The sequence below is a fragment of the Xanthomonas codiaei genome (genome assembly GCF_002939785.1).
Lineage (GTDB): Bacteria > Pseudomonadota > Gammaproteobacteria > Xanthomonadales > Xanthomonadaceae > Xanthomonas > Xanthomonas codiaei.
Genome location: NZ_MDEC01000005.1, coordinates 1 through 57,671 on the forward strand (window position 1 = coordinate 1; position 57,671 = coordinate 57,671).

35 protein-coding genes, 2 other RNA genes and 1 pseudogene are annotated in these 57,671 nt (G+C 65.7%); 21 read left to right on the top strand and 17 right to left on the bottom strand.

The genetic code is table 11. The annotated features are described in order from the left end of the window. The first annotated feature begins 26 nt into the window (after nucleotides 1–26). The 4 genes from XcodCFBP4690_RS04890 (at nucleotide 27) to XcodCFBP4690_RS04905 (ending at nucleotide 9,521) form a co-directional block, all read left to right on the top strand. Nucleotides 27–6,209, top strand: coding sequence for a calcium-binding protein (locus XcodCFBP4690_RS04890; protein WP_279628093.1), 6,183 nt, complete (start codon nucleotides 27–29; stop codon nucleotides 6,207–6,209). A gap of 123 nt (nucleotides 6,210–6,332) precedes the next feature. After that, the gene (gene rsgA, locus XcodCFBP4690_RS04895) at nucleotides 6,333–7,424 is read left to right on the top strand and encodes a ribosome small subunit-dependent GTPase A (protein ID WP_104539896.1); all 1,092 of its coding nucleotides are present in this window, start codon (nucleotides 6,333–6,335) and stop codon (nucleotides 7,422–7,424) included. A gap of 2 nt (nucleotides 7,425–7,426) precedes the next feature. Continuing rightward, complete coding sequence (locus XcodCFBP4690_RS04900; protein ID WP_104539897.1) at nucleotides 7,427–8,689, top strand: flavohemoglobin expression-modulating QEGLA motif protein; 1,263 nt, start codon at nucleotides 7,427–7,429, stop codon at nucleotides 8,687–8,689. 151 nt (nucleotides 8,690–8,840) lie between these two features. Further along, a complete protein-coding gene (locus tag XcodCFBP4690_RS04905; RefSeq protein ID WP_104539898.1) occupies nucleotides 8,841–9,521 on the top strand; it encodes a type 1 glutamine amidotransferase domain-containing protein in 681 nt (226 codons plus the stop codon). 196 nt (nucleotides 9,522–9,717) lie between these two features. On the opposite strand, the gene XcodCFBP4690_RS04910 is transcribed toward XcodCFBP4690_RS04905, so the two are convergent. Both XcodCFBP4690_RS04910 and XcodCFBP4690_RS04915 read right to left on the bottom strand, forming a co-directional pair. Then, nucleotides 9,718–11,637 (bottom strand): alpha-amylase family protein, encoded by a 1,920-nt coding sequence (locus XcodCFBP4690_RS04910; protein WP_104539899.1) that lies wholly within the window; start codon nucleotides 11,635–11,637, stop codon nucleotides 9,718–9,720. Nucleotides 11,638–11,671: 34 nt separating this feature from the next. Beyond that, nucleotides 11,672–14,128: a TonB-dependent receptor gene (locus tag XcodCFBP4690_RS04915; protein ID WP_167394475.1), complete on the bottom strand. Its 2,457-nt coding sequence runs from the start codon at nucleotides 14,126–14,128 to the stop codon at nucleotides 11,672–11,674. 265 nt (nucleotides 14,129–14,393) lie between these two features. Here XcodCFBP4690_RS04915 and XcodCFBP4690_RS04920 point away from each other — a divergent pair, with 265 nt between their 5' ends. Further along, complete coding sequence (locus XcodCFBP4690_RS04920; RefSeq protein WP_104539901.1) at nucleotides 14,394–15,719, top strand: MFS transporter; 1,326 nt, start codon at nucleotides 14,394–14,396, stop codon at nucleotides 15,717–15,719. A gap of 299 nt (nucleotides 15,720–16,018) precedes the next feature. On the opposite strand, the gene XcodCFBP4690_RS04925 is transcribed toward XcodCFBP4690_RS04920, so the two are convergent. From XcodCFBP4690_RS04925 to XcodCFBP4690_RS04945, 5 genes are all read right to left on the bottom strand, one after another. Beyond that, nucleotides 16,019–17,050, bottom strand: a complete 1,032-nt coding sequence (locus XcodCFBP4690_RS04925) for a LacI family DNA-binding transcriptional regulator (RefSeq protein WP_104539902.1) — start codon at nucleotides 17,048–17,050, stop codon at nucleotides 16,019–16,021. 119 nt (nucleotides 17,051–17,169) lie between these two features. Next, nucleotides 17,170–17,245: non-coding RNA, sX9 sRNA (locus XcodCFBP4690_RS04930), on the bottom strand. Between the two features lie 189 nt (nucleotides 17,246–17,434). After that, nucleotides 17,435–18,175: an acetoacetyl-CoA reductase gene (phbB, locus tag XcodCFBP4690_RS04935; protein ID WP_064510408.1), complete on the bottom strand. Its 741-nt coding sequence runs from the start codon at nucleotides 18,173–18,175 to the stop codon at nucleotides 17,435–17,437. A 317-nt stretch (nucleotides 18,176–18,492) separates the two neighbouring features. Continuing rightward, nucleotides 18,493–19,821, bottom strand: coding sequence for a CitMHS family transporter (locus XcodCFBP4690_RS04940; RefSeq protein ID WP_104539903.1), 1,329 nt, complete (start codon nucleotides 19,819–19,821; stop codon nucleotides 18,493–18,495). A 223-nt stretch (nucleotides 19,822–20,044) separates the two neighbouring features. Beyond that, entirely contained in the window at nucleotides 20,045–21,238 is a 1,194-nt protein-coding gene (locus XcodCFBP4690_RS04945; protein ID WP_104539904.1) for an OprO/OprP family phosphate-selective porin, read from the bottom strand. A 256-nt stretch (nucleotides 21,239–21,494) separates the two neighbouring features. On the opposite strand from XcodCFBP4690_RS04945, the gene XcodCFBP4690_RS04950 reads away from it, so the two are divergent. From XcodCFBP4690_RS04950 to XcodCFBP4690_RS04970, 5 genes are all read left to right on the top strand, one after another. Continuing rightward, on the top strand, nucleotides 21,495–22,196 hold the full coding sequence (locus tag XcodCFBP4690_RS04950; protein ID WP_104539905.1) for a response regulator transcription factor: 702 nt from the start codon (nucleotides 21,495–21,497) through the stop codon (nucleotides 22,194–22,196). After that, nucleotides 22,189–23,574, top strand: coding sequence for a sensor histidine kinase (locus XcodCFBP4690_RS04955; RefSeq protein WP_104539906.1), 1,386 nt, complete (start codon nucleotides 22,189–22,191; stop codon nucleotides 23,572–23,574). The genes XcodCFBP4690_RS04950 and XcodCFBP4690_RS04955 overlap by 8 nt, the downstream gene beginning before the upstream one ends. Continuing rightward, nucleotides 23,574–24,623 (top strand): ABC transporter substrate-binding protein, encoded by a 1,050-nt coding sequence (locus XcodCFBP4690_RS04960; protein WP_104540046.1) that lies wholly within the window; start codon nucleotides 23,574–23,576, stop codon nucleotides 24,621–24,623. The genes XcodCFBP4690_RS04955 and XcodCFBP4690_RS04960 overlap by 1 nt, the downstream gene beginning before the upstream one ends. A 40-nt stretch (nucleotides 24,624–24,663) precedes the next feature. Continuing rightward, nucleotides 24,664–25,302: a response regulator gene (locus XcodCFBP4690_RS04965; protein ID WP_104539907.1), complete on the top strand. Its 639-nt coding sequence runs from the start codon at nucleotides 24,664–24,666 to the stop codon at nucleotides 25,300–25,302. 74 nt (nucleotides 25,303–25,376) lie between these two features. Next, nucleotides 25,377–26,279, top strand: coding sequence for a LysR family transcriptional regulator (locus tag XcodCFBP4690_RS04970; RefSeq protein ID WP_104540047.1), 903 nt, complete (start codon nucleotides 25,377–25,379; stop codon nucleotides 26,277–26,279). Here XcodCFBP4690_RS04970 and XcodCFBP4690_RS04975 read toward each other — a convergent pair. The 3 genes and pseudogenes from XcodCFBP4690_RS04975 to XcodCFBP4690_RS04985 all read right to left on the bottom strand — a co-directional run bounded on the left by XcodCFBP4690_RS04975 (nucleotide 26,271) and on the right by XcodCFBP4690_RS04985 (nucleotide 31,390). Then, complete coding sequence (locus XcodCFBP4690_RS04975) at nucleotides 26,271–27,047, bottom strand: substrate-binding domain-containing protein (protein ID WP_104539908.1); 777 nt, start codon at nucleotides 27,045–27,047, stop codon at nucleotides 26,271–26,273. The genes XcodCFBP4690_RS04970 and XcodCFBP4690_RS04975 overlap by 9 nt on opposite strands. Continuing rightward, nucleotides 27,044–28,385 (bottom strand): annotated as a pseudogene (gene tcuC / locus XcodCFBP4690_RS04980) (tricarballylate/proton symporter TcuC). Before tcuC ends, XcodCFBP4690_RS04975 begins: the two are co-directional and overlap by 4 nt. Nucleotides 28,386–28,744: 359 nt before the next feature. Next, nucleotides 28,745–31,390 (bottom strand): hybrid sensor histidine kinase/response regulator, encoded by a 2,646-nt coding sequence (locus tag XcodCFBP4690_RS04985; RefSeq protein WP_104539909.1) that lies wholly within the window; start codon nucleotides 31,388–31,390, stop codon nucleotides 28,745–28,747. Nucleotides 31,391–31,496: 106 nt separating this feature from the next. Here XcodCFBP4690_RS04985 and XcodCFBP4690_RS04990 point away from each other — a divergent pair. Beyond that, nucleotides 31,497–31,572: non-coding RNA, sX9 sRNA (locus XcodCFBP4690_RS04990), on the top strand. Between the two features lie 117 nt (nucleotides 31,573–31,689). Here the strand turns inward: XcodCFBP4690_RS04990 and XcodCFBP4690_RS04995 are convergent. Next, complete coding sequence (locus XcodCFBP4690_RS04995) at nucleotides 31,690–32,862, bottom strand: OprO/OprP family phosphate-selective porin (protein ID WP_104539910.1); 1,173 nt, start codon at nucleotides 32,860–32,862, stop codon at nucleotides 31,690–31,692. 421 nt (nucleotides 32,863–33,283) lie between these two features. On the opposite strand from XcodCFBP4690_RS04995, the gene XcodCFBP4690_RS05000 reads away from it, so the two are divergent. Continuing rightward, a complete protein-coding gene (locus tag XcodCFBP4690_RS05000; RefSeq protein WP_104539911.1) occupies nucleotides 33,284–34,630 on the top strand; it encodes a dicarboxylate/amino acid:cation symporter in 1,347 nt (448 codons plus the stop codon). 198 nt (nucleotides 34,631–34,828) lie between these two features. Further along, a complete protein-coding gene (locus tag XcodCFBP4690_RS05005; RefSeq protein ID WP_104539912.1) occupies nucleotides 34,829–37,138 on the top strand; it encodes an NADP-dependent malic enzyme in 2,310 nt (769 codons plus the stop codon). A gap of 465 nt (nucleotides 37,139–37,603) precedes the next feature. On the opposite strand, the gene XcodCFBP4690_RS05010 is transcribed toward XcodCFBP4690_RS05005, so the two are convergent. Next, nucleotides 37,604–40,963: a GH92 family glycosyl hydrolase gene (locus tag XcodCFBP4690_RS05010; RefSeq protein WP_104539913.1), complete on the bottom strand. Its 3,360-nt coding sequence runs from the start codon at nucleotides 40,961–40,963 to the stop codon at nucleotides 37,604–37,606. Nucleotides 40,964–41,252: 289 nt separating this feature from the next. On the opposite strand from XcodCFBP4690_RS05010, the gene XcodCFBP4690_RS05015 reads away from it, so the two are divergent. From XcodCFBP4690_RS05015 to XcodCFBP4690_RS05025, 3 genes are read left to right on the top strand one after another with little or no spacing between them, the layout of a single operon-like run. After that, a complete protein-coding gene (locus XcodCFBP4690_RS05015) occupies nucleotides 41,253–41,450 on the top strand; it encodes a zinc-finger domain-containing protein (RefSeq protein WP_104539914.1) in 198 nt (65 codons plus the stop codon). Between the two features lie 9 nt (nucleotides 41,451–41,459). Continuing rightward, the gene (locus XcodCFBP4690_RS05020; RefSeq protein WP_104539915.1) at nucleotides 41,460–42,572 is read left to right on the top strand and encodes a glycosyltransferase; all 1,113 of its coding nucleotides are present in this window, start codon (nucleotides 41,460–41,462) and stop codon (nucleotides 42,570–42,572) included. Then, the gene (locus tag XcodCFBP4690_RS05025; RefSeq protein ID WP_104539916.1) at nucleotides 42,553–43,887 is read left to right on the top strand and encodes an O-antigen ligase family protein; all 1,335 of its coding nucleotides are present in this window, start codon (nucleotides 42,553–42,555) and stop codon (nucleotides 43,885–43,887) included. Before XcodCFBP4690_RS05020 ends, XcodCFBP4690_RS05025 begins: the two co-directional genes overlap by 20 nt. Before the next feature lie 83 nt (nucleotides 43,888–43,970). Here the strand turns inward: XcodCFBP4690_RS05025 and XcodCFBP4690_RS05030 are convergent, their stop codons facing one another. Next, nucleotides 43,971–44,891, bottom strand: a complete 921-nt coding sequence (locus XcodCFBP4690_RS05030; RefSeq protein ID WP_104539917.1) for an LpxL/LpxP family Kdo(2)-lipid IV(A) lauroyl/palmitoleoyl acyltransferase — start codon at nucleotides 44,889–44,891, stop codon at nucleotides 43,971–43,973. 76 nt (nucleotides 44,892–44,967) lie between these two features. Here XcodCFBP4690_RS05030 and waaA point away from each other — a divergent pair, with 76 nt between their 5' ends. After that, nucleotides 44,968–46,284, top strand: a complete 1,317-nt coding sequence (gene waaA, locus XcodCFBP4690_RS05035; RefSeq protein ID WP_104539918.1) for a lipid IV(A) 3-deoxy-D-manno-octulosonic acid transferase — start codon at nucleotides 44,968–44,970, stop codon at nucleotides 46,282–46,284. A 226-nt stretch (nucleotides 46,285–46,510) separates the two neighbouring features. On the opposite strand, the gene XcodCFBP4690_RS05040 is transcribed toward waaA, so the two are convergent. From XcodCFBP4690_RS05040 to XcodCFBP4690_RS05050, 3 genes are all read right to left on the bottom strand, one after another. Beyond that, nucleotides 46,511–47,884, bottom strand: a complete 1,374-nt coding sequence (locus tag XcodCFBP4690_RS05040) for a TolC family outer membrane protein (protein ID WP_104539919.1) — start codon at nucleotides 47,882–47,884, stop codon at nucleotides 46,511–46,513. A 20-nt stretch (nucleotides 47,885–47,904) separates the two neighbouring features. Continuing rightward, nucleotides 47,905–48,561 carry a protein-L-isoaspartate O-methyltransferase family protein gene (locus tag XcodCFBP4690_RS05045; protein WP_104539920.1) on the bottom strand — a complete coding sequence of 219 codons (657 nt, stop codon included), beginning with the start codon at nucleotides 48,559–48,561 and terminating at the stop codon, nucleotides 47,905–47,907. Between the two features lie 128 nt (nucleotides 48,562–48,689). Further along, the gene (locus tag XcodCFBP4690_RS05050) at nucleotides 48,690–49,343 is read right to left on the bottom strand and encodes a TetR/AcrR family transcriptional regulator (protein WP_104539921.1); all 654 of its coding nucleotides are present in this window, start codon (nucleotides 49,341–49,343) and stop codon (nucleotides 48,690–48,692) included. A 407-nt stretch (nucleotides 49,344–49,750) separates the two neighbouring features. Here XcodCFBP4690_RS05050 and XcodCFBP4690_RS05055 point away from each other — a divergent pair, with 407 nt between their 5' ends. Continuing rightward, the gene (locus XcodCFBP4690_RS05055) at nucleotides 49,751–52,684 is read left to right on the top strand and encodes a ligand-binding sensor domain-containing diguanylate cyclase (RefSeq protein ID WP_104539922.1); all 2,934 of its coding nucleotides are present in this window, start codon (nucleotides 49,751–49,753) and stop codon (nucleotides 52,682–52,684) included. Between the two features lie 414 nt (nucleotides 52,685–53,098). On the opposite strand, the gene XcodCFBP4690_RS05060 is transcribed toward XcodCFBP4690_RS05055, so the two are convergent. Next, complete coding sequence (locus XcodCFBP4690_RS05060) at nucleotides 53,099–53,977, bottom strand: LysR family transcriptional regulator (RefSeq protein ID WP_104539923.1); 879 nt, start codon at nucleotides 53,975–53,977, stop codon at nucleotides 53,099–53,101. 126 nt (nucleotides 53,978–54,103) lie between these two features. Here XcodCFBP4690_RS05060 and leuC point away from each other — a divergent pair, with 126 nt between their 5' ends. The 3 genes from leuC (at nucleotide 54,104) to leuB (ending at nucleotide 57,399) form a co-directional block, all read left to right on the top strand. Next, on the top strand, nucleotides 54,104–55,552 hold the full coding sequence (gene leuC / locus XcodCFBP4690_RS05065) for a 3-isopropylmalate dehydratase large subunit (RefSeq protein WP_104539924.1): 1,449 nt from the start codon (nucleotides 54,104–54,106) through the stop codon (nucleotides 55,550–55,552). A 58-nt stretch (nucleotides 55,553–55,610) separates the two neighbouring features. After that, nucleotides 55,611–56,258, top strand: coding sequence for a 3-isopropylmalate dehydratase small subunit (gene leuD / locus XcodCFBP4690_RS05070; RefSeq protein ID WP_104539925.1), 648 nt, complete (start codon nucleotides 55,611–55,613; stop codon nucleotides 56,256–56,258). A gap of 67 nt (nucleotides 56,259–56,325) precedes the next feature. Continuing rightward, nucleotides 56,326–57,399, top strand: a complete 1,074-nt coding sequence (leuB, locus tag XcodCFBP4690_RS05075) for a 3-isopropylmalate dehydrogenase (protein ID WP_104539926.1) — start codon at nucleotides 56,326–56,328, stop codon at nucleotides 57,397–57,399. Nucleotides 57,400–57,671 lie beyond the last annotated feature (272 nt).

Consider the following 57,671-nt stretch of genomic DNA (forward strand, 5'->3'; position numbering starts at 1 on the left):
AGCGTCACCGAACGTCAGCTGCATGGATGAATCCTCTACATAAGGCGATAGTGTCGCGCATCTGTGGTGAGTTGATCAGACCTTTCCTAGACCCCCAGGCAGAAGATCTTTTTGGATGGGGTGGCAGCGTTGGCACTGATTTCTCGAGAGCCGTCAATCTGCATTCGATGACATTGCTTGCGGGGTTCATGAATTCTCAGGATTTTCTTCAGACGTCGAGGAATTATAAGGAGCTGCTTCCAAGAATCTTTGAGGGTGCATACAAGAACCTGCTTCCAACCAGTATCACCTCCAGCACCTTGCTCGAATTGCTGGTGCAGCGGCAACTGGCGGGAGAAGGCTCTCTCGATGTAATTGCAGCTGACTTGGCGAAAATCGCTGCTGCGGAACTGCGAGGAGCCGATAATTCGTTCGTCATTCATGAAAATGGAGATAGTAAAGAGTTGAATCTGGCCGGTGCGTTGGTAGACGTCTTGCTAGCCGGGCTTTATCAGCAAGCGGATGGTAGATCACCAAAGAAGGCGTTCGTTGGTCGGCTCACCGAAGTTCTGACCCGTAGTGACGGCTACATCAGTTTCGATGCGGAGGCACTCGGTGATCAGCAGAAGGTTGGCATCGAATCACTCAGACAATATGTCTCTGCAAGAACACAAAACATTGCCCTCGATACGAATCTTCTGGAGCGCGCCCGCTGGGGCGTTCAGGATGGTGCTGCCACACACTACGTCGGTTCCGATTTCGACGTGCGCTCGGACGTGGTGGTAGCCCTGCACGGCAGCAATACCATCTCAACTGGCGGCGGCGACGATCTGGTCCTGGGTGGTGACGGCGACGACGATATCAGCGGCGGGTCCGGCGACGATCAGATATATGGTGGCGCAGGATTCGACACATATCGCTTTCTTACCAATGAATCGCTGCTGGCCAGCACTGATCGCATCTACGATAGCGGTGGCGATGGCGCTGTGTATGTCGACAACGTAGCAGTGACGGCGGGTGTCCGCCTGACGGAGACGACGTGGGCCGATTCTACCGGCAACTTGCGATTGACCATGATTGCGGATCCGGTCCATAGATTAATCATCACCAATCTGCTTAGCGGCGACACGATCCATGTCGAGCGATGGCAGAATGGTCAGCTGGGAATTTCTCTGGATGGGGAAATTGGTGTGCTCCCACCATCGGGGACAAAGTGGGACGGCGATCTGACGCCGGAAGGCGCCAACATCAACGGCGTTTATCAAGGAACTGAAGGGGCCGAGGCGTTCTATACGGGCTTCGGCACCGACACCATCGACGGGGAGGGCGGTGTCGATGTCATCAACGGTGGGTCTGGCAGCGACATCATCAATGGTGGCGACGGCAACGATTTCATCGTCGAAGTCGCCAGGACGGCACGTAATCTTGATCGCTGGATTGGCGCTCCGCCTACCGACAGGATGTTGGCCAGTGGCGTGGGGTTCATGGTCGGTCTGCGCAGCGGCGATGCAGAAGATGCACGCACTTACTACGAAGACGTCTTTCTGGGATTGGTTGGCACCATTAGAAATGGTGGGCCATCGTTCTATCCCGATCCGGAACTATTCGCCGATGGTGGCGACGTCATCGACGGCGGTGGCGGTTCGGATCTGATCATGAGCGGCGAAGGCAACGATGTCGTCGACGGCGGCCTCGGTAACGACGTGATCTCCGGCGGCCATGACAACGATATTCTGATGGGCAACGACGGCGACGACCTGATCTTCGGGGACCGGATCAACGGCGTCCTTGCAGGCGAAGAGGTTACCAATCTGTCATCTGCAGCGCGTGCCGACGGCGATGACATCATCGACGGCGGTGCCGGCAACGACGAGTTGCGGGGCGACGGCGGTAGCGACCAGATCTGGGGCGGCCAGGACGACGATGTCATTCTTGGCGATACCGTGGGGATGGAAGCGTCGCGCCAGGGTAACGACAGCCTGCATGGCGGTGATGGCCAGGATCAGATCTGGGGCGGCGGCGGCAACGACGCCATCTCCGGCGATGCAGGCAACGACACCATCTACGGTGACTTCGTGGTCAGCCAGCTAGGTCTGCAGTTCCATGGCGCGGACCGCATCAGCGGCGGGGTCGGCATGGACTGGATCAATGGACAGGGGGGCGATGATGTCATCGACGGTGGCGATGATGCGGACACCTTGCTGGGCGGCGCGGGCGCAGACGTCATCGTCGGTGGCGCAGGCTACGACCTGATTGTCGGCGACGATTTCGATGCTCCGGAAAACGAGCAGGGCAACGATACGATCGATGGCGGTTTGGGCGATGACACGATTCTCGGCATGGGCGGAAACGATCAGATCGCCGGTGGCGAAGGCAATGACAGCCTCTACGGCGATGATCAGGTTGGCAATTTCGCTGGCAACGACAAGCTCTCTGGCAACGCCGGCGACGATTACTTGGACGGGGGCCGGGGAGACGACCAGCTCGATGGCGGCACCGGCAACGACATCCTCATCGGCGCAGAAGGAAACGACATATACCTCATCAAGGCTGGCGACGGTCATGATGTAGTGAGCGGCTTGGGTGATCAGTCCGCGGGGAGCGATACCATCGCACTCAGCGGCTTGTCGAGGAATCAGGCGACGTTCCGGCGCAGCGGGAGCGCGCTGGTGATGACATTCGGCGCAGACCAATCGGTTCGCCTGGAAGGTTTTCTTGCACGCGACCGTGGCGGACACCTGGTCGTCTTTGGCGATGGCTCGACGCTGGATCGGGCTGAGGCTCTGAGCTTACTTGGTGGCGGTACTGCAGGCGATGATGAGTTGCAAGGCAGCGACCAGGACGACGAACTGTATGGCGAGGCTGGTAACGACAGACTTTACGGCCAAGAAGGCAACGATTCGCTCAATGGTGGAGTCGGTAACGATCTTGTATTCGGCGGGGGCGGAAACGATCTGCTCGAAGGCGGCGACGGCGACGATCTTCTCGACGGCGGAGCCGGTGACGACCGCCTGTCGGGCGGAGCAGGCTCCGACATATTTCGCTACGGAACTGGCTACGGCAATGACAGTATTGCTTTCGATCCTGCTGCTAACGTTCGGCAGGTGCAGCTGCTTGATATCGGCAATCCAGCCGGTATGTATTACGCGCTCAAGAATGGCGCGCTGATAATGACTGATATCAATACTGGCCAGAGCCTTACTATTGAGGGGTACGCTGGCGCCAGTGGGCCGACCGCACGAATTTTGCTGGCTGACGGCAGCGAGCTTTTGCCAGAAATGTTGTGGCGCGGCGCGGATGAGATCGAAGGAAATTCGTGGAACGATGAGATTTACGGATATGACGGTGATGATCTTCTAGTTGGAATGCTTGGGGACGATACAATTTATGGTGGCGATGGCCAAGATACGCTGATAGGGGACTTTCTCCACATTTATTATTATTGGCAGATAGGAGTGTGGTATAACGATTATCTGGACGGCGGGGACGGTGATGACTATATTTACGGAAATGGCGGCGATGACATTCTGATAGGCGGTGCAGGCAATGACTCACTCAATGGAGGACATGGCGCGGATATTCTGAACGGCGGAGCCGGCAATGACGTGCTTTATGGAGGTGCGGGGGCAGATATCTACGAATTTGGCCGTGGTGGCGGTAGCGACTTCATCCTGGAATCGCCTGGTTGGCGCGGGAGTGTTAGGTTTGATGCCAGTGTGCTGAGGGAAGATATCGTCGTTTATAACGATGATATTTATGGGGGTTCATTGCAGCTAATCATTGATGGAACCAGTGACTCCATCACATTGGGAGGATTTTACGACTATCGATCCCCTGGGGCCCCTACGCTTGATTCGATCGAGCAGGTCATATTCGCCGATGGCACTGTTTGGGATGTGCGGGAATTATATTATCAAGCAATGCGAGGGTCGCATCGCAATGACAATATTATTATTTTTTACCCGGGGGGTGAATTTATTGATGCCGGCTTAGGTAATGATATTGTCTGGGGCTTGGAGAATGATGACATCATCTACGGTGGTGCAGGGAGTGATGACTTATCGGGCGGTGCGGGAGACGATATTTTGGTGGGAGGCAGTGGTTCGGATATCCTCAGTGGCGATGCCGGAAACGATATTTATCGCTTCGACGTTGGCTCGGGACTGGATTTCATTAGTAATTGGCGAACAGGGGAACCCGACCACGATTTGATTGAGCTTGGTGAAGGAATCACCACGGAAAACATCCGCCTCGCGCGCTCGGGGGATGCGTTGGTAATCGATATCGAGGGATATACCGACCGGTTGATGGTATTGGGACACTTTCTGACAGCCGAGCAATGGGGCAGTGGCGGCCCGATCAATGCGTTGCACTTCGCCGATGGCAGCATTTGGGGTCAAGACGAAATTGTGGAGAAACTTGGTGCACCTCTCGAGCCTATCGAAGTCAGAATTGGCGGTTCGAGCTATACCAATTTCTATGATACTGGCGGCTACGTCATCGGCATTCAGAGTAATTCATACTACTATAATTATGAAACGGCTGGGGCCACCTGGTTCGACCTCGGGCCAGGTGATGCACTCATTTCTGGCGGTACTGCCGGGGATACCTACATGTTCGGCAAGGGCTATGGAAGCCAGGCAATACAAGAGCACGGTGGAACGGACCGGATAATTTTGAATGCTGACCTGTCTCCTGGCGATCTTACCCTCTATAAGCTGGGCGATGACTTGCAGATGTATGTGGAGAGGCAGTCGGCGCTCACCATCGTTGGATTCTTCAGCGAAAGCGGCATGGCGGCGATCGAGTCAGTGACCTTCGCCAACGGAACCGTATGGGATTCTGCGTGGCTGCGTGCCAATGCCGTGAGTCCGGACCTAGCCCTGAATGGAACTGCGGCCAGCGACATCCTGCGTGGAAGCAGCGGCAATGACCGGCTATCTGGATTGGAGGGTAACGACCAATTGGAAGGCGAAAGCGGTGACGATCTGCTCGACGGCGGTACCGGCGCAGATGTGATGCGTGGCGGTAGGGGAAGCGATACGTACGTGGTAGATGATGCTGGTGACTCGATCTTCGATAATGGATACAACAGTGGATGGGAAGATTTTTGGCGAAGAGATATCAATACGGTAATCAGCGGTATCGACTACACGCTGGGCATCAACTTGCAGCATTTGATCCTTGATGGGACTGCCGATCTCAACGGAACAGGCAATGCAGAATCCAACAGTCTGCAGGGGAACGGTGGAGCCAACATCCTGACCGGGGCGGCTGTGGACGATTACTCTTCTAATGCCGACTGGGTGGACGGTGGAGGAGGAGATGATACGTTGATCGGTGCGTGGGGTAACGACACGCTGATCGGCGGTATGGGCAATGATCGCATGGAGGGCGGTGGAGGTGACGATCTTTATTATGTTGATAGTCTTGGTGATGTCATCGTCGAAACCGAGGGCGAGGCCCCTTCAATCCCCATGGCAATGGCGATGCAGTTGTCTAGCGACGCAACGACATTCGCTACCGGGATGTCAGGAGCGCCCGGCATTCCCGCGATGGGCGAACATCCTTATCGCAATGGTGACACGGTGGCTGCCAGCATCGACTTCACTTTGACTGATGAGCTGGAGTCGCTGATTCTGGTCGGTAATGCCATAAATGGTACGGGGAATGAGTTCCGCAATTGGCTGAAGGGGAATGCACAAGACAACGTGCTGAGCGGTCTTGGGGGCTCTGACACGGTCTCCGGCGGTGCCGGCCGCGACGTTTTGTACGGTGGCGATGGTGGTGATGATTTGGATGGCAACGATGGAGACGACACGCTGGTTGGCGGCGACGGCGATGACCTTTACGTCTATACCGCTGGCCAAGGCCACGACACCATCGTGAATATCGATGCTTATGGCGAAGATATGTTGCAGGTGAATGGAGCAGGCTTCGACCAGTTTAGCTTCGCGCGAGTGGGCGATGACATGGTTGCAACACTGAACGACCAATCCGGTAGTTTGACGTTCAAGGACTGGTATACGGATACGGCCAACCGTGTCGACCGTCTCTACGACCAGAGCTGGACGGGACTCAATGCCGATCAGGTGGACAGCTTGGTCGGTGGTGCGGAATTGAGTCAGCTGATCGGTGCGATGTCCCAGGGCGAGACAGGCCAAGAGGTCTATGCGCAAGCATGGGACGAACCCGGCAATCAGCCGCATGTGATGATTGCTGCGGTCTGACGGTCAGTCGATCGCTGACCTTTCCCCGCAAAAGCCATCACGGCTTTTGCGGGGTCTGGCAAAAATCCACGTGGCATTGCGCGTGGTGGATGCCGCAAATAGCAGTGGGCGTAGAATCGCCCCATGAGCCCTATCTCCCCCGACTACCCCACCCTCCAATCCATCGGCTGGCCCTGGCCCGGGCCGCCGGAGGAGGCGTCCTGGCAGGCGATCTTCGCCGCGCATCCGCAGGCGTTGCCGGCGCGGGTGGTGGAGCAGCACCGCACCGGCTATGTGGTGGCCGATACGCCCGAGGCCAGCCTCAAGGCCGAGTCGTTGCCGGAGTGGCAGCGGCCGCGCTTTCCCAGCCATGAGCGGGCGGCGGTGGGCGATTGGGTGTTGATGGAGGGCAAGCGCATCGTGGCGCTGCTGCCGCGGCGCACGTCGATCAAGCGCGGAGCGGCCGGCGAGCATTACCACCAGCAGGTGATCGCGGCCAATATCGATACGGTGTTCATCGTGTGCGGGCTGGATGCGGACTTCAATCCGCGCCGCATCGAGCGCTACCTGTTGCTGGTCGGCGGCGGCGGGGCGCAGCCGGTGGTGGTGCTGACCAAGGCCGACCAGACCGAGTACGCCGAGGATGCCTTGGCGGTGCTGGAGGAACTGGAGGCGCAGAACATCCCGCTGCGTGCGGTCAATGCCAAGGACCCGGAGAGCGTGGCCGCACTGCGGCCCTGGCTAGGCGATGGGCGCACCGCGGTGCTGGTGGGCTCGTCCGGTGCGGGCAAGTCCACCTTGACCAACACCTTGCTGGGCACCGAGAAAATGAAGACCAACGCGGTGCGCGAAAACGATTCGCGCGGCCGGCATACCACCACGCATCGTGCGCTGATTCCGTTGCCCACCGGTGCGTGCCTGATCGATACGCCAGGCATGCGCGAGCTCAAGCCCACCGGTGAGGAGGATCTGGCCGAGGGCGGTTTCTCCGATGTGGAGGCGCTGGCGGCGCAGTGCCGTTTCAACGACTGCGCGCATATCGCCGAGCCGGGATGCGCGGTGCAGGCGGCGATCGCAGCCGGCGACCTGGATCCGGAGCGTGTTGCCAACTACATGAAGCTGCGTGTGGAAGTGGCCAGCGCGGCTGAAAAACTCGCCACCCGCGTGGCGCAAAACACGCGCGGCAAGGGCTCGGGCAAGCGGCCGGCCAGCGTCGATCGCCCGGGGCGACGCTGAGCATGCCATCGCGCAAGGGCCCGCCGGACATCGTCCATCACGCGGCGCTGGATGCGCGTCTGGTCAAGGCCGTGCGCGGTGTGCGTCTGCTTGCCCTGGCGAGCTGGCCACGCTCGCTGCAGGAGCCGTTCCTGCACAGCGTGGCGCGCGGTCAGCCGGAGCTGCCGCAGGTGGCGTATCCAGTACTGGATTTTGGCGATACCCGGCGCGAGCTGTCGGCGATTGCGAAGGCGGCCGATCCGCATCATCCGATCGGCGCCTACCTGATCGATTCGACCCATAGCTGGGATCTGGCCGCCGGCCTGCTGGAGTCGCTGGGCACCGCGGCGGTCAGCGATTATTCGGCGCAGCTGTTCGGCGTGCCTGACGACCCGATGCCGGGCAATGGGCCGAGCACGCGCGAAGCCGCCCGGCATTTCATCCAGATCGCGCAGGAGCTGGACCGCGAATTGTTGGCGCCGGAAGAGCAGGTGCCGGTCTCGGCCACGGCCTTGCGCATGCAGCTGCAGAACGATCTGGACGGCTTCTTCGAAGGGCGCGTGATCACCGTGACGCTGGATCCGGACCTGCTCGCCAAAGCGGCGGCCGGCGCGCACCGCATCCGCCTGCGCAGCGGCGCCACCTTCAGCGATTACGACCGCGCGCAGCTGTTCCATCATGAGGCGCTGGTGCATTCGCTCACCGCGCTCAACGGGCGCGCGCAGGTGCACCTGCCTAGCCTGGGCATTTCCTCGCCGCGCACCACCGCAACACAGGAAGGTCTGGCGACCTTTGCCGAGCAGATCACCGGCAGCATCGACATCGAACGCATGAAGCGCATCAGCATGCGCATCGAGGCGATTGCGATGGCGCGTGCAGGCGCTGATTTCATCGAGGTGTTCCGCTACTTCACCACTGGCGGGCAGAACGCGGCGGAAAGTTTTTCTTCGGCGCAGCGGGTGTTCCGCGGCGTGCCCACGCAGGGCGGCGGTGCGTTCACCAAGGACACCGTGTACCTGCGCGGGCTGGTGGCCGTGCACACCTTCTTCCGGCATGCCTTGCAGCGCGACCAGCTGCAGCTGTGCCGCTGGCTGTTTGCCGGCAAGATGGCATTGGGCGATGTGGCGCGGTTTGCGCCCTTGTTCGACAGCGGTGTGCTGGTGGCGCCACGCTGGCTACCGCCGTGGGTGAGCCGCGCCAGTGGGCTGGCCGGCATGCTGGCCTTCTCGTTGTTCGCCAATCGCATCCGCATGGACCAGCTGCAGCCGCCAGCGATCAATGTGTGAGCAGTGGAGCGCCGCAGCGTCGTCGCCATGATGCAGTTACTACATTTATGAATAAATATGGTGCCTGCCACGTGCTCTACACGACGCTGCAACGGACTGAACTGCACACTGGCTGCCTCGCCCGAGATGGGCAACAACGCGAGGCAATGCGATGAAGATCCTGATGGTGCTCACGTCCCACGACCAACTTGGCGACACCGGCAAGAAGACCGGTTTTTGGTTGGAAGAGTTCGCCGCGCCGTACTACGTCTTCAAGGACGCTGGCGCCGACATCACCCTGGTCTCGCCCAAGGGCGGCCAGCCGCCGCTGGACCCGAAGAGCGACGAGCCCGATGCGCAGACCGAGGCGACCAAGCGCTTCAAGCAGGACAGTGCCGCGCAGCAGGCCCTGGCCACGACCCATCGCCTTGCCGACGTCAATGCCCAGGACTTCGACGCCGTGTTCTACCCGGGTGGCCACGGACCGCTATGGGATCTGGCCGAAGACGCGCACTCGATCGCGCTGATCGAGGCCTTTGCGAAGGCCGACAAACCGCATGGCCTGGTCTGCCATGCGCCGGGTGCACTGCGTCGGGTCAAGGGCAGCGATGGCAAGCCGCTGGTCAACGGACGCCGCGTCACCGGATTCACCAATGGCGAGGAAGCGGGCGTGGGCCTGACCAAGATCGTGCCGTTCCTGGTGGAAGACGTACTGACCGAACTCGGTGGCCGCTACGAGAAGGGCGCCGACTGGGGCGTACACGTGGTCACCGATGGCACGCTGGTGACCGGACAGAATCCGGCCTCCTCGGAGAAGACCGCGCAGACCCTGCTGGAGCTGCTGAAGCGCTGAGTCGACGCCTGCAGCGTGGTAGCGCCGCATACCGCACCCTCATCCGGCGCTACGCGCCACCTTCTCCCGGTGGGAGAAGGAATGGTGGGGGCATCAGGCCGAAGAAGGCACTTTCCTTACGCCCCTCTCCCGCCGGGAGAGGGGTTGGGGTGAGGGTACGGCCGATGCACCAACCAAGCCGCCGCACCCGCATCGATCAATCGATACGTTGCAACCAGCGCACTGCATACCCAGGCAGTACAAGGCGCATGTCGTCGCCCAGCGGTGCTGCACCTGGTTCGCTTCGGTCTCCCAACACCCGCCAACGGCCGTTGACCTTGCCCGCAAGCTCCGCGTGCAGCGGTCGATCGCTGAAGTTGTGGAGGGCGAGAAAGCCCTCGCCACGCGTCAGCGCTAACAACCGCGTGTCAGCCAGTCTCACACTGCCCAGCGGGTGATCTGCAGCAAGTGCCGGGAGTGCTGCGCGTTGCTGGATCAACCCGCGCAGGCGCTGATAGATCTGCCCGGCCAGGCTGCTGTCGTCATGACGCTGTGCCGCGCGTTGCCAGTCCATCGCCGGCCGGTGCAGCCAGCGGCCCTCGTGCCGGCGCTCGGGATCGCTGCGGTAACTGCTGTCGTTGGGCAAGCCGAGTTCGTCGCCCATGTAGATCAGCGGCACGCCAGGCATTGCCAGGGCGAGCGCATAGAGCAGTATCAGCCGGTCCACCGCCAGTGCCACTGCTGCTGCGTCTGCGCTTTCAACGGCCGCCTGGATGCCGGTCAGCGCCGCGGCCATGCCGTTGGTGCCGTGCACGCCGTCGCCGCTGCTCTGGAAACTTTCGCCGCGCGCGTAGCTGCCAGGCACCTCGTTGGCATAAAAGCGCGCGACATCGCTTAATGCGAAGGGCGGCTGCGCGGCATTGCCTGCCGCTTCGTGCTGCAACACGTTCCACCCGATGTCGTCGTGACAACGCACATAGCTCAGCCACGCGCAGTTGGCCGGCAGCGGTGGGCTGTTGCTGATGACCTGATGCAGGATATCGCCGCGTTGCAGTGCCAGTGCCGACCAGCCTGCCGCCATCAGCGTGCTGTGGTAGGCCAGGTGACATTCATGGCCCTGGTTGGCGCCGCTGCCGAAGTACGGCGGCAATTCGGCCATCGGCACGATCGCTTCGGCCTTCATCGCCACCGCCGGCGCCACGATATCGGCCACCGCGCGCAGCGCCACCAGGAGGGTGTGGGCCTCGGGCTGGTTCATGCAGTTGGTGCCGGGGCGCTTCCACAGGTAGGCGGTGGAATCCAGGCGGAAGGCTTCCACGCCCAGGTTGGCCAGCTGCAGCAGGGCCAGCGCCATCTCGCCGAACACTGCCGGGTTGCTCCAGTTCAGATCCCACTGATACGGGTAGAACGTGGTCCACATCCACTGCCCGGTGTCCTGTACCCAGGTGAAGTTGCCCGGTGCGGTATGCGGAAAAACCTGCACCAGCGTGGCGTCGTACTGGTCGGGCAGCTGGCGGTCGGCAAAGTGGTGGTAGTAGTCCAGGTAACGCGTGTCGCCGGCGCGTGCGGCGCGCGCCCAGGCATGGTCGTCGGCAGTGTGGTTGAGCACGAAGTCCGCACACAGGCTGATGCCGGACTCGCGCAGCCGTGTGGTGAGCGCGACCAGATCGTCGTTGCTGCCGAGGCTGGGGTCGACCTGGCCGTAATCGCTGACGGCAAAGCCGCCGTCGTTGTCGCCGGCGCGTGCGCGCAGGAACGGCAGCAGGTGCAGGTAGCGCACGCCCAGCTCCTGCAGGTAAGGCACACGCTCGGCTACGCCCTGCAGGGTGCCGGCAAAGCGGTCCACGTAGGCGCTGTAGCCCAGCATGTGCTGCTCGCCGAACCAGCCAGGAGTGCGCGTTGCGTCCAGCTGCTGCAGCGCCTGCGGACGCTGCTGCGCACTACGGCCAAGCGCAGCCAGCCAGTGCATGAGCCATTGCGCATAGTCGCTGCGCTCGCCATACAGCGTGTGCAGCGCCGCCAGCAGGCGCGGTGCGTGGCGATCGAAGCGCGCCAGCAGCGCGCCTGCCTGCGCTGCATCCAGCGGCGCGGCAAATGCCGCGCGCCATGGGGTGAGATCGGTGGGGGAGGTGCTCATTGGCAGCGGCCGGGCAGCGCCCGGCACGGGGTCCTTAGAAGTCGTAACGCAGGCTGATGCTGGTGGTGCGGCCGGCGATCGAGCGCGCACGGATGATGCCATTGGCCGGAATCGTGGCTTCTTCGGCTTCGGTCAGGCCAAAGGTGTTAAAGAGGTTGTTGACGTTGAGCGCCACGGTGAGCGCGTCGGTCACGCGGTAGTCGCCGAACAGGTTCACCTGGGTATAGCCCGGCATCTTCAACTGGTTGGAATCCTGGGTGTAGGCATCGGTGGTACCGATCAGGTTCACACCGAACTGGTAGCCATCGCCGCGGTAGCTAGGCGTGAGCTGCCACACCACGTCGGCCTGCCGGCGCGGCACGTTGCCGGTGTTCTCCGGGGTGATCTGGTCGCGGGAGATCTCCGCATCGGTCCAGGTCAGGCCGCCGTTGACGGTGAAGCCTTCATAGCGGTAGCTGGCTTCCAACTCCACGCCGTGCGCTTCGTAGCTGCGGTTGAAGAAGCGCTGGCTGGTGACTTCGAAGTTCTGCTCCTGGGTACGTGCGGAGAACGCGGTGGCGAACAGGCTCAGCCCGTCGCGGCGCCACTTCAGGCCGGCTTCGGCCTGGCGTACCACGTTGACCCCTTCATCGGACGACACCGAGCCATCGTCGCGCACCACGCCGAACAACAGGCGGTCGGCATTGGCGCGTGCGCCGCGGCTGATGCGGGCGAATGCGCCCAGGTCATCGTTGATCAGGTAATTGCCGCCCAGCGAGTACGACAGGTAATTCCAGTCGTAGTCCACAGGCCGCGCATTGGCGGTGTCCACGGTGGCCACGCGCTGTTCCACCGGCTGGATGACGCCATCGCCGTTGACGTCCAGGTTCTGTGCGATGGCGGTGCCGCTGTAGCTGCCGCGCGCATCGCCCATGTCGTAGCGCAGGCTGCCGTCGATGCTGAACTTGCCGCTGTCGAAGGTCAGTGCCACATACGGTGCGTTGACGTCGTAACGCACGTCGTAGCTGCGGGTGATGCAGCAGTCGCCCCAGAACGGGGTGCCGTAGGCGTACAGGCCGTTCTCCGAGCGCGACACGCCGGTGGCATCGACCACGTTGAGCAGGCGCGAGTCGCGGCCCAGGCTCTGCACGTAGGAATTCCATGTCCAGTCCATATCGATGGTCTGGCGCGAGGTGTAGTAGCCCATGCGCAGGTTGAGGGTGCGGCCGTCGCCACCGAACTCGCGCGAGACGCTGAGGTCGTTGGTGACGTTGCCCAGGTCGTTGATGGCGACATTGAACAGATGGGTGCGGATGGCGTTGCCGGTGTAGGCCTGGCCGGCATTGGGGCCGCCGGCTTCCACCAGCTGCGCGCCGGTGCCGCCGATGGACGATGCCAGCGATGCGGCATCGGTGACCTCGGCCGGGAACGGGCTGACGAAGCGGCCGCTGTTGTCGGCGATACGGAATTTCTCGCTCAGGTTCCAGCCGTTGCCCAGGTCGAACCAGGCTTCGGCGCCGATGGTGCGCGAGATCGGGTGCATGCCATCGCCCAGGTCGGTGCGGCGCGGTCGGTTATTGCCATCCAAGCCGACATCGGTACGGAAATTGCGGCTGTACAAGGTGTCGTTGCCGGGATCGAAGCCGGGGAAGCCGCCCAGGTCCGGCGAGCCGTCGCGGCCGCGTACGGAGGTGGGCACCGGCAGATAGCCGGCGGCGCGGTCGTTGAGATACTTGCCGTACAGGCGCACGTAGCCGTTGTCGAACAGGCGGGTGAGGTTGGCCTTGAGCTGGCCGCCCTTGTCGGTGCTGTAGCCGGCATCGCGCACGCCATCGCCCTGGCGGAAGAAGCCGCCGATGTTGAACTGCCACTGCTCGGCAAACGGCGCACCGTAATTGAAGTCGATGCGGGTGTTGTCGTAGTCCAGACCGCGGCTGACGCCGACGCTGCCGCCTGCGGTGTCGCCGGTCTTGCTGATGAAGTTGATGATGCCGCCGGGCGCGTTGCTGGTGAAAGTGGACGCCGAGCCGCCGCGGATCGCCTCGATGCGGTCCAGGCTGAAATCCGAGCGCAGGAAGATGTCGGCGTTGCCGAAGGCGATGTCGCCGAACTCCATCACCGGCAGGCCGTCTTCCTGCAACTGCAGGAACTTGGCGCCGCCCGAAGCAACGGGCAGGCCGCGCACGGCGATGTTGGCATTGCCTTCGCCGCCGCTGGACTCGGAGCGGATGCCGGGAATGTTGCGGAAGATTTCCGCGGTGCTGCGCGGTGCCGACTGTTCGATGGCCTCGGCGCCGACGGTGCTGACCGACACGCTGGACTTCAACTTGGTGGTGGCGGTGGAGGTGCCGGTGACGAACACCGAGTCCAGATTGACCGCGGCGCTGTCGGCAGCCGGCGGTGTGGCGGGCGCGGCTGCTGGCGCGTCCTGTGCCAGCGCGGCGGGCGCGCACAGGCAGGAAACGACCGCGCAGGCCAGGGCATGCAGGCGCAGGGTGTGCAAGGTGGACATCGCGATTCTCTCTCTCACAGGTGGTGGTAGGCCGACGCCTGCATCGTCCCCTCCCAGGGGCCGGCCGTGTGGCCTGCAGTGCGAGCGCAGTAATACGCTCTACTACAATCGATTGCAATCCTGCACTGCAGCATCGTGGCGAGTCTTTTAAGGCGCAAATGGAGATGGGAAATCTGCTGCAGCGCAGCGTTACAATCGATTGCAGAGACGGCAAGGTAAAGTGCGCTGCGGCCATTGGGTGCCGCACCGATGCCCAGGGCACTGCATGTCGTCGACCGCGTCTCCGTTTTCCTTCGCGCGCATCCTGGCGCTCAATGCCGGTTTCTTCGGCGTGCAATACAGCTTCGGGCTGCAGCAAAGCAATATGAGCCCGATCTACAACTATCTGGGCGCCGACCATGCCAGCCTGCCGTACCTGTGGCTGGCCGGACCGATCACCGGGCTGGTGCTGCAGCCGTTCGTGGGTGCCTGGAGCGACCGCTCGGTGACGCGCTGGGGCCGGCGCATGCCGTACATGGTGCTGGGCGCACTGGTGTGCAGCCTGTGCCTGCTGGCGATGCCGTTCAGTACCGCGCTGTGGATGGCGGTGTGCCTGCTATGGGTGCTGGATGCGGCCAACAACGTGGCGATGGAGCCGTACCGCGCGTTGGTCAGCGATGTGCTGGCGCCGCCGCAGCGGCCATTGGGCTATCTCACCCAGAGCGCGTTTACCGGCCTGGCGCAGACGCTGGCGTATCTCACCCCGCCGCTGCTGGTGTGGATGGGCATGAACCAGGACGCGGCCAATGCGCACCATATTCCCTACGTCACCATCGCCGCGTTCGTGATCGGCGCTGGATTCTCGGCCGCCTCCATCCTGCTCACCGCGCGCAGCGTGCGCGAACCGGTCATCCCGCCGGCCGAGATCGCGCGCATGCGCCAACGCGGTGCCGGCCTGGGCGCGGTGGTGCGCGAGATCGGCAGTGCATTGCGCGACATGCCGCCGACCATGCGCCAGCTGGCGCCGGTGATGCTGTTCCAGTGGTATGCGATCTTCTGCTACTGGCAATACATCGTGCTGTCGCTGTCGACGAGCTTGTTCGGCACTACCGACGCCACCTCGCACGGCTTCCGCGAGGCGGGCCTGGTCAACGGGCAGATCGGCGGCTTCTACAATTTCGTTGCGTTCCTGGCGGCCTTTGCGATGGTGCCGGTGGTGCGGCGCTTCGGCCCCAAGTACACCCATGCCGCGTGCCTGCTGGCGGCCGGCGTCGGCATGTGGGTGTTGCCGGGTATCGAGAACCGCTGGCTGCTGTTGCTGCCGATGATCGGCATTGGCCTGGCCTGGGCCAGCATGATGGGCAATCCCTACCTGATGCTCGCCGACAGCATTCCGCCCGAGCGCACCGGCGTGTACATGGGGCTGTTCAACCTGTTTATCGTGCTGCCGATGCTGATCCAGATCGTCACCCTGCCGCTGTATTACGACCGGCTATTGCACGGGGACCCACGCAACGTGATCCAACTGGCTGGTGCGCTGATGCTGGCCGCGGCAGTGGCGATGCTGTGCGTGCGCGTCCACAAGTCGAAAGTGATTTTGGCAGATTCGTAGCAATACCTGGCTGACATCGCCGGCTGCCGAAGATGCCAGACGCGCATGCCTGCCGGGGTGCCTGGGTTGCCGAGTACGGTGGACCGACTGGCCGCCCGCCCCCTCATCCGCCCTTCGGGCACCTTCTCCCGCAGGCGGGAGAAGGACGCGGGCTGCCGGCTGGTGTCTCCGAATCCGCGATCCCAATCCCGAATCCCACATCCCGAATCCCACATCCCACATCCCACATCCCACATCCCGAATCCCGAATCCCGAATCCCGAATCCCGAATCCCGAATCCCGAATCCCGAATCCCCGCCTCACGCAGACTCGCGCACCACCAGTTTTACGGGCATTTCAACCGATTCCACGGTGTCGCCCGCGATCAGCGCCAACAGCCTGTCCACCAGCAGGCGCGCGGCCAGGTGGAGATCCTGCCGCACCGTGGTCAGCGGTGGCTGGCTGTAGGCGGCCAGCGGGATATCGTCGAACCCCACCAGCGAGATGTCCTGCGGCACGCGGTGGCCGGCTTCGACCAGGGCGCGGATGGCGCCCACGGCAATCACATCGGAAGCGGCAAACAGGCCATCCGGCGGGTCGGTCTTCTTGAGCATGGCGCGAGTGAGGCGGTAGGCATCCTCGCTGACGAAATGGCTGCGCGCATGCAGCCTGGTGTCGAACTCCAGCCCGTGCCGTTCCAGCGCGTGGCGATAGCCGGCAAAGCGCGGCGCCACCTCCGGTAGCTGGTCATCGCCGAGGAAGGCGATGCGCTGGCGGCCGCTGGCGATCAGGTGCTCGGTAGCCAGCGCGCCGCCTTGGAAATTGTCGCTGCCCACGCTGATGTACGACTGCCCTTCGATGCGGCTGCCCCACACCGCCATCGGCAGGCCCTCGCGTGCGGCTTTGTCCAGCGCGGCGTGTTCGGAACTTTGCCCCAGCACGATCACCCCATCGGAGCGGCTGCCGCGGGCCAGCTGCTCCACCCAGCCATCCTGATGCCGGTCCAGCTTGGACAGCAGCATGCTGTAGCCGCGGCCGGTGAGTTCTTCGGCCAGCAGCGCCAGCATGGTCATCAGGAACGGGTCCGACAGCGGTTGATCCAGCGCATGCATCATCGGCACCGCCACGCTCACCGTGTTGGAGCGTTTGGCGCGCAGGCTGCGCGCGACCGGGTCGACCTGGTAGCCGGCATCGGCGGCAATCTGCTTGATGTAGGCGCGGGTACGCTCGGCCACCACCGGACTGCCGGCCAATGCGCGCGACACGGTGGACTCGGACACACCTGCCATGCGGGCGATGTCGGCCATCTGCGGGCGAGCATTGGGCGGGGTGCGTTCTGAAGGTTTGGCCATGGCAGCGCACTGCGGAAAAGCCAGAGTGTAATCAGTTCGCATTAGTGGCGGGTCGTTCGCGCGGTGGCGGCCGCTTGCGCGCGCGGGCAGGGCGCACACGCGCACGGATCTCCTAGAGCGGCTGACAAAACGTAGCGAGCGCTCGTCAGGTGGGTGCGCACGGCGCGGAGGAACCGCAGTGTACGAACGGTACACGCCGCACCGGGCACCGACCGCGCCCGCCTGGCGGTGAGCGCAGTCGTTTTGCTAGCTGCTTTCTTAGTCTGATTGGCGCTCCCGCAGATACAGCGCCGGGCGTGCAGGGCGGGCGGGCAGCGAGGCATGCAGCCGTGCGCGGGGCGCGTGTTGCGCGTAACGCGCGAGCGCAGCCAATCGTACGCCCGCTCAACCCATGTAGAGGCCGCCGTTGACCGCATAGTCGGCACCGGTGACGTACGCGGCATCGTCGGAGGCCAGCCAGGCGCACAGGCCGGCCACTTCCGAGGGCTTGCCCAGGCGGCGCACCGGCACCGAGGTGGCCAGGCGGTCGAGCACGTCCGGTGGAAAGCTGCTGATCGAGGCGCTGGCGATATAGCCGGGCGAAATGGTGTTGACGGTGACCCCGCGCGAGGCGACCTCCTGCGCCAGTGCGCGGCTGAAGCCGTGCATGGCCGCCTTGGCGGTGGCGAAATTGATCTGCCCGATCTGGCCCTTGTGGGCGCTGACCGAACCGATGTTGACGATGCGCCCCCAGCCGCGCGAGGTCATGCCGTCGACCACCTGCTTGGTGATGTTGAACAGCGAATGCAGGTTGCTGGCGATCACCGCGTTCCAGTCGTCGCGGCTCATCTGCCGGAACAAGGTGTCGCGGCTGCCGCCGGCGTTGTTGACCAGCACATCGATCTCGCCGACTTCGGCCTTGACCTTGGCGAACGCGGCCACGGTGGAGTCCCAGTCGGCGGCATTGCCTTCGGAGGCGACGAAATCGAAGCCCTGCTCACGCTGCTCGCGCAGCCAGGCCGACTTGCGCGGCGAATTGGGGCCGCAGCCGGCGACCACGGTATGCCCGCTGCGCGCCAGTTTCTGGCAGATCGCGGTACCGACACTGCCCATGCCGCTGGTGACGTATGCGATGCGGAGAGTCATTTCGTAACTCCTTCGGAGTTTGGGATTCGGGATTGGGGATGACGGGATTCGTAACAGCGGGCAGCGGCATTGGCTCTTGCGAATCCCCAATCCCGACTGCCGAATCCCGGCGGGAGTCAGCGCGTTGACGAAAACTGACCAAATACCAATTCCACACTGCCCATGCTGCTGGTGACGTATGCGATGCGGAGAGTCATTGGTGTCACTCCTTCGGAGTTGGGATTCGGGATTGGGGATGACGGGATTCGTAACAGCGGGCATTGGTTCGCTCTGGCTTTGGCGAATCCCCAATCCCGAATGCCGAATCCCGGCGTGCGCTAGCGCGCCAACGGAAACAGACCAAACACCAACCCGCCCGCCAACATCAGCATCGAGATCAGCACCGCCCACTTCAGCGTGAAGCGTTGGTGGTCGGCGAAGTCGACCTTGGCCAGGCCCACCAGCAGGTAGGTCGAGGGCACCAGGGGGCTGAGCAGATGCACCGGCTGGCCGGCCAGCGAGGCGCGCGCCATTTCCACCGGGGTGATGCCGTAGTGGCCGGCGGCTTCGGACAGGATGGGCAGCACGCCGAAGTAGAACGCGTCGTTGGACATGAAGAACGTAAACGGCATGCTGACGATGGCGGTGATCACCGCCAGGTACGGACCCCAGCTGTCGGGAATCACTGCCAGAAAACTGCGCGACATCGCTTCGACCATGCCGGTGTTGGACAGGATCCCGGTAAAGATGCCGGCAGCGAAGATCAGCGAGACCACCGCCAGCACGTTGCCGGCATGGTTGACCAGGCGGCGGCGCTGTTCGGCCAGATTGGGGTAGTTGATCATCAGCGCCAACGCGAAGCCGATCATGAACAACACCGGCATTGGCAGCACACCCACCACCAGCGCGCCCATCAGCGCCAGGGTCAGCGCCAGATTCACCCCGAGCAGCTTGGGGCGCTTGATGTCGTCGGTGTCTTCCACGCGCGGCAGGGCGTCGTTGTCGTCGGGCAGGCTGGTGTCCAGCCAGTTGCCGTCGGCCGGCAGGCGCACCACGCCCAGGCGGCGGCGCTCGCGCATGCCCAGATACCACGCCAGCGCGATGATGCCGGCAATCGCCAGCAGCATGGCCGGCACCAGCGGCACGAACACGTGGGCCGGATCCACATGCAGGGCGGTAGCCGCACGCGCAGTGGGGCCGCCCCATGGGGTCAGGTTCATCACCCCGCTGGCCAGGATGGTCACGCAGGTGAGGTTGAGTGCGTTCATGCCCAGCCGCTGATACAGCGGCAGCATCGCCGAGACGGTGATCATGTAGGTGGTGGAGCCGTCGCCGTCGAGCGAGATCAGCATCGCCAGGATCGCCGTGCCCATCACGATCTTCAGCGGATCGCCCTTGACCAGGCGCAGGATGCGCCCGACCAGCGGGTCGAACAGGCCGGCATCGATCATCACCCCGAAGTAGAGGATGGCGAACATCAGCATCACGCCGGTGGGCGCGATCTTCTTGATGCCGTCGAGCATCATCTCGTTGATGCCGGTGCCGAAGCCGCCCAGCAGTGCGAACACGATCGGTACCGTGATCAGAGCCACCAGCGGCGAGAGCCGCTTGCTCATGATCAGGTACATGAAGGTGATCACCATTCCGAAACCGAGCGCGGTCAGCATGCGGGCGAATCCTTTGGGGCGTATAGCAGGGGGAGGCTGGAACACAGCGCTGCGCAGGGAACGCGGCGATGGCGGTGGCGATGCGGATACGCGGGTGCGCTGGGCCTTGCGCGTGCGTCTGCGTGGTGAAGACCGATCGCCGCGTTGCGGAGGTGGCGCCACGGTCGCAGGGTCATGCAATACCCAGCAGCTGCGTCGACCACTGGCGGGACGATGCAATGCATCAGAAGTCGTACTGGAAGCGGCCGGTCACCGCCAGCGTGTGGTCCACCACCGCATCCATGGTGCGGTCCCGATTGCGACTGTCGATGATGTTGAGCATCACGCGCAGGTTCGGCTTGAAATACCAGTTGCCGCCCAGCGTCCACGATTGCGTGCTGGCATCGATGAAGTCGGGCTGGCCATCCAGGTGCTGGTTGCCGCGCATGTAGTCGTAGCGCAAGGCCAGTTCGAACGCACCACGCCGATGATTGGGCGTGGCGATGCGGCTGAAGCGGCCGGTCTTGCGGTCGTAGCCGCGCGATTCGCCGGTGACGAACCAGCTGACCAGGGCATAGCTGGCCAGCACCGTGGCATGCTGGCTGCCATCGTCGAGCAGGCCACCGCTGAATTCGCTCTGCCACGACCACGGGCCCAGCACTTCGGCATATTCCAGCGACCATTTATCGAAGTCGGTATCGCGGCCATCGGCAAACCGCGCCAGGGTGATGCGGTTGTTGTTGGCCAGGTCGTTTTCCGGGCGCGGGCGAATCAGCAGTGGCGCGTTGCCGGCGCTGCCGGGATGCGAATAGCGCTCGTGCGCCAGGGAGATGCCCAGATGGCGCAGACGCGCCTGGCCCATCTCCGGCGCGAAGGTCAGGCGCGTGCCCAATGCGCCACCCTTGGTGGCCGAGTTGTCGATGCTTTCCAGGCTGTAGAGCGCCGTGGACCAGGTCGCATCCGGGCGATTGGCCTGCCAGGAGATCGCCTTGCGGTAGATCGGCGCCAGCGTGGTGGCCGCATAGCCGCGTTCCAGGAACGGGCCGTAGTTGGAGCCGGTGCGGTCGTCCAGCGAGAAGTACTGCTTGAATTGCCCCACGGTCAGCGTGCCGGCTGCGAATTTCTTGGCGACATAGACGTCGCGCGCCAGGATGCCGCGGCTGCCGGGTTCGTACTGCAGGCCTGCGAACTCGGCTTCGGCCTTGTAGTTGAAACCGTAGAACTTGCCGGCCACATCCAGCCAGGCACGGCGGAACTGGGTGTCGTTACGCTCGGGCGTGCCGCGTTCGTCGTTATCGAACACGGTGAAATCCCAGTGGATACGCCCGCCCACTTCGGCGGTGACCGGGCCTTCGTCATCGGCCGCATATGCCGCCGGTGCCAGGCAGAGCGCAGCGCAGGCAGTGAAGGCACGCAGACGCAAGGTGTCGTTGCTCACAGACCCTCCCAGGTACATGTGTGAATCACGTTCAGCGATGCACCGCACAAACCGCCGCGGCGCGGTGGCAGCAGCCTAGTCCGGCGAAGCTGTCATGGACCTGTCGTGGAGGGGCGGGGATTGCGGAGTCGGGATTGGGGATTGGCAAGAGCACAATCGCAATTGCGGCAAGCTTTTGTGTGCACGGCCTGTTACCTTCCCGCCGCGGCCAAACGCTGTTACCAATCCCCAATCCCTATTCACGAATCCCTGCCGCATGCGCCTGCTCCTGGTAGAAGACAATGCCGACCTCGCCGATGCCATCGTGCGGCGGATGCGTCGTAGCGGGCATGCGGTGGATTGGCAGGCCGATGGCTTGGCGGCGGCGAGCGTGCTGCGGTATCAGAGCTTCGACCTGGTGGTGCTGGATATCGGACTGCCCAAACTCGACGGGCTGCGCGTGCTGGCCGGGATGCGCGAGCGTGGCGACACCACGCCGGTACTGATGCTGACCGCGCGCGACGGCATCGAAGACCGCGTGCAGGCACTGGATGTCGGCGCCGACGACTATCTGGGCAAGCCGTTCGATTTCCGCGAGTTCGAAGCGCGCTGCCGCGTGCTGCTGCGGCGCAATCGCGGCCAGGCCAGCGAGGTGGTGCAGATCGGCGGATTCGTGTTCGACAATGCCGCGCATACGGTAACCCTCGATGGCGCGCCGATCGAACTGCCCAACCGCGAATACCGACTGCTGGAAATCCTGATCGGGCGGCTGGGCCAGGTGGTGGGCAAGGACGAGATCGGCAACGGCCTGTTCGGGTTCGACGACGATGCCGGGCCGAACGCGATCGAACTGTACGTGGGCCGGTTGCGGCGCAAGCTCACCGGTGCGCCGTTGCGCATCGTCACCGTGCGCGGCGCCGGCTACAAGCTGGAAGAAGCCGACCCGCATGCACCAGCGGAGCCAGGCGTCGATGGCTGAGCCGCCGATGGTGGCGCCATCGATCCGGCGCACCCTGCTGCTGTACCTGGGCAGCCTGTCGCTGCTGGGCGCGGTGGTGCTGTTCTTTGCCGCGCGCGACTACGGCGAGCGCGCGGCCAATCGGTCCTACGATCACCTGCTGGTGTCCTCGGCGCTGTCCATCATCGACAGCGTCGCCCTGGTCGGCGGCGACTGGCAGGTGGATCTGCCCTATGCCTCGCTGGACCTGCTCGGCATGGCGCCGGAAGACCGCGTGTTCTACCGCGTCTTCGATGCGCAGGGCCGCACCATCACCGGCGAGGACAGCTTGCCCTTGCCAGCGCAGCCGCCCAGCGATGAGCGGCCGGTGCTGTTCGATGCGCAGTACAGCGGCGAGCCGGTACGCTTTGTGGTGGTGATGCACCGGGTGGCCTCCGCCTCCGAACAGGGCGAGGTGCGCGTGCAGGTGGGCCAGACCCGGCGCGCGCGCGATGCGGTGGCGCGCGATGTGGTGCTCAACGCCTTGATCGCGATCGGGGTGTTGTCGCTGCTGGCGCTGGGCCTGGTGTGGCTGGGCGTGTACCGCGCGTTGCGGCCGTTGCAACGGATCGAGCGCGATCTGTCGCGGCGCGAGCCCTCCGACCTCAAGCCCCTGAGCGTGCCGGCGCCGCAGGAAATGCAGCTGATGGTGACAGCACTCAATCGCTTCATGGCGCGGCTGTCCTCCAGCAACGAGACCCTGCGTGCGTTCATGGCCGAAGCCGCGCACCAGATGCGCACGCCGCTGGCCGCCTTGCGTGCGCAGGCGCAGCTGGCCATGGACGACGACGACCCGCGCGAGATGCAACGCAGCCTGGCCGCGATCGAGCGCAACGCCAGCCACATGAGCCGCCTGCTCAACCAGTTGCTCAGCGATGCCAGCGTGATCCATCGCGCCAACCTGCAGCGCTTCGCCACCGTGGATCTGGCCGAGGTACTGCACCAGGCGCTGCACGAGGCCTTGCCGCGCAGCGAGGGCGCACCACGCGTGCAACTGGCCATCGACCCGCAACCGGCGCTGCTGCGCGGCGATGCGCTACTGCTGCGCGAAGCGCTCAAGAACCTGATCGACAACGCCTGCAAGTACGGCGGTGGCGCGCCGCTGCAGGTGGCACTGACCAGTGACGGCCAACAGCACGTGCTGACCATCGCCGACCATGGCCCCGGCATCCCGGCCGCCGAAGCCGAGCGCGTGTTCGAGCGATTCGTACGCGGGCCGGATGCACCTGCCGGTGGCGCCGGACTGGGGCTGGCCATCGTCAAGCGCGTGGTGCAGGCGCATGGCGGGCGCATCGACCTGGCCAACCGGATCGGCGGCGGCCTGATCGCCTCGCTGTATTTTCCTGGAGGACCAGCATGATGCGCACGGCATGGCTATTGGTGTTGTTGCTGCTGCACGGTGTTGCCTCTGCGGCGCCGGGCGAGGTGCGGCGGTTTCCCGCACGCGGTGTGGCGCAGGCGCAGCTGCGCGTGCAGGGCTCCACCGACCTGGAGGTATTCGCGGCAGTGATCCAGGACTACCAGCGCCTGCATCCCGGCACCGAAGTGGTGTACGAGGACGTGATCGCCTGGGACATCTACGATCACTACCTGCACCCGGGCGGAAACGCGATCCAGGCGGACATGCTGATCAGCGCCAGCATGGACCTGCAAACCAAGCTGGTGAACGATGGCCACGCACTGGCGCACCGCTCGGCGCAGACCGAGGCGTTGCCGGCCTGGGCGCAATGGCGGCACGAGGTATTCGGTATCAGCTACGAGCCGGTGGCCATCGTCTACAACACGCGCAAGCTCGATCCCGCGCGGGTGCCGCGCACGCGGCGCCAGTTGCTGGCACTGCTGCGCGCAGCGGATGCGCCATTGCGCGGCAAGGTGGGCACCTACGATGTGGAGCGCAGTGGCGTGGGCTACCTGTTCGCCACCCAGGACGGCCAGGTGGGCAGCATTGCCGGCGCGCTGTTGGCCGCGCTGGGGGCCAACCAGGTCAGGCTGGAAGAGCGCACCGGCACCTTGCTCGATCGCGTCAGCCGCGGCGAGTTGTTGCTGGCCTACAACGTGCTCGGGTCCTACGCACAGACCCGCATCGATGCCGGCGCGCCGCTGGGGATCGTGCAGCCGCAGGACTACACGCTGGTGGCGCTGCGCACCGCGGTGATTCCCAAGACGGCACCACATGCGCCGGAGGCGCGCAGGTTCCTGGACTACCTGCTGTCGCCGCGCGGCCAGCAGGTGCTGTCGCGCGAAGCGCGGCTGATGCCGATCCTGCCGGCGGCCGGTGGGCGCGGCGGTTCGGCGCAGCCGCCGTTCCGGCCGATCCCGCTCGGCCCCGGCCTGCTGGTCTACCTGGACAAACTCAAGCGCCGCCAGTTCCTGGATGCCTGGCGCGCGAGCACGCAGCCGCCGCGTTAGGGCAACGGCATCGTTCGCGCCCGTGTGCCAGACTTGGCGCATGGCCGATCTCACCATTCTCGTCGCCGACGACCACCCCTTGTTCCGTGCTGCGGTGATCCATGTGCTGCAGCAGACCCTGCCGCAGGCGCAGGTCGTGGAAGCCTCCAGCGCTGCCACGCTGAGCGCGATGCTGCGCTCGCATCCGCATGCCGAACTGGTGCTGTTGGATCTGGCCATGCCGGGCGCGCGCGGCTTCTCGGCGCTGCTGCATGTGCGTGGCGAGCATCCGGACATCCCGGTGGTGGTGATCTCCTCCAACGATCACCCGCGGGTGATCCGGCGCGCGCAGCAGTTCGGTGCGGCCGGCTTCATTCCCAAGTCCACGCCGGCCGAGACGATCGGCACCGCCGTGGCCAGCGTGCTGGACGGCGGTACCTGGTTCCCGCCGATGACCGCCGAACGGTCCGAAGCCGACGCGCAATTGGCCGCCAAGCTCGCCCAGCTCACCCCGCAGCAGTTCCGCGTGCTGCTGAGCCTGGCCGACGGCCTGCTCAACAAGCAGATTGCCCATGAGCTGGGGCTGGCCGAAAACACCGTCAAGGTGCACGTCACCGCTATCCTGAAAAAGCTCGATTGCTACAGCCGCACGCAGGCTGCGGTGCTGGTCAAGGCATTGGAGCCGGAAGGGGAGTTGTAAGTGGGAGCGGTCGACGCACTGTGCTGGACGTGCAGCCACGCGCCAGCGCCAAGGGCCATCGTGGACCCGGCAACGTGAGCATCAAGTTCGATCTCAACGATCTACAGGCATTTCGGGCCGTTGCGGAGAATGGCAGCTTTCGTCGCGCGGCCGAACAGATCCGGATCACGCAGCCGGCGCTCAGCCGCAGGATCGACAAGCTCGAGTCGGCCCTGAACGTCAAGCTGTTCGAACGCACGACGCGCAAGGTGACGCTCACCACGGTCGGCCAGGCGTTCATGCCGCAGGTCGAACGCATGCTCGACGATCTGGACGTGGCCTTGATGAGCGTCGCCGACGTCGGATCCAGCCGGATGGGGACGGTGACCGTGGCCTGCGTGCCGTCGGCCGCGTATTACTTCATGCCGCAGGCGATCCATGGCCTGCACCAGCTGTTCCCGAAGATCCGGATCAGATTGTTCGACGCCAGTGCCAGCCATGTCAGCGCGGCGGTAGCGTCCGGGGAAGCGGACTTCGGCGTCAGTTTCAGTGGCAATCTGGCACCGGACGTGGAGTTCGAGCCGCTGTTGCAGGAGCGCTACGTGATTGCCTGCCGCCACGACCATCTCCTGGCCAGGCGCGCGCAGGTCACCTGGAAGGAAGCCTACGGGTACGACTACATCACGCTCGACAAGAGCTCGGGAAACCGTCTGGTGCTCGACCGCGCCTTGTCGGCGTTCTCGCCCGACCGGCCCAGCATCTGCGAAACGCGCCACGTCACCACCCTGATCGGGCTGGTCGAGGCGGGTGTGGGCATCGCGGCGGTTCCTTCGATCGCGATGCCGCCCGCGCCGCATCCGTTGCTGGCGACGGTTGCGCTGGTCGAGCCCGACGTCGTGCGCAATGTCGGGATTCTCAAGCGCCGCGGGCGCACGCTGACGCCCGCGGCGCTCGAGCTGGCCGAGCTGGTGCGCCGGATGCCGCAGCGTTCAGTGTGAGACCGGATCGAGGCCTGTCTGGCGCGCCACTGCCTGCGCCTGTTCCGACTGCAGATACTGCAACAGCCGTTTTGCCGCCTCCGGATGTTCCGAGGTGACCGGCACCCCGGCGGCGTAGCGCGTGATCGACTGCAGGGCCTCCGGGATCCTGCCGACGAACTCCACATTGCGTACCGGAAGCAGTTCGGCGACCTGCTGGAAGCCGAGCTGATAACGACCGTCGGCCACCACCGACCCGACCGGAATCCGTTCGATCTTGGTGCTCTTGGCGCGCATCGCCTGCTCGATGCCGAGCGTCTTGAACAACTGGTTTTCGATGTAGACGCCGCTGGCGCTATCGGAATAGGCCACCGACCTGGCCTGCAGCAACGCATCCTTGAACTGCGCAACCGTGTCGATGTTCGGCTTCGGCGCACCACTGCGCACCACCATGCCGATCCGCGAATCGGCCAGCTCGACCCGCGATGCGGGATCCACCTGCCCGGCATCGATGAGTTTCTGCAATGCGCTTCCGACCATGATCACCACATCGGCGTGCTCTCCGCGCTCCAGCCGGCTGGGAATGGATTGCGGGGTCTTGCCCATCGACGGCCCATGCACCGTCTGGATCTCCACGCCGGCCTGCTCGCTGTACTGCGGAGCCAGGCGCTCGAAGGCGGCGGAAAAACCTCCGGAGGTCATCACCGTCAGCTCATGTGCGGTCGCCGTCGCGCAAAGAACCGCGCAGGCGACCAGGACGGTCAGGCGTTTCCATAGTGACTTCATCATTTCGCACCCGCTGGGACGATGGTCATCCGTTCCTTGGCGGCAGCATGCCGACGATAGAGGAACAGCGTGGCCAGCAGCGCGCAGGTCGAGGAGAAACTCAACCAGTAGGCGGGTGCGGCCCTGTCGCCGGTCTGATGGATCAGCCAGGTGGAGATGACCGGGGTAAAGCCGCCGAACACGGCGGTTGCCAGGCTATAGGCCAGCGAGAACCCCGCCACGCGCACGTGGGTCGGCATGATCTCGGTGAGTGCGGGAATCAGCGCGCCGTTGTAGATGCCGTAGACGAAGGACAGCCACAGCAGTGCCTGTAGCATATGCGCGAAGCTTGGTGCGCCGGCCAGGAACGACAGCACCGGATACGCGGTCAGCACGCCGAGCAGCGACATGGCGACCAGCAGGGGTTTGCGGCCGAAGCGGTCGCTCAGCGCCCCGCCGATCGGAAGCCAGAAGAAGTTGGACAGGCCCACCAGCAAGGTCACGATCAAGGCATCGCCGGCATCGAGCTTCAACACGGTCTTGCCGAATGTCGGGGCATACACCGTGATCAGATAGAACGCGCTGGTGGTCAGTGCGACCATCAGCACGCCGGCGATGACGGTGCTGGCATTGCTTGCCAGCCCACGCATCACGGTCTGCATCGTGGCGTGCTTCTTGCGGCGCTGGAACTCCTCGGTTTCCTGCAGGCTGCGTCGCAGCAGGAAGATGAAGGGAATGATCAGGCAACCGATGGCGAACGGAATGCGCCATCCCCATTGCGTCATCTGCTGGGGCGCGAGCATCTGATTGAGCGCATAGCCGATGGCGGCAGCGGCGACGATGGCGACCTGCTGGCTGGCCGATTGCCAGCTCGCATAGAAGCCGCGACGTCCCGGCGTCGCCATCTCGGCCAGATAGACCGAGACGCCGCCCATTTCCGCGCCCGCCGAGAAGCCTTGCAGCAGGCGACCGAGCAATACCAGGGCTGGCGCCCACAGCCCGATGCTGGCGTAGCCCGGCACCATCACGATCAGGATGGTGCCGCTGGCCATGATCGACAGGGTCACGATCAGGCCCTTGCGGCGCCCGATATTGTCGATGTACGCACCCAGGATCACCGCGCCGAGTGGACGCATCAGGAAGCCGGCGCCGAACACGGCGAAGGTCATCATCAGCGATGCGAATTCGTTGCTCGCCGGGAAGAACGCTGCGGCGATCTGTGTGGCGTAGAACCCGAACAGGAAGAAGTCGAACTGCTCCAGGAAGTTGCCAGAGGTCACCCTCAGCACCATGCCCAGTTTGGACTGTGTCTTTGTTCCAGCGGTTGAAGTCTGCATATCGCCCTCCACGATAGGTGCGCAGCTGCGCTCGAAAACCCATGACGATCGATTCTGGTGGAGATGGCCGATGTTGATAATTGCTGCTTTCTCATCGACTGATGCAGGCGCGGCATCAACCATGCGTGCTGCGTCCCATCCGTGCGCCCCGTCGCGTCGCGGTGATGCCTTGCGATGCGCAGGGCTGCATGCGCGCGGCGGGGTCTCGTGTGCCCGACGCCAGGCGCGCGTGGCGCGTCGCAGCGACGGCAGCCGGCGTTGCGCCAGCGGGGTGGTCTTGGCGCCATCGCCCTGTTCGGAGCGCTGGAACAGCCGTGCCTTCTCATCGGCGTCGAGGCGCGTGGAGGTGCCCCGGCGCGATGCCGCGCCTGCGGCGAAGGATGGCTATCCCCGACGCAGCAGCATCTGTGTCATCAGCGCCCGTAGTGCGGGCGGGCGAACCGGCTTGGAGAGAAAGCCCCATCCCAGTTCCTGCGCGTGTTCGCGCAGGGCCGGGTCGGGCTCTGCGGTGATCAGGATGATGCGTGGCTCGTGCTGCCAGCACTCCACCAGTTGCGGCAGCAGCATGGGGCCGTAGTGCGCGCCCATGCGCACGTCCAGCAACAGCAGTTCCGGGGCGTCGTCGGCAGTGGCGCGGGCAAGTGCCTCGTCCGGGCCGCCGGCAAAATCCACCCGGCATTGCCAGCGCTCCAGCAATGCGCGGGTGGCGTCGCATACGCGCGTGTCGTCGTCCACGCACCACACCCGGCAGCCATGCAGGATGGGGTCGTTGCCGGGTTCTGCAGGCGCGGTGACCGGCGGCGCCGGCAGCGCCAGCGCCGCGCGCTCGCGCAAGGGCACGCTGACCGAAAACACGCTGCCGTTGCCGAGAATGGAATGCAGGCCGATGCGATGGCCGAGCAGGCGGCCGATGCGTTCGACGATCGCCAGCCCCAGGCCGGCGCCGCGGTCGTTGGCCACCCCGTCGTCCAGGCGGCGGAATTCTTCGAAGATCTCGTGCTGCAGCGCCTCCGGAATGCCCGGGCCCTGGTCGTGCACTTCGATACGCAGCCAGCCGCCGCGCCGACGACAGCCGATCAGCACGCGGCCGCGTGGGGTGTAGCGGATCGCGTTGGACAAAAAGTTCTGCAGGATGCGGCGCAACAGCGTTTCGTCGCTCGACACCACGGCCGAGGTCGGCACGTAGTCCAGTCTCAGGCCGCGGTCTTCGGCCAGGATGCCGAACTCGCGCGCCAGCGTCTCCAGCAGCGGCGCGAGCGCGAAGTCGCGCACCTGCGTCTTCAGGCTGCCGGCCTCCAGCCGCGAGATGTCGAGCAGGCTGTTGAGGATGGCGTCCTGCGCGGTGAGTGCGTCGTCGATGTTGTCCACCACGCGTGCGCTGTCGGGCTCGCGCACCTGGCCGCGCAGTACCGAGACGAACATGCGCGCGGCGTTGAGCGGTTGCAGCAGGTCGTGTACCGCCGAGGCGACGAAGCGGGTCTTGTAGCGATTGGCGCTTTCGGCTTCGCGCTTGGCCGCGGCCAGGTCGCGGGTGCGCTCGGCCACGCGATGCTCCAGCGCATCGGCCAGCGAGCGCAGTTCGCGTGCGGCGTTCTTGTAGCTGGTGATGTCGGTGTAGCTGGTGACGAATCCGCCATCGGGCAGCGGATTGCCGCGGATCTCCAGCACCGTGCCGTCTTCCTTCTCGCTCTCGCGCATATGCGGCTTGCCGCTGCGCAGGTGATTCAGGCGTCGCTCGATCGCCGCTTCGATCGGGCCGGGACCCAGCAACCCCCGGCGGGCGTTGAAGCGGAACAGGTCCTCGATCGGGCGGCCGATCTTGAGCAGTTCCGGCGGAAACCGGAACAGCTCCACGTAGCGCGAATTCCATGCCACCAGGTTGAGCGCTTCGTCGATCACCACCACGCCCTGCGGCAGGTGTTCCAGGCTGCGGCTCAGGCCGGCGTTGGACTGCTGCGCGGCGGCCACCACGCCGTCCTGGGCGGTGCGCAGTTCTTCGGCATGCTGTTGCAGCAGCGTCTCCAGCTCGTTCCGGCTGCGCTGGCGCAGCGCCGACAGGCGCCGGCGCTGTTGTACGAACAACCACAGCAAGGCCAGCGCCAGCCAGGTGCCGGCGGCGGCGATGGCCGCCGCGCGGCCGGCCGCGGCGCTGGCACGGGTGTCGTGCAGCAAATGCAGGCGCCAGCCGCTTTCCGGTACTTCCAGGGTCTGCCACAGCACCGGTGCGCCCAAGGGCGGGTCGCGCACTTCGGTCAGCACGCCGCCGTTGCCGGTCTGCTCGATCAGCCGACGGCGCAGCGGCAGCAGCCCCTGGTCGGCATACTGACGGGTGCTCTGCAATTCGGTGCGGTCGCGCGGGGTGAGCGGGGCCAGCATGCGGTAGCGCCAGGTGGCGCGGCTGGCCAGGAACACCACCCCGTGCGCGTCGGAGGCCAGCACGATGTCCGGCGTCTGCAGCCATTCGCGCTCCAGCGCGGCCAGCGCGATCTTGATCACCACCACGCCCTGCACCTGGCCGGCAGCGTCCACGATGGCCTGCGACAGGAAATAGCCCGGCTCGCTGGTGGTCATGCCAATGCCATAAAAACTGCCGCTGCCGGTGGCCAGTGCCTGCTGGTAGTAAGGGCGGAATGCGTAGTCCACACCCACGTTGCTGCGCGCCGCACGCCAGTTGCTGGCCGCCAGCGCGATGCCGTTGCGGTCGATCAGGGTCAGCGTGGACGACTGGGTAACGTTGTTGGCGCGTTCGAGCTTGCGGTTGAGCGCATCCACCTGGGCTGGCGACAGCGGGCCGGACACGGCAGCGCGCAGCTCCGGGTCCAGCGCCAGGATCTGCGGCAGGGTGCGATAGCGGTCGATGCGCTGCTGCAGCGCCTGCGCATAGAGCCGCAACTGCCGGCGCACGGTGACGCTTTCGTCGCGCAGCGCACTCTGTTCGACAAAATGCCCGGCCGCCAGCATCGCCACGACCATCCCGCCCAGCACGATGGCCAGGGTGAGCAGTAGACGGCGGCGTTGCGATGCATACATGGTGCAAGTATGGCGATCTGCTCCCGTACGCGCAGCCATCGCCTTCGAGCAGCTGATAAAACGACTGCGCTCACCGCCGCGTGGGCGCGGGCGGTGCTCGGTGGGCATGTATCACGCGTCCGTTGCGGTTCGTCCGCGCTGTCCACACCCGCCTGACGACTGCGCGCTACGTGGTGCCAGGCGCTCTTGCCGCGCGCTGGACAAACGCCCAAAACGACAACGGCCGCACCCGGGAAAGGATGCGGCCGTGCCGGGAACCTGCTGCCGTATGCGCTGGCAGCAGCGCGCCTTGGCGCTGCTTAGAACTGCACCTGCGCGCGCAGCTCCATCACGTGCGGGGTTTCATGCACGCCATTGCGCGAGGAATCCACCCAGCTGTAGTTGGCCTGGAACTTGAAGTGGCTGGTGAGGTACCAGTTGGCGCCGATGGTGGTGTCGTGCTGACGGCCGCCGTGGACGTTGTTGTCTTCCAGGTTCAGGCGGCTGTAGCGGGCGGTCAGTTCGACCGCACCGTAGTCGTGCGCCGGCTTGATGTTGCCCGGCACGCCGCCGGCATAGCTGCGCGACTCGCCGGTCAGCGACCAGGTGCCGTACACGTACTGGCCCTGGGCGATGAAGTGCGGCTGGCCGGCGTTACGCGCCACTTCGGCACGCAGCGCTTCGCTCTGCAGCGAGAACGGGCCGTGGATCCATACTGCTTCCACGCCGCTGCGGATCACATGGTCCACATCGAGAATGGTGCCGGTGTCGATCAGGCGCACGTCGGTCAGGCCGGCTTCCGGGCGGGCACGCAGGCGCACGCGCGGGCTGAAGGACACACCGCGGCCGTCGCTGAAACCGCGCGGATTCTCGACCGAGCCGGCAATACCCAGGTGCAATACGTCGCCCTCGGCCTTGAACGGGGTCCATGCCGCATGCACCGCCTGGGTGGTGCCCGGGTTGTCGCCCTGCAGATCCTTGCCGCCGTACGCGCCGGCCTGCAGCAGGTACTGCTGGCGCTCCAGGGTCCATTCCACGCCGGTCCGACGGCCCTGGAACACCGCCTGCACCGGCAGGCCCAGTTCCATGAAGCTGCCCGCACGCGAGCTCTGCACCGCTTCCAGACCCACCGGCACCTTCATGTAGCCCATCCGCACGCGGCCATAATCCTGGCCCAGCAGCGCCTTGGTCTCGAAGCGGTAGAACACGTCCAGCCACAGCTTGGCTTCGAAGTCGAAATACACCATGGCGTCGTAGACGCCCTTCTTCTTGATGGTGGCGCCGAATTCCTTGCGGCGGAAATCGGTGCGGTCTTCCAGGCGGTCGTCGCCGGAGAAGTTGTTGTCGTCGTAGGCGTAGTTGCCGGTCAGACCCAGCTCGGTGCCATCACCGAAGGTGTACTTGGTGGGCCAGTTTTCGATCGAGGTGGCTGCATTGGCAGCGGCGGGGACGATGGCAAGAGCCAACGCCAGGACAAGCAGGTTGAGGCGCATAGGAGTGGTCTTCGGCAATGAAAGGGGCCGGGGCGTCCTGCCATGGCGATCGCGGTGAACAGCTTCAGCAAGCGCGCAGGTTCCGGACGGCGACTGCACAGAAACTTCGGTGTCTGCGTTAAACGGAATTAACGGCCGGTGGCGGCGCGGCTGAAGTGTAAGACCAGGGTCATCCGACGGACAGTGCTGCGGACGCATGCCCGTGGTGTCCCCGCGAGCCCCTCCTGTGGGGCAGGCCGTGCATAAAGTCCTTATCTGGCGCGGGGTTGCAGCGCGTGCCGCGCGGCGCCCTTCAGGCACCCGCGGCGCCGCGGCGCATCCGTAGTACCAATGGGTTATCGGCCCGGGCTGTGACGTGCGGCCAGAATGCGGGCACCGGGTACCTGCCCAGGCACCCCCCCAGTTCCCTCGGAGTGGCGTCATGCACATCAGCAAGCCTGCCGGCCCGTTGCCGGCGTCCGTGCCCTTCTACCGCCAGCTGTATTTCCAAGTGGTGGTGGCCATCGTCCTCGGCGCCCTGTTGGGCCACTTCGAGCCGGCGTTTGCCGAAAGCCTCAAGCCGCTGGGCGACGCCTTCATCAAGTTGGTGAAGATGATCATCGCCCCGGTGATCTTTCTGACCATCGTCACCGGCATCGCCGGCATGACCCACCTCAAGACGGTGGGGCGGGTGTTCGCCAAGGCGATGACCTACTTCCTGTTCTTCTCCACGCTGGCGTTGATCGTGGGCATGGTCGTGGCGCACGTGGTGCAGCCGGGCGCCGGCATGAACATCAACCCGGCCGAGTTGGACCAGAGTGCGGTCAACACCTACGTGCAGAAGTCGCACGAGTTGAGCCTGGTCGGCTTTTTGATGGACATCATCCCGGCGACGCTGATCAGCGCCTTCGTCGATGGCAACATCCTGCAGGTGCTGTTCGTGGCGGTGTTGTTCGGTATCGCGCTGGCCCTGGTGGGCGAACGTGGCCGCCCGGTGCAGAGCTTCCTGGAAGCGCTGACCGCGCCAGTGTTCCGCCTGGTGCATATCCTGATGAAGGCCGCGCCGATCGGTGCGTTCGGCGCGATCGCCTTCACCATCGGCAAGTACGGGGTGGAATCGCTGGTCAACCTGGCCTGGCTGGTGGGTTCGTTTTACATCACCTCGCTGCTGTTTGTGCTGGTGATCCTGGGCCTGGTGTGCCGTGTCTGCGGCTTTTCAGTGCTCAAGCTGATCCGCTACCTCAAGGCCGAACTGCTGCTGGTGCTGGGCACCTCGTCCTCGGAGTCGGCGCTGCCATCGCTGATGGAGAAGATGGAGAAGGCCGGCTGCGAGAAGTCGGTGGTGGGCCTGGTGGTGCCCACCGGCTATTCGTTCAACCTGGACGGCACCAATATCTACATGACCCTGGCCGCACTGTTCATCGCCCAGGCCACCAACGTGGACCTGACCCTGGGCCAGCAGATCACCCTGCTGGCGGTGGCGATGCTCAGCTCCAAGGGCGCGGCTGGCGTGACCGGTGCCGGTTTCATCACCCTGGCCGCCACGCTGTCGGTGGTACCGGACGTGCCGGTGGCCGGCATGGCGCTGATCCTGGGCGTGGACCGCTTCATGAGCGAATGCCGCTCGCTGACCAACTTCATCGGCAATGCGGTGGCCACGGTGGTGGTGTCGCGCTGGGAAAATGCGCTGGACCGCGACCAGCTCAAGCTGGTGCTGGATGGTGGCTCGCCGCCGCTGCAGGCGTCGCCGGGTGCCACCGACGTGGTCGCTCCGGCCAGCGCACGCTGAGGTTTCCTACGGCCCTGTTCTCCGTCGGCGTTGCCGGCGGGGTGCAGGGCCGTTCTGCGTTGACCCGCCAGCGGGTCGCCACGTGCGCTGCGTTGCAGCATGCAATCTCCCTGCCGCGTTGACAGCTGCGCGACAGGCCCTTGTTCAGGCAGGAGGGTAGAATTCAGTTCTCCTGCGCCTTCGAGACCCACACAGCCGATGTCCACCGACGACTTCAAACAGGCCGCCCTCGACTATCACCGCCAGCAGCCGGCCGGCAAGATCAAGGTCACCGCGACCAAGCCGATGCTGACCCAGCGCGATCTGTCGCTGGCGTACTCGCCCGGCGTGGCGTTCGCCTGCGAGGCCATCGTCGAGGACGCCACCCAGGCCAGCGAGCTCACCGCGCGCGGCAACCTGGTGGCGGTGATCACCAACGGCACCGCGGTGCTGGGCCTGGGCAACATCGGCCCGCTGGCCTCCAAGCCGGTGATGGAAGGCAAGGGCGTGCTGTTCCAGAAGTTCGCCGGCATCGACGTGTTCGATATCGAGATCAACGAGAACGACCCGGACAAGCTGGTGGACATCATCGCCAGCCTGGAGCCGACCTTCGGCGGCATCAACCTGGAAGACATCAAGGCGCCTGAGTGCTTCATCGTCGAACGCAAGCTGCGCGAGCGCATGAACATCCCGGTGTTCCATGACGACCAGCACGGCACCGCGATCATCGTCGGCGCCGCGGTGCTCAACGCGCTGGTGGTCACCGGCAAGAAGATCGAAGAGGTCAAGCTGGCCACCACCGGCATGGGCGCGGCGGGCATTTCCTGCGTCAACATGCTGGTCTCGCTGGGCCTGAAGCCGGAGAACATCCTGGCGCTGGACCGCGACGGGGTGATCCACACCGGCCGCACCGACCTGGACCCGGACAAGCAGCGCTACGCACGCGATACCGACAAGCGCACCCTGGCCGAAATCGTCGAGGGCGCGGATATCTTCCTGGGCCTGTCGGCCGCCGGCATCCTCAAGCCGGAGATGGTCGCCAGCATGGCGCGCCAGCCGGTGATCTTCGCGCTGGCCAACCCCAACCCGGAAATCACCCCGGAAGCGGCCAAGGCGGTGCGCCCGGATTGCATCATCGGCACCGGTCGGTCGGACTATCCGAACCAGATCAACAACGTGCTGTGCTTCCCCTACCTGTTCCGCGGCGCGCTGGACGTGGGCGCCACCGGCATCAACGAAGAGATGAAGATCGCCTGCGTCAAGGCGATCGCGGCGATGGCGCGGCGCGAGGCGTCCGACCTGGGCGCGGCCTACGGCGGCGAAACCCCGAGCTTCGGTGCGGACTACCTGATTCCGCGTCCGCTGGACCCGCGCCTGCTGGTCGAGCTGTCCTCTGCGGTTGCGCAGGCGGCGATGGATTCGGGCGTGGCCACCCGGCCGATCGCCGACATGGAGGCCTACCGCGACAAGCTCGGCCAGTTCGTCTACCGCACCAGCCTGATGATGAAGCCGGTCTACGACCGTGCGCGCGCCGACAAGCAGCGCGTGGTGTATGCCGAGGGCGAAGAAGAAGTGGTGCTGCGCGCGGTGCAGAACGTGGTCGACGAAGGCCTGGCCTTCCCGATCCTGATCGGCCGCCCGGACGTCATCGAAGCGCGCATCGAGCGCATGGGCCTGCGCCTGACCGCCGGGGTGGACTTCGAGATCACCAACATCCTCGACGACCCCCGCTTCAACGATTACTGGCAGTACTACCACGCGCTCACCGAGCGCCGCGGCGTGACCGTGACCGCGGCCAAGGAGCTGATGCGCTCGCGTCCGACCCTGATCGCCGCAGTGATGGTGGCGCGCGGAGAAGCCGATGCGATGCTGTCCGGCGTGGTCGGCCGCTTCCACAAGAAGCTGGGCTACGCGCGCAGCGTGATTCCGCTGGAGCCGCGGGTGAGCTCCACCTCGGCGATGACCGGCGTGATCAACCAGCTGGGCGTGTTCTTCTTCCTGGACACGCATGTGCAGGAAGACCCCACGGTGGAGCAGGTGGTCGAAGCCACGCTGCAGGCTGCGTACCGCCTGAAGCTGTTCGGCATCGAGCCCAACATCGCGCTGCTGTCGCACTCCAACTTCGGCAGTCACGACTCGCGCGATGCGCTGAAGATGCGCCAGGTGCGCGAAGCGCTGCTCAAGCGCAAGCCCGAGCTCAACATCGACGGCGAGATGCAGGGCGACACCGCCTGGGACGAGGCGTTGCGCAAGCAGATCATGCCCAACAGCACCTTGAAGGGCCGCGCCAACCTGTTCGTGCTGCCGAACCTGGAAGCGGCCAACATCGCCTACAACCTGGTACGCGTGTTCACCGATGGCGTGGCGATCGGCCCGATCCTGATGGGCATCTCCAAGCCGGTGCACATCCTCACCACCAGCGCCACCTCGCGCCGGGTGATGAACATGACCGCGATCGCCGCGGTGGATGCGCAGATCCGCAAGCAGCGCGATGCGGAAAAAGCGGCAAGCGAAAAAGGCAACGACTGAGAAAGGCAATGACTGAGTCGAGGTGTCTAAGACTTGCGAGGTGTCCAAGATTTTGGCCGAGTATTGCTTGATTTGAAGCAGTAAGCACTTGGCCGGCAAGACAGCGGCCGAGAAGTCCCTCGCTCGATAGGGTGTTGCAATGCGCCCAGCAGCTCAGCACCCAGCCTGCAGCAACGACTGAAAAGCCCCTCTCCCCACGGGAGAGGGGTTGGGGTGAGGGTAAGGCCTACCCCTAGCATCGCGACGGCCGAGAAATTGTCGCTGCAAGGCGCGCAGCAGCTCAGCACTCAGCCTGCAGCAACGACCGAAAAGCCCCTCTCCCCACGGGAGAGGGGTTGGGGTGAGGGTGCGGCCTACCCTTGGCAGCGACTCAGCGTCAACCACCCAAAACGTTGACGAGCAACGCAAACAGCAGGCGTCGCGCGTCGTCGTCACCCAACGCGATCCCGCTCAGAACCTTACGCCTCAACGCCCCTCCGGCGCGGCACCCAGCAACTCGATTTCCGCCACCTGCGCACGCGCGGGCGCCGTCCAACGCAGCCGATACTGCGCATACGGACCGGGCGTAGCGATCCGGAACGGGCGCGTTTGCAGCGGCCATTGAAAACGCTCCTGGCCGCGCGCATCGACGACGCGCCACGTGCCCTGTGCAGTGCGTGCTTCCAGCGTCCAGGCGGCCGACGCAATCGCGGCGTTGCCGCTGGTCACGGTGTAGAGCGTGGCCTCGCCACGATCGAGACCGCTCAACGTCAGGACCGTGGCCGGCGACACCGCGCTCGCGCTGACCGCATCGTCGTCATGCAAGGCGGCCAGCGCGCGACCATCGGCCTGCGTCACGCGTGCGTTGGCACCCAGCAGGTCGCGCAACGGAGCAGGGTGCTGCCCGGCCGGCGTCAGCGACGGTGGCGCAGCATCCGGCTCGCTGCCCCAGCGCGATGGCGCCGGACCCATCACGAACTCCAGCGTGGCGCCATTGGCAATCGCCGCATGCGGCAACCAGGTCTTGCGCCACGGTTTGCCGTTGAGCGTGAGCGATTGCACGTACACGTTCTGCGGCGAATTCTGCGGCGCATTGACGGTCAGCGTGCCGCCGCCGGGTAGGCGCACGCGTGCGTGCCGGAACAACGGCGAGCCGATCACGTACTCCGGCGCGCCCATCCGCAACGGGTAAATGCCCAGCGCCGCGAACAGATACCATGCCGACATCTCGCCATTGTCTTCGTCGCCGGCATAGCCCTGGCCGATCTCGCTGCCCAGGTACAGCCGCGACAGGATCTCGCGGGTCAGTCGCTGGGTCTTCCACGGCTGCCCGGCGTACAGATACATCCATGGGATGTGGTGCGCCGGCTGATTGCTGTGCGCATACATGCCCATGCGCACATCGCGTGCCTCGGTCATTTCGTGGATGGTGCCGCCATACGAGCCGGAAAACGCCGCTTCGCCGGTTTCGGGCGTGGCGAAGAACTGGTCCAGCTTTGCCGCCAGGGCATCGCGCCCGCCGTAGAGCGCGGCCAGGCCCTGGCCATCGTGCGGTGCGGTGAACGCAAAGGTCCAGCCGCTGGATTCGGTGTAGTCGTTGCCCCAGACACGCGGGTCGTACTGCGCGGCATCCACCCGCCACCGGCCCTGCGCGGTGCGGCCCTGGAAGAAGCCGATCGACGGATCGAACAGCGCCGCATAGCCGGCCGCGCGATGACGCAAGTACACCGCCTCGGTCGCATAGCGCTCACGCTCGTGTGCCGTGGTTGCCTGCTTGGCTAAAGCTTCAGCCATGTTGGCGATGCCGAAGTCGTTGAGCGCACCTTCCATCGACCAGGACATGCCTTCGTGGGTGTCGGTGTCCGCATAGCCGCGGAAGGTCGCACGCGCCATGCCCTTGCGGCCCACATGCCGATCCGGCGGCACCACCGTGGCGTTCTTCAAGGCAGCCGCATAGGCCTCGGCCGGGTCGAAGCCGCGCACGCCCTTGAGCCAGGCATCGGCAAACGCCACGTCCGAGCTGGTGCCCACCATCAGGTCGGCGTAGCCGGGCGAGGACCAGCGTGCGATCCAGCCACCGGCGCGCGCCTGCTCCACGAAGCCCTGTACCAGCGTGCCGGCCTCGTCGGGTGCGAACAGCGCATAGGCCGGCCAGGCGGTGCGGAAGGTATCCCACAGCCCGTTGTTGACGTACACCCGGCCATCGCGGATCGGCGCAAAGCTGCGTACCGCGCTGCCATCGACGTTGTCGTCCGACCAGCTGTTCTGGCTGGCATAGCGCCAGTCCGGCGCCTGCGCGCTGCCCACGTTTTCGTGCCCGGAGTTGGGATACAGATACAGCCGGTACAGATTGGAATACAGCGTGGTCTTCTGGTCGGGCGTCGCATCGGGCACCTCGAAGCGGCCGAGCAGCGCATCCCAGGCCTCCTGCGCCTGCGCGGCGACCTGTTCGACACCGGCCTGGGGCGCGATTTCCAGCGCCAGGTTGTGCCTGGCCTGTTCGAGCGAGATCAGCGAGGTCGCGATGCGCATCTGCACCTGCCGCGCGCTGCCGGGATCGAACTTGATCCAGCCGGTCGGTCGCCCGCTCTCGATGCGCCCGCTGGCCGTCCATGGCCGGTCGAAACTGGCATACACGTACATGCGCGTGGCCCCGGTCGACAGACCGCTGCGCACATCGGTGTAACCGGACAGGGTTTGCGTTTGCGCATCCAGCTGCAGGCTGCCACGCGCATCCACGTTGTCGAACAGCAGATTGGCATCGCCGTGCTCGGGAAAGCGGAAACGGAACAGCGCCGCATGGTCGGTGGGCGCGATCTCGGCATGGATGCCGTTGTCCAGCTGCACCGCATAACGATAGGGCCGCGCGACTTCGTTGGCATGCGAGAACGCCAGCGCGCGCTTGTTTCGATCGGCTTCGGGCACGCCAGCGTCGAGCGAGGGCATCACCTGGAATGTCTGCCGGTCGCCCATCCACGGGCTGGGCTGATGGCTGAGCGACAAGGCCTGCAGGCGCGGCCGGTTGTCGGCGTCGTTCTGCTCGTTCCAGCGATACAGCCAGCTCAGCGTCCCGGCATCGGTCACCGGCGTCCAGAAATTGAAGCCATGCGGCACTGCCGTCGCGGGGAAGTTGTTGCCGCGCGAAAACGTGCCATTGGATTGCGTGCCGCGCGTGGTCAGCACCCAGTCCGACGGGCGTGCCGGCGCCGCCAGCGGCAGCTCGCCCAGCATCACATCGTCTATCCAACCCATGCCCGCTGTGCCAGCAGGTGGAGCGACCTCCAGCTCGATCGCCACCACACGCCGCCCGCGCAGGCTGGCCACATCGCCCAACCGCACCTGCTTGCGCGCCCATTGCTGCGGGTACAGCGTCTTCGATGCGGCCTGCGCATCCGCACCCAGCGCGCTGCCGTGCTGATCGCGCGCTGCGCTGGCGGAGGCGCGCCGTCCATCGTCCAGCAGCAGGTCCAGCGAAACATGGGTGGAACTTGCGTGCTGGTCGCCGACGCTCTCCGGCAACACCAGCCACGACAACGTGGTGTCCGCACCGATCGTTTGGTCGAGTGCGAACAGCGTGCGTCGCCCGCCGCCATCCTGGCCTGCATAACGCAGGGCACGCGCACCGCTGTAGCCGACCTTCGGCTTTGCCGCATACGGCGCGGCCGGGCCGTTGCCGACCTCCAGCTGCAGGGCTCCTGCGGCTGCCGGCAGCGGCAGCGGCTGGCCTGGCTCGAACGAACTGGCAAACGGTGGCGCCGCGACCGCCGGCGCCGTCGCGATGCAGGCCAGGGCGATGAAGGTCCAACGCCGCGAGGGGCGCGAGCGCAGCGGGGCGGGCAGGATCACGTGGCGGAGGTCTCCTTGAGTGGCGGCGCGTCGGCTGGCCTGTGCGGTCGTCTCGGCGTCGTGCCGCGCGGCCGACGGGAGCGCGGTGAAGGTCTCCGATGATAGGCGCGATGATCGCTGCGATGTCGGTACCGGCGTGCGGAAGCGCCATCCGCGCCGGCTGCCGTGGTCATCCCTGCGGCCGTGTCCGTCACCATCGCTGCGCCTGCGGCAGCGCCCGGTCGATGGGCCGATCACCTCGCAGGCTGCTAGAATCCGCGCTCTGTCTTTGTCTTCCGATCGCACCGCCATGAGCCAGACCGCCACCGCGCCCGCCAATGCGCAAACGCGTTACACCGTGCACCGCGGCGACCTGCCGCTGAGCTGCCCGACGCCTGCGATGGCGCTGTGGAACTCGCATCCGCGGGTGTACCTGCCGATCGAGGACGAGCCCAACTGCGAAGCCAAGTGCCCGTACTGCGGCTCCCTGTTCGTACTCGCCGACTGATACTGGCCGGTGCACCGCCTGACCGTGGTGCAATTGCTGCCGGCGCTGCAGTCCGGCGGCGTCGAGCGCTCCACCCTGGAAATCGCCGCCGCGCTGGTGCGCGCCGGCCACCGCGCGGTGGTGGTGTCGGCCGGCGGGCGCCTAGTCCAGCCGCTGCTGGAGGCGGGCGGCGAACACCTCACCCTGGACATCGGCCGCAAGTCCTTGCTGACGCTGCGGCATGTGGTCGGCCTGCGCCGGCTGTTCGCCGAGCTTGGGGCCGACATCGTGCATGCGCGCTCGCGGCTACCGGCCTGGCTGGGCTGGTACGCGCTGCGCGGGATGGATGCCGCAACGCGGCCGCGCTTTGTCACCACCGTGCACGGGCTCAATTCGCCCAGCCGCTACAGCGCGGTGATGACCTATGGCGAGCGAGTGATCTGCGTGTCGCGCACGGTGCACGACTACGTGCGTACGCACTATCCGCGCACCGATCCGGCCCGGCTGCGCACGATTCCGCGCGGCGTGGACATCGCCCAGTTTCCGCGCCGTGCGCGGCCGGATCGACATGCGCGCGCCTGGGTCCAGACCGTGTTGCCCGGCTTGCCGGCCGAGGCACCCCTGCTGCTGCTGCCAGGCCGCGGCACCCGTCTGAAGGGGCATGCCGACGGCCTGCAACTGCTGGCCGATATCCGCGCTGCCGGCGTTCCCGCCTGGCTGTGGCTGCCGGGAGCGCGCGAGCCCGGGCGCGAGGACTATGTGCGCGAACTGGAGACCGAGGCCGCGCGGTTGGGTGTGGCCGAAGCGGTCGCCTTCACCGAGCCCACGGCACGCATCGCCGAGGCCTACGCCGCCAGCGACCTGGTGCTGCAACTCTCGCGCAAGCCCGAAGCCTTCGGCCGCACCGTGGTCGAAGCCCTGGCCGTCGGGCGGCCGGTGCTGGGCTGGGCGCATGGCGGGGTCGGCGAATTGCTGGCCGAGCTGCAGCCCGGCGGCGCGGTGGCGCCCTTCGATGCCCAGGCCCTGTGCACGCAGGCGCTGGCCTTGCTGCGGCAGGCGCCCGCTGCGCCTGCCGTGATTCCCTATACGTTGCAGGCCGTGCAAGCGGCCACCCTGAAGGTCTATGACGAACTCCGCCGCTGACGCCATGGCGCGCGCGCCCGTGTTGGGCCCCGACGTCGGCCGCTGGGCGCCGCTGTGGGTGATCCTGTTCGTCGCGCTGTGGCCCACGCCCGGCCTGGCAGAAACGGTGCTGTCGCTGGGCGCGGTGTTTGCGGCCTACCGCTTGTTGCATGCGCGTTTTCGTGGCGGCACCGGCCTGCTCAGCGGCGCGGCCTGGGCGCTGACCAGTGTGCTGTTCTTCGCCTACTGGCTGCCGCAGATGCTGTCGGCGTTCGATGCGGTGGATGCCGGCCGTGCGCTGCGCAAGTCGGCCACCGATCTGCGCTACCTGCCTTTCATGTGGTTGTGCGCGATTGCGGTGGCCAATGCGCAACGCCGCCGCCGCACCTTCGCCGGCCTGGCCGTGATCGGCGCAGTGTGGACGCTGGATGCGCTGGTGCAGGCCGCGATCGGCAGCAGCCCGCTGTTCTTCGGGCTGGATCACCTCAAGCAGCTGATCAGCGGGCACGGGCTGTGCACCGCGCAGGAACTGGCGTTGGTGGACCGCCTCAGCGGCGTGCTGGGGCCGTGCAATCTCAAGTTCGGGCAGACCCTGGCCAGCCTGTCGCCGTTCCTGCTGCTGGCGCTGGGGCGGCGCACCGTCTGGGCCTGGGTGGGCGGGGCAGCCGCGGTCGGGGTGGTGCTGGTACTGGCCGGCTCGCGCGCCTCATGGATCACCTATGCGGTGATCGTGGTGCTGTCCGGCTGGCAGTTGCTGGGCGGCCGCCGCCTGCTGGCGGTGGCGGTGGTCGGGGTATTGCTGGCCGGCGCCGTGGTGGCGGTGGCGCCGCAGGCGCGCGAGCGTCTCCAACGCACCGCGCTGGCGTTCGGTGGTGGCGAGCAGGGCGTGGACCAGGCCTTGTCCGGGCGTGGCCAGATCTGGGGCGCGGCGCTGTGCATGATCCGCGAGCATCCGCTCAATGGTGTGGGCGCGCGCGGCTTCCGGCAGGCCTATCCGGCCTGCAATCCGGCCCCGACCCAGGCACCGGCCTGGGGCGATGGCCCGGCCTTCCACGCCCACCAGCTCGTGCTGGAAATCCTGGCCGAAACCGGGGTGATCGGGCTGCTGCTGTGGCTGGCCGGTGCGGCGCAGGCCTGGCGCGCGTGGCGCTATTCGAGCGCTGGCGCGCGTGAGCAGGCGCGCCCGGCGATGATCGCGCTGGTGGCGACGCTGTTCCCGCTCAACACGCACCTGGCGTTCTATTCCAGCTTCTGGGGCGGGCTGAGCCTGATGCTGGCCGGCTTGTATGCCGGCGCATTGCTCAACGACGACGCAGACCAGCCACCGCCGGGCTGATGCGTTTGCCTCGGGCTCGCGCATGCCGGCGGTCGATGGCGCCCGCGTAATGCTTCATCAGCCGCTCGCCCTGCGGCGACGGCTCATCGATAGAACGCGCTGCGCCCGCCGGGCTGGCGCTTGAAACGGCGATGGATCCACAGGTATTGATCCGGCGCCTCGCGCACCATGTCCTCGATCGCCGCATTGACCTGGGTGGTATCGGCGATCACATCGTCTGATGGAATGCCCGCCAGCGGCGGCGCGATCTTGAGGATGTAGCGGCCGCCTTCGCGGCGATGGAAATACGGCACCACCGCGCAGCCGGTCAGCCGCGCCAGTTGATGGGTGGCGGTGATGGTGGAGGCAGGGTGGCCAAAGAACGGCACGAACACGGTGTCCTTGCCGCGCATGTCCTGGTCCGGCGCGTACCACAGGAAGCCGCCGCGCTTGAGATGCTTGATGGTGGCGCGCAGGTCTTCGTTGGCGAACATGTGCGTGGCATAGCGCAGACGCCCACGCTTGACCGCCCATTCGAACACCGGGTTGCGGTGCTTGCGGTACATGCCGGCCAGCGGCACGTGGTCGCAGAGCAGGCGCCCGCACATCTCCAGCGTCATGAAATGTCCGGACACCAGCAGCACGCCGCGCTGTTGTTGCTGCAACTGCTGCAGATGTTCCAGGCCCTCGACCTGCACACCCGGGCGAATGGCGTCGATGCTGCCCCACCAGGCGCGCGCGAATTCGAACAGGCCCACGCCCAGCGCATCGAAGCTGTCGCGCAACAGTCGTGCCCGCCAGGCATCGTCCTGCTCGGGAAAGCACAGTTCGAGGTTGACCTGCGCAGCGCGCCGGCGCGTGCCGGCCAGACGCATCGCGATCCAGCCCACGCCACGGCCGAGTGCGCGCTGCAGCGTCCAGGGCAGGCGCCCGGCCAGCACCATCACGGCCAGGCCAAGGAACATGGGCCAATGCCTGGGGTTGCGCAGGGAAGGGCGGACAGCGACGTTGGCGGGCTCGGACATGCGCCAATTCTAAGGGATCGCACGCGCGCGGCAGCGTGCACATGCGCACGCAGGAGCGCTCCCGTATCCTGCACGGATGCGGAAAGACCCGATCGAATGGCTGTTGCGTGGGCTGTACTCGGCGCTGTTGTATCTGTTGCTGCCGATCACGGTGTACCACCTGGTGTGGCGCGGCTTCCGCGTGCGCGAATACTTCAACCGCTGGAACGAGCGCTATGCGTCGTACACGCATGCCTGCGGCCGCCCGCGGGTGTGGGTGCATGCGGTATCGGTGGGCGAGGTCAACGCGGCCGCGCCACTGGTCAATGCCTTGCGTGCGCAGCGCCCGGATATCCGTTGGGTCATCACCACCATCACGCCCACCGGTTCCGAACGCGTGCGTGCGGTGTGGGACGATGCGGTGGATCATGTCTATCTGCCGTACGACGTGCCTGGCAGCGTGGGCCGGTTTCTCGAGCACTTTCGCCCGCGGCTGGCGCTGATCCTGGAAACCGAGCTGTGGCCGAACATGCTGTTCGGCTGCCGCGACCGCCAGATTCCGCTGTATATCCTCAACGCGCGGCTATCGGCGCGCTCGTTGCGCGGCTATCGCGTGCTGGCGCCGTTGATCAGCCGCGCGCTGCGCACGGTGACCTGCGTGGCGGCGCAGTCCCAGGACGATGCCGAGCGCTTCCTCACCCTGGGTGCGCGACCGGAACAGGTGGTGGCGCTGGGCAATCTCAAATTCGATATCGCCGCGCCCGCGCAACTGCAGGCGTTGGTGACGCAGTTCCGTACGCACGTGCCAGCCACGCGCCCGGTGTGGATTGCGGCCAGCACGCATGAAGGCGAGGAAGCGGCGGTGGCCGACATCCATGCGCGACTGCTGGGTGCGTTTCCCGATCTGCTGCTGCTCTGGGCGCCGCGCCATCCCGAGCGCTTTCCCAAGGTGGAGGCGCTGGCGCGCGAGCGCGGTTGGCGCGTGGCCACGCGCAAGGCCCAGCACTGGCCGCAGGCGCGCGATGCGGTGTTCGTCCTCGATACCCTGGGCGAGCTGATGAGTTTCTATGCGTGCGCGCAGGTCGCCTTCGTCGGCGGCAGCCTGCAGCCGATCGGCGGACACAACCTGCTGGAACCTGCAGCAGTGGGCACGCCGGCAGTGACCGGCCCGCATCTGCATAACTTCTCGGAAATCTCGCGGCGCATGCGCGAGGCCGATGCGGTTGCCATCTGCGAGGATGCCGATTGCGTGTATCGCGATCTGGCGCGGTTGCTGGGCGATCCCGCACGGCGCGAAGCAATGGCGGCCGCGGGCCTGGCGCTGGTGGCCAATGGCAAGGGGGCGGTGGCGCGGACCTTGGTGCAGATCGCTCCCGATCTGCCTGCGGTCGCCAGCGATAGCGCGATGCCGTGAGTCGATGCGGCGGTGTGTCCTGCCCGTCCGCTCCGACGCTGCGTTCGCTGGCATCGTCGGCTTGCTGGCTGCGGCAGCAAGCGCAGCAGGCGTCGTCACGCGCCGCGCCCGATCCGGGATGCGGCACGCGCCGGATCGGCGTCGCTCACGCCGCGCGCCGCTGCAGCCGGAGTGCGCGTATGAAAAAGGCGGGCCTGCGCCCGCCTCTCGAGGTGCCTACGCTGCCTTACTGCAGCGAGCCACTGCCCTGCAGTCTGGATTCGGCATCCTGCGACAGCAGGCGGTTGACGTCCTGCAGGTCGGTGATGTCCAGCTTGCCGATGGCCTGGCCCAACAACAGCCGGTTCTGCAGGAAGGTGTAGCGCGACTGCGCGTAGTTCAACTGCGCCTGGAACAGCGTGCGCTGGTTCTGCACCACGTCCAGCACCGTGCGGGTACCGACTTCCAGGCCGACCTGCGATGCATCATAGGCTGCCTGCGCGGAGACGACGGCCAGGCGGCGCGCTTCCACTTCGCTGATGCCCGCGACCACGGTCTGGTAGGCATTGCGCGTATTGCGGTCCAGTGCGCGCTTCTGCTGTTCGTAGGTGTCCTGCTGGATATCGCGACGCGACAGCGCCTGGCGCACGGCCGATTGCGTGGCGCCGCCAGCGAAGATCGGGATCGACACGCTGATGCCGACGGAGTCGGTATCGATGTCTCGGCCCTGGGTGGTGAACACGCCGCTTTCGGCCGCACCGGTACCCCAGCTGTTGCTACGGCCGATGCTGCCGGTCAGGTTGACCGTGGGCAGGTGACCGGCACGCGCGGCATTGACCTGCGCCTCCGCTGCGCTGACCTGCAATTGCTGCGCCTTCAGTGCAGGATTGTCGGCGATGGCGGTTGAAACCAGCTGATCGACATTGCTGTAAGCGGCCGGTACTTCCGGGCGGAAATCTTCCGGCAGCGCACGCAGGCCCACCACCGGCTGACCGGTGAGTTCGGTCAGCGCCTGGTAGTAATCCTTCAGGGTGTTGCGCGCGTTGATGGTATCGGCGCGCGCCTGGTCGTACTGGGCGCGGGCTTCGTGCACATCGGTAATTGGCGCCAGCCCCACTTCCAGTCGCTTGTCGGCGTAGTCGAACTGCTTCTTCGCCGCTGCTTCGTTGGTTTCTGCCGCAGCCAGCGACTCGATACCGACCAACACCTGGAAGTACGCCGCAGAGGTGCGGGTAATCAGGTCGTTGTTGGCCGACGCCAGGGTGAAGTCTGCCGCCTTGGCCACTTCGCGTTGCGCACGCAAGGTGGCGAACTGCGACCAGTTGAAGATCGTCTGCGAGCCCTGGACCTGGGTGGACCGCGAGGAGGTGGTGATACGGCCATCCTGGCCTTCGATTTCGCGGTGCGACTTGCTGTAGTCGTAGGCACCGTTGATCTGCGGCAGCAACGCCGCACGCGCCTGTACCTCACCTTCCCGATTCACCAGCCGCGTGGACTCGGCCACGGCCAGTTGCGGATCGCCGTTGCGGGCCATTTCGTAGACCTGCAGCAGATCGGTGGCATGCGCAGCCATCGGTGACAGGACGGCGGCCAGGGCCAGGGCGAGGGATCGGCGGATCATCGGGGGAGCTTCCTTGGGAATCAGAATTGGAATCGGGGCGTCGGTGCGGCGCCCTGGAGATAGGCGAGGTCGGTTTCGAACAACGATTCGATGCGCGGGGCGTTGACCTCGCCACGCACCAGGACCGCTTCCATCACCGGATCGTGACCGCGGACGACGAACAGCCGGCCGTTCGGGCGCAGCCACTGCAGCCACTGGGCAGGCAGCGTATCGACCGCGCCGGTCACGCAGATGGCGTCGAAGCGGCGCTCGCTCTGCCAACCGAACACATCGGCAGTTTCGATGCGCACGTTGCTGCCGAGGCCGGCATTGTCGAGATTGGTGCGTGCCGCAGCGGCCAGCGCCGGATCGATCTCCAGGCTGACCACTTCACGGGCCAGCGCGGCCAGGCAGGCGGTGGAAAAGCCGCTGCCGGTACCGACTTCCAGCACGTCCTCGCCCGGCTGCAGGTCCAGCGCCTGCAACATGCGGCCTTCGATCACCGGCTTCATCATCTTGTGGCCGGCCGACAGCGGGATCTCCACATCGACGTAGGCCAGGGTCTTGTAGGCCTCGGGCACGAATGCTTCGCGCGGCAGGCGCGCTAGCACGTCGAGCACGCGCAGGTCCAGCACGTCCCACGGCCGGATCTGCTGTTCGACCATCTTTTCGCGGGCCTGGGTGAAATCGATCGTCATGGTGCGGTTATCCAACGCGGTGGGGCGAGCATTTTACCGGTGCACGGGGCAACTGGCGCATCTAGCATCGCCGCGCGCCGATCGCCGGCGCAGTGCCGGAAGTCACCGCCACCAAGGGCCGGGGGCAATCAGCGTGGCGCATACGCCCTCAGGAAGAAGTCCACGCTGGACTCGATGTGCTCGTTGACCTGCGCGCGCGTGGGCTGGCCGTGCAGGCCGCACATCATCAAGGCATACAACTCGCCCTTGAGCAGGCAGAAGAATTGCGAGGCCGCGCGCGGCAGATCGGCGATGTCCAGCTGGCCGTCGGCCACGCGCGCGGCCAGGAACGCTGCCAGTGCCTGCTGGGTCCGCTTGGGGCCGGCATCCCAGAACATTTCGCGCACATGCGCGTCGCCGGTGCCCGGCGCCATCATCATGCGGTGGGTGGAGATGGCCGATTCGGTGCTGACCATGGCGAAGAACGCATGGGCGATCTCGATCAACTGGTCGCGCAGCGCGCCCTTGGGCGCATGGTCGAACAGGTCGTCCGGCATCATCTCCTGGCACTGCGCACGGATCGCCTCGGAAAACAGGCTTTCCTTGTCGCCGAAGTGGCTGTAGACGGTGAGCTTGGAGACGCCAGCCAGCGCGGCGATCCCGTCCATGCTTACCCGGGCATAGCCCTGCTCCATGAACAGCGTACGGGCTGCCCCGAGAATGGCGGCGCGTTTCCCAAGATCCTTGGGACGACCCGGGCCGTTGCTCCTGGCCTTGGACTTGAGTGGGGGCGAGCTGGACATGCATTCAATACTAGACCATCGGGTTCTATATTTATACTCGGTGGGCTGAATGCATCAGCGGCGCCAACGAACTCCATGCGGCGGTCTGGGACGGTCGCGGCCCACGCGGTGCGCCGGCGCCCCGGCGCACTCGCGGCCAGCGTGCCTGTGCTTGCGCAGGTCTGGACGCCGGTAATAGTGATTGCCTATCACTGTTTCTTCTGAATGCGAGCGGTGTCATGGTGCGCCCGGCAGCTGTGGGGGATGTACCTAGGGCGGCACAAAAGTCCCGATGCTAGATTGGCCCGGCGCCTGCCCGTGCATACCGGCAGGCAACTCCGAGGGCACGGATGAGGGGAACCGGGAGCGTGGACAGGGTGGGAGAGCAGACGCAGGCATCCAGCCTCCGCGGCACAGGCGTGCTGCGGATGGCGTTTGCGTGGTTGTGGATCGTGGCGTGCTGCGGCCTGCTACCGGCCGCCGCGCAGCCGCTGCAGCACACCGCCTATCACACCGTCACGCGCTGGAACATGGACGACGGCCTGCCGCACAACCTGGTGCATGCGGTCGCCCAGGGCGAAGACGGCTCGATCTGGCTGGGCACCTGGGAAGGCGTGGCGCGGTTCAACGGCCGCGATTTCACCGTGTATGACCGCCAGAACACGCCGGGCGTGGAGCTGGGCGGCGTGTTCGTGGTGCTGCGCGACTGCGCGGGCGGCATGCTGTTCGGTACCGCCTTCGATGGGGTGTATCGCTACAAGGATGGCAACTGGCAGCAGTTGGGCGATGCCTCGGCGCGCCACCTGGCTGTCAGTGCCCTGTTGCGCCGGGCCGATGGCGCGCTGTGGGTGGGAACGCCGCAGACGCTGTACCGGATCGAGCCGGACGGGCGGCTGGTCGATGTCGGCCGCCAGTCCGGCCTGCCGCGCGCGCGCATCACTGCCTTGTCCGTCGACGACAGTGGCGATCTGTGGGTAGGCAGCGAAGCCGGGTTGTTCCTGCTGCCGCGTGCCGGTGGCCAGGCGGTCGTCTGGGGCGAGGCGCACGGCATGCGGAATGTGCCGGTGCGCCGGCTTGCCAGCGATCGCCGGGGCGGCTTGCTGGTCGCCGGCGACGACGGCGTGTGGTGGTGGAGCCGCGGCGGCGGGCTGCAACGGTTTCGTCAGGGGCAGCGGGTGGATGCCTTGTTGCTGGATCGGCGCGGGCATCTATGGATGAGCATGCCCAGCGGAACGCTGGTGGTGCACGGCGGCGCGGGCGTTCCCGACGAGCAGGTCTCGATCACCGGGGTGGCCAGCCCGGCATTGCTGGAAGATGCCGAAGGCCTGATCTGGGTCGGCAGCACGCATGGCCTGTTCCGCATCGCCGAAGGCGCCGCGCATGGCATCACCCAGGACGACGGGCTTGCCTCGGACTACGTGCGCACGGTGCTGCAGACCGGCGACGGCACCGTGTGGGTGGGGAGCGCGGTGGGCCTGGATCGCTGGCGCGACGGCCGGATCAGCCGCGTGTCGCTGTTGCCGGCCGAAGGCGGCCGGGTGCTGGAGCAGTCGGTGCTGTCGCTGGCCGATGCTGGCGATGGAGGGGTCTGGGCCGGCACCTACAGCCAGGGCGTGCTGCGGCTGGATGCGCAGGGCAAGGTGGTGGCGCGCATCGGTGCGGGCGATGGGCTGCCCTCGCTGTCGGTGCGCGCGGTGCTGCCCGATGGCGAGGATCTGTGGATCGGCACCACCGGCGGGCTGGTACGCTGGCGCGGCGGCAAGGCCCGCCGCTACACCGCGGCCGATGGCGTGCCCGACGGCTCGGTGCAGGCGCTGTATCGCGATGCGCAGGGCATCGTGTGGATCGGTACCGACCGTGGCATGACCGGGCTGTCGCCGGGCGGCAGCACCCGTGCGTGGCTGGGCGAGCAGGACTTTCCCGGTCAGAACGCTTTCGACTTCTTGCGCGACGCGAACGGCGATCTGTGGATTGCCAGCGATCGCGGCCTGCTGCGTCTGCGCGGCGATCGCTTCCAGGTCTACGACCATCGTGTCGGGCTGCCGCGCGACAAGGTGTTTCGCGTGATCGACGACGGCCGCGGCTATCTGTGGCTGTCGAGCAATCATGGCGTGTTCCGCATCGCGCGCAGCGACTTCGACCAGATCGATGCCGGTACCCGCGAGCAATTGAGCGTGGAGGTGGTGGATCGCAGCGACGGCATGCCCAGCAACCAGGGCAACGGCAGCAGCGCGCCGGCCGGCTGGCTGACGCTGTCCGGGCAGTTGCTGTTCCCCACCTCGGCCGGTCTTGGGGTGATCGATCCGGCGCGGGTCGGAACCTTGCAAGGCCATCGCGTGCCGATCGTGTTCGAACGCCTGCTGGTCGATGGCATGGTGCAGCCGCTGAGCGGCCCGCACCGGCTGGGCGCGGAAACCCGGCGTATCGCCATCGGCTATGCGGGCCTGAATTTCCGCGGGCCGGACAAGGTGCGTTACCGCTATCGGCTGGAGGGCTTCGACCCGGATTGGGTGGACGCCGACAACGCCACCGAAGCGGTGTACACCAACCTGCCGCCGGGCCGCTTCCGCTTCCGGGTGCAGGCGATGTCGTTGCCGGTGGACTGGCGGCAGACCGACTTGCTCGGCGAATCGAGCCTGGTCATCACGCTGGCACCGCCGTGGTGGCGCCGTCGCGAGGTGATCGCGGTGGGCGTGCTTGCGCTGGGCAGCCTGATCTACGGCTTCTATCTCTGGCGCACGGCCAGCTACCGGCGTCGTCAGCGCGAGCTCAATACCGTGATCGACCGGCGCACCCGCGAACTGAGCGACAAGAATGTCGCCCTGCAGCAGGCCAGCCAGGAACGCGAAGCGTTGATGCGCCAGCTCGAATACCGCGCCAGCCACGACGTGTTGACCGCGCTGCCGAACCGGCGCGAAGCCGAGCGCGTGCTGCAGCAGTGGTTCCAGCAGGCGCGCAGCGGCGGCGCCACGCTGGCGCTGGCATTGATGGATATCGATCACTTCAAGCGCATCAACGACGAGTACGGCCACGACGTGGGCGATGCGGTGCTCAGCGCGCTGGGCGAGGTGTTGAGCGAGCAGGATCAGGCGCAGTGCTTTGCTGCGCGCCATGGTGGCGAAGAGTTCCTGCTGGCCGCCACCGGGCTGGATGCGGCGCAGGCACGCGCGCTGTTCGAGCAGATGCGGCAGCGATTGGCGGCGATCGAGGTGCAGGCCCAGGGCAGTGTGGTGCGGTGTACCGCCAGCATGGGCATGGCGATGAGCGACGAAGCGCCCACCCGGCGCGAATTGCTCGCCTTGGCAGACCGCCGCCTCTACCAGGCCAAGCGGCAGGGGCGCGATCGGTTGGTGGGGCCGTGATGTGCGACGACGCGTTGGTGCGATCAAGGCGCGATAGGTAACGCAGTTGCGCGTTTCAAGCGCGTGGTGCGCATCCAATCGTGGAGCGCAGGTGCTTATGCTGCTGATCGGGGTTTCTGCTTGCCTACCTTGCAATGCCTGGGCTGCACGCAGCGATCAACCAGAGGGATTTTCGCCGTAGCCCGGAGAAAGGCGGGCGCTACAGGTTGTTGCCACTGCCTGACAGGCTCTGTTGCCGGTTCGGCGTGATTCCGCTCGGCGCCGGCACGCTTTTCCGGCACGGCGCGCCAAGCGTTCTGGCATGCATGGCCTTTGCCGTCTTGCAGGGGACTTGCGTGCGGTGGTGCCGAAAGACAGGGCTCCTGCCAGGCAACGGCGGAGTTGCAGAACGCGCGTGAGATTGTCTTGGATGTTCTAGGGCTGTGCTTGCTGCGCATGCAGCAACGCAACGAATGCCTGCGCGGCACGCGACAAGGTGCGCCCGCCATGCGTCACGCAGCCCAGCTCGCGCGATAGCGCCACATCGGCCAGCGGCAGCGCCACGATCTGATGGTCGATCATGCGCTCGGGCAGCACGCTCCAGGCCAGCCCCACCGACACCAGCATCTTGATCGTCTCCAGGTAGTTGGTGGTCATGCGCAGCTGCGGCACCAGGCCGCGCCCGGCGAACAGCCCGGCCACGATGCGGTGGGTGAAGGTGCCCGGGTCCGGCAGCACCGCCGGATGCGCCACCACATCCTCCAGCGCCACCTCGCGCAGCGCCGCCAACGGGTGATCGGGCGCCACCACCAACTGCAGGCGGTCGTGCCAGATCGGCTGCGCGCGCAGCGGCGCACGCGTCTGCGGTGCCAGCGTGGTCACCGCCAGTTCCACCTCGCCACGCAGCACCGCCGCGTAGGCCAGTTCCGAATCCAGGAATTGGATCTCCAGCGCCGCCTGCGGGTGCTGCGTGGCGAAGTTGCGTAGCAATGCAGGAAGCCGATGCAGGCCGACATGGTGGCTGGTGGCTAGGCTGAGCCGTCCGCCGACCGCCGCGCCCAGGTGTTCCAATACGCGGCGGGTGTCTTCCAGTTCGGCAAGGATGCGTTGGGCGCGGGGCAACAAGGCCTGCCCGGCCTCGGTCAGCACCACCTGGCGGCCCAGGCGATCGAACAGCCGCGCAGACAATTGCCCCTCCAGCAAGGCGATGCGTTTGCTCACCGCCGGCTGGGTCAGATGCAAGGCCTCGCCGGCCGCAGAAAAGCTGCCGCTCTCGGCAATGGCCACGAAAGCACTGAGACTGGCCAGATCCATTGCTATTCCTGAAATTCATTTGTTGAATAAACAATATGAATTTGCGTTATCCACGGCAAGTTCCTAGCATCGAATGCAGCCAGGTGGGCACGCCCACCATCCGCCACCCGCTTCCGGATCGCCGCAATGACCGCCAAGACGCTGTACGACAAATTGTGGGAAATGCACGAGGTCGCCCGCCGAGACGACGGCTCTTCGCTGATCTATATCGACCGCCACATCCTGCATGAAGTGACCTCGCCGCAAGCCTTTGAGGGCCTGCGCCTGGCCGGGCGCAAGCCGTGGCGTATCGACGCCAATATCGCCACCCCCGACCACAACGTGCCCACCACCCGTGCCGAACGGCAGGGCGGCCTGGAGTCGATCTCCGACGAAGTCTCGCGCCTGCAGGTGCAGACCCTGGACGAGAACTGCGACGATTTCGGCATCCTCGAGTTCAAGATGAACGACACCCGCCAGGGCATCGTGCACGTGGTCGGCCCCGAGCAGGGCGCCACGCTGCCCGGCATGACGGTGGTCTGCGGCGATTCGCACACCTCCACGCACGGCGCATTCGGCGCGCTGGCGCACGGCATCGGCACCTCCGAGGTCGAGCACGTGCTTGCCACGCAATGCCTGATCGCCAAGAAGATGAAGAACCTGCAGGTACGTGTCGAAGGCACGTTGCCGTTCGGCGTGACTGCCAAGGACATCGTGCTGGCGGTGATCGGCAAGATCGGTACCGCCGGCGGCAACGGCCACGCGCTGGAATTTGCCGGCAGCGCCATCGCCGACCTGTCGATGGAAGGGCGCATGACCATCTGCAATATGTCCATCGAGGCCGGTGCGCGCGTGGGCATGGTGGCGGTGGACGAAAAGACCATTGCCTATGTGCAGGGCCGCCCGTTCGCGCCCAGGGGTGCGGACTGGGAGGCGGCGGTCGCGTTGTGGCGCACGCTGGTCTCCGATCCGGGCGCGCACTTCGATACGGTGGTGGAACTACGTGCCGAAGACATCAAGCCCCAGGTCAGCTGGGGCACCTCGCCGGAGATGGTGCTGGCGGTGGACCAGCGCGTGCCGGACCCGGCCGTCGAGCAGGACCCGACCCGGCGCGACTCGATCGAACGCGCGCTGAAATACATGGGCCTGAAGGCCAACCAGCCGATCACCGACATCCGTCTGGACCGCGTGTTCATCGGCTCGTGCACCAACTCGCGCATCGAAGACCTGCGCGCGGCCGCGGCGGTGGCCAAGGGCCGCAAGGTGGCCGCCACCATCAAGCAGGCGCTGGTGGTCCCCGGCTCGGGTCTGGTCAAGGCGCAGGCCGAAGCCGAGGGCCTGGATCGGATCTTCCTGGATGCCGGTTTCGAATGGCGCGAGCCAGGCTGCTCGATGTGCCTGGCCATGAACCCGGACAAGCTGGGCAGCGGCGAACATTGCGCCTCCACCTCCAACCGCAATTTCGAAGGTCGCCAGGGCGCCGGTGGCCGCACCCACCTGGTCAGCCCGGCGATGGCGGCAGCAGCGGCGGTGAGCGGGCATTTTGTCGATGTGCGTGAACTCGGAGATTCGGGAGTCGGGATTCGGGATTCGTAGAGCGCTCCGCGATTCCCAGCCTTTTCGAATCCCCAATCCCAAATCCCGGCCTCTCTCAATGACTCCTTTCACCCAACACACCGGACTGGTGGCGCCGCTGGATCGCGCCAATGTCGATACCGACCAGATCATTCCCAAGCAGTTCCTGAAGTCGATCAAACGCACCGGCTTCGGGCCGAACCTGTTCGACGAATGGCGTTATCTGGATATCGGCGAGCCGGGACGCGACAACAGCACTCGCCCGCTGAATCCGGACTTCGTGCTCAACTACCCGCGCTACCAGGGCGCCAGCGTGCTGCTGGCCCGCGAGAATTTCGGTTGCGGTTCCTCGCGCGAACATGCGCCGTGGGCGCTGGACGAGTACGGCTTCCGTGCAGTGATCGCGCCGAGTTTCGCCGACATTTTCTACAACAACAGCTTCAAGAACGGCCTGCTGCCGATCGTGCTGGCCGAAGCGGAAGTGGATGCCTTGTTCGAACAATGCCTGGCCACCGAAGGCTACCGGCTCACCGTGGATCTGGACGCGCAGCGCGTGCGCCGGCCCGATGGTGTGGAGTACGCCTTCGAGGTCGATGCATTCCGCAAGCACTGCCTGCTCAACGGACTGGACGATATCGGCCTGACCTTGCAGGACGCCGATGCGATCGGCCGGTTCGAGCAGGCCCATCGCGCGCGCCAGCCATGGCTGTTCAACGCGATGCGGTGATCGCCCGCGCCGACCACGACCGCCCACTGATACCCCTGGCGCCGCGGCGCCAACCCACGAGGATGGCATGAGCAAGCAGATTCTGGTTCTTCCCGGTGATGGCATTGGCCCGGAGATCATGGCCGAAGCGGTCAAGGTGCTGACGCGGATCGACGCGCAGCATGGTCTTGGGTACACCCTGGTGTACGACGAACTCGGCGGCGCCGCCTACGACAAGTACGGCAGCCCGCTGGCCGACGAAACGCTGGCGCGCGCGCGCGCCGCCGATGCGGTGCTGCTGGGCGCGGTGGGTGGCCCGCAATGGGACACCATCGACCCGGCACTGCGCCCGGAGCGTGGCCTGCTCAAGATCCGCTCGCAGCTGGGCCTGTTCGCCAACCTGCGCCCGGCCTTGCTGTATCCGCAGCTGGCCGAGGCATCCACGCTCAAGCCGGAGGTGGTTTCGGGTCTGGATCTGCTGATCCTGCGCGAGCTGACCGGCGGCATCTATTTCGGCCAGCCGCGCGGCAACCGCACTCTGGACAACGGCGAGCGCCAGGCCTACGACACCTTGCCCTACAGCGAAAGCGAGATCCGCCGTATCGCCAAGGCCGGTTTCGAGATGGCGCGCCTGCGCGGCAAGAAGCTGTGCTCGGTCGACAAGGCGAACGTGCTGGCATCGAGCCAGCTGTGGCGCGCGGTGGTGGAAGAGGTGGCCAAGGACTATCCGGACATTGCGCTATCGCATATGTACGTCGACAACGCGGCGATGCAGCTGGTGCGCGCGCCCAAGCAGTTCGACGTGATCGTGACCGACAACATGTTCGGCGACATCCTGTCCGACCAGGCCTCGATGCTCACCGGTTCCATCGGCATGCTGCCGTCGGCGTCGCTGGATGCCAACAGCAAGGGCATGTACGAGCCATGCCATGGCTCGGCGCCGGATATCGCCGGCAAGGGCATCGCCAACCCGCTGGCCACCATCCTGTCGGTGGCGATGATGCTGCGCTATACGTTTGCGCAATCTGCTGCAGCTGATGCGATCGAACAAGCGGTCGGCAAGGTGCTCGATCAAGGCCTGCGTACCGCAGACATCTGGTCGGATGGCACGACCAAGGTCGGCACCGTGGCAATGGGCGATGCAGTGGTGGCCGCGCTGTAACAGCGCTCGCTTCCCCGACGCGTCGTGTCCGTACTGGTGGCTATCGTTCTTCCGACGATAGCCACTTCCGTTTGCTTGGCCGGTTCGTGATCACATCATTCGACCGAGGCGCTGGCATGAAATCGGCGGATGTCGTGCGCGAGGTGGGTCGACAGGCGCGGGTTGCGTCGATAGCGCGGCGCCGCATCCGGTGTCGGGACACGCCGTGAATCCATCCCTGGAGGCTCGGTGGCGGCATCCATGCCGCCACACGGTCCCGCCCCCGGACGCGA

What these genes read in the sequence shown, in the direction of transcription:
- XcodCFBP4690_RS04890 (WP_279628093.1), top strand. Translation starts at nt 27, where the DNA reads ATGAATCCTCTACATAAGGCGATAGTGTCGCGCATCTGTGGTGAGTTG.
- leuC (WP_104539924.1), top strand. Translation starts at nt 54,104, where the DNA reads ATGACCGCCAAGACGCTGTACGACAAATTGTGGGAAATGCACGAGGTC.
- XcodCFBP4690_RS04900 (WP_104539897.1), top strand. Translation starts at nt 7,427, where the DNA reads ATGCCATCGCGCAAGGGCCCGCCGGACATCGTCCATCACGCGGCGCTG.
- XcodCFBP4690_RS05060 (WP_104539923.1), bottom strand. Translation starts at nt 53,977, where the DNA reads ATGGATCTGGCCAGTCTCAGTGCTTTCGTGGCCATTGCCGAGAGCGGC.
- XcodCFBP4690_RS05015 (WP_104539914.1), top strand. Translation starts at nt 41,253, where the DNA reads ATGAGCCAGACCGCCACCGCGCCCGCCAATGCGCAAACGCGTTACACC.
- XcodCFBP4690_RS04965 (WP_104539907.1), top strand. Translation starts at nt 24,664, where the DNA reads ATGGCCGATCTCACCATTCTCGTCGCCGACGACCACCCCTTGTTCCGT.
- XcodCFBP4690_RS04995 (WP_104539910.1), bottom strand. Translation starts at nt 32,862, where the DNA reads ATGCGCCTCAACCTGCTTGTCCTGGCGTTGGCTCTTGCCATCGTCCCC.
- rsgA (WP_104539896.1), top strand. Translation starts at nt 6,333, where the DNA reads ATGAGCCCTATCTCCCCCGACTACCCCACCCTCCAATCCATCGGCTGG.
- XcodCFBP4690_RS04905 (WP_104539898.1), top strand. Translation starts at nt 8,841, where the DNA reads ATGAAGATCCTGATGGTGCTCACGTCCCACGACCAACTTGGCGACACC.
- XcodCFBP4690_RS04915 (WP_167394475.1), bottom strand. Translation starts at nt 14,128, where the DNA reads ATGTCCACCTTGCACACCCTGCGCCTGCATGCCCTGGCCTGCGCGGTC.
- XcodCFBP4690_RS04950 (WP_104539905.1), top strand. Translation starts at nt 21,495, where the DNA reads ATGCGCCTGCTCCTGGTAGAAGACAATGCCGACCTCGCCGATGCCATC.
- XcodCFBP4690_RS05050 (WP_104539921.1), bottom strand. Translation starts at nt 49,343, where the DNA reads ATGTCCAGCTCGCCCCCACTCAAGTCCAAGGCCAGGAGCAACGGCCCG.
- XcodCFBP4690_RS04955 (WP_104539906.1), top strand. Translation starts at nt 22,189, where the DNA reads ATGGCTGAGCCGCCGATGGTGGCGCCATCGATCCGGCGCACCCTGCTG.
- XcodCFBP4690_RS05005 (WP_104539912.1), top strand. Translation starts at nt 34,829, where the DNA reads ATGTCCACCGACGACTTCAAACAGGCCGCCCTCGACTATCACCGCCAG.
- XcodCFBP4690_RS04975 (WP_104539908.1), bottom strand. Translation starts at nt 27,047, where the DNA reads ATGATGAAGTCACTATGGAAACGCCTGACCGTCCTGGTCGCCTGCGCG.
- XcodCFBP4690_RS05000 (WP_104539911.1), top strand. Translation starts at nt 33,284, where the DNA reads ATGCACATCAGCAAGCCTGCCGGCCCGTTGCCGGCGTCCGTGCCCTTC.
- XcodCFBP4690_RS05055 (WP_104539922.1), top strand. Translation starts at nt 49,751, where the DNA reads ATGGCGTTTGCGTGGTTGTGGATCGTGGCGTGCTGCGGCCTGCTACCG.
- XcodCFBP4690_RS04940 (WP_104539903.1), bottom strand. Translation starts at nt 19,821, where the DNA reads ATGCTGACCGCGCTCGGTTTCGGAATGGTGATCACCTTCATGTACCTG.
- XcodCFBP4690_RS04920 (WP_104539901.1), top strand. Translation starts at nt 14,394, where the DNA reads ATGTCGTCGACCGCGTCTCCGTTTTCCTTCGCGCGCATCCTGGCGCTC.
- XcodCFBP4690_RS05045 (WP_104539920.1), bottom strand. Translation starts at nt 48,561, where the DNA reads ATGACGATCGATTTCACCCAGGCCCGCGAAAAGATGGTCGAACAGCAG.
- leuB (WP_104539926.1), top strand. Translation starts at nt 56,326, where the DNA reads ATGAGCAAGCAGATTCTGGTTCTTCCCGGTGATGGCATTGGCCCGGAG.
- XcodCFBP4690_RS05030 (WP_104539917.1), bottom strand. Translation starts at nt 44,891, where the DNA reads ATGTCCGAGCCCGCCAACGTCGCTGTCCGCCCTTCCCTGCGCAACCCC.
- XcodCFBP4690_RS05040 (WP_104539919.1), bottom strand. Translation starts at nt 47,884, where the DNA reads ATGATCCGCCGATCCCTCGCCCTGGCCCTGGCCGCCGTCCTGTCACCG.
- phbB (WP_064510408.1), bottom strand. Translation starts at nt 18,175, where the DNA reads ATGACTCTCCGCATCGCATACGTCACCAGCGGCATGGGCAGTGTCGGT.
- leuD (WP_104539925.1), top strand. Translation starts at nt 55,611, where the DNA reads ATGACTCCTTTCACCCAACACACCGGACTGGTGGCGCCGCTGGATCGC.
- XcodCFBP4690_RS04910 (WP_104539899.1), bottom strand. Translation starts at nt 11,637, where the DNA reads ATGAGCACCTCCCCCACCGATCTCACCCCATGGCGCGCGGCATTTGCC.
- XcodCFBP4690_RS04925 (WP_104539902.1), bottom strand. Translation starts at nt 17,050, where the DNA reads ATGGCCAAACCTTCAGAACGCACCCCGCCCAATGCTCGCCCGCAGATG.
- XcodCFBP4690_RS04960 (WP_104540046.1), top strand. Translation starts at nt 23,574, where the DNA reads ATGCGCACGGCATGGCTATTGGTGTTGTTGCTGCTGCACGGTGTTGCC.
- waaA (WP_104539918.1), top strand. Translation starts at nt 44,968, where the DNA reads ATGCGGAAAGACCCGATCGAATGGCTGTTGCGTGGGCTGTACTCGGCG.
- XcodCFBP4690_RS05025 (WP_104539916.1), top strand. Translation starts at nt 42,553, where the DNA reads ATGACGAACTCCGCCGCTGACGCCATGGCGCGCGCGCCCGTGTTGGGC.
- XcodCFBP4690_RS04985 (WP_104539909.1), bottom strand. Translation starts at nt 31,390, where the DNA reads ATGTATGCATCGCAACGCCGCCGTCTACTGCTCACCCTGGCCATCGTG.